The organism is Hydrogenophaga sp. PBL-H3 (assembly GCF_010104355.1).
In the GTDB taxonomy this organism is placed as follows: domain Bacteria; phylum Pseudomonadota; class Gammaproteobacteria; order Burkholderiales; family Burkholderiaceae_C; genus Hydrogenophaga.
In genome coordinates this window covers 1,510,684-1,564,868 of record NZ_CP044972.1, presented here as the reverse complement: position 1 = coordinate 1,564,868, position 54,185 = coordinate 1,510,684, and the positions used below count along the sequence as shown (strand labels likewise).

The 54,185-nt window shown below is 66.6% G+C and carries 58 protein-coding genes (2 of these 58 only partly in view); 37 read left to right on the top strand and 21 right to left on the bottom strand.

The features are described 5' to 3' along the window. The 3 genes from F9Z44_RS23135 to F9Z44_RS07475 form a co-directional block, all read right to left on the bottom strand. Positions 1 to 2,079: the 5' portion of a 5'-nucleotidase C-terminal domain-containing protein gene (locus F9Z44_RS23135; protein WP_159604875.1), read on the bottom strand. Its footprint begins 324 nt before the window's first position; only the first 2,079 of its 2,403 coding nucleotides appear in the window; the start codon lies at positions 2,077 to 2,079; its stop codon lies off the left edge, out of view. Positions 2,080 to 2,137: 58 nt separating this feature from the next. Next, positions 2,138 to 5,299: an ExeM/NucH family extracellular endonuclease gene (locus F9Z44_RS07480; RefSeq protein WP_238407293.1), complete on the bottom strand. Its 3,162-nt coding sequence runs from the start codon at positions 5,297 to 5,299 to the stop codon at positions 2,138 to 2,140. A gap of 292 nt (positions 5,300 to 5,591) precedes the next feature. Further along, complete coding sequence (locus F9Z44_RS07475; RefSeq protein ID WP_159604873.1) at positions 5,592 to 5,825, bottom strand: hypothetical protein; 234 nt, start codon at positions 5,823 to 5,825, stop codon at positions 5,592 to 5,594. 308 nt (positions 5,826 to 6,133) lie between these two features. Here F9Z44_RS07475 and mutS point away from each other — a divergent pair, with 308 nt between their 5' ends. The 4 genes from mutS (at position 6,134) to F9Z44_RS07455 (ending at position 12,483) form a co-directional block, all read left to right on the top strand. Beyond that, positions 6,134 to 8,782, top strand: a complete 2,649-nt coding sequence (gene mutS, locus F9Z44_RS07470) for a DNA mismatch repair protein MutS (protein WP_159604872.1) — start codon at positions 6,134 to 6,136, stop codon at positions 8,780 to 8,782. Continuing rightward, entirely contained in the window at positions 8,779 to 9,606 is an 828-nt protein-coding gene (locus tag F9Z44_RS07465) for a proteasome-type protease (RefSeq protein WP_159604871.1), read from the top strand. Before mutS ends, F9Z44_RS07465 begins: the two co-directional genes overlap by 4 nt. 2 nt (positions 9,607 to 9,608) lie before the next feature. Further along, positions 9,609 to 10,463: an alpha/beta fold hydrolase gene (locus F9Z44_RS07460; protein ID WP_159604869.1), complete on the top strand. Its 855-nt coding sequence runs from the start codon at positions 9,609 to 9,611 to the stop codon at positions 10,461 to 10,463. Between the two features lie 178 nt (positions 10,464 to 10,641). Further along, the gene (locus F9Z44_RS07455) at positions 10,642 to 12,483 is read left to right on the top strand and encodes a PAS domain-containing protein (RefSeq protein ID WP_159604867.1); all 1,842 of its coding nucleotides are present in this window, start codon (positions 10,642 to 10,644) and stop codon (positions 12,481 to 12,483) included. A 7-nt stretch (positions 12,484 to 12,490) separates the two neighbouring features. Here the strand turns inward: F9Z44_RS07455 and F9Z44_RS07450 are convergent, their stop codons facing one another. The 4 genes from F9Z44_RS07450 to F9Z44_RS07435 form a co-directional block, all read right to left on the bottom strand. Beyond that, complete coding sequence (locus F9Z44_RS07450; protein WP_159604865.1) at positions 12,491 to 13,321, bottom strand: undecaprenyl-diphosphate phosphatase; 831 nt, start codon at positions 13,319 to 13,321, stop codon at positions 12,491 to 12,493. Positions 13,322 to 13,413: 92 nt separating this feature from the next. Further along, positions 13,414 to 14,646: an ABC transporter permease gene (locus tag F9Z44_RS07445; protein ID WP_159604863.1), complete on the bottom strand. Its 1,233-nt coding sequence runs from the start codon at positions 14,644 to 14,646 to the stop codon at positions 13,414 to 13,416. Next, on the bottom strand, positions 14,643 to 15,365 hold the full coding sequence (locus F9Z44_RS07440) for an ABC transporter ATP-binding protein (protein ID WP_274382148.1): 723 nt from the start codon (positions 15,363 to 15,365) through the stop codon (positions 14,643 to 14,645). Before F9Z44_RS07440 ends, F9Z44_RS07445 begins: the two co-directional genes overlap by 4 nt. A gap of 22 nt (positions 15,366 to 15,387) precedes the next feature. Next, the gene (locus F9Z44_RS07435) at positions 15,388 to 16,791 is read right to left on the bottom strand and encodes an efflux RND transporter periplasmic adaptor subunit (protein WP_159604861.1); all 1,404 of its coding nucleotides are present in this window, start codon (positions 16,789 to 16,791) and stop codon (positions 15,388 to 15,390) included. Positions 16,792 to 16,995: 204 nt separating this feature from the next. Between F9Z44_RS07435 and F9Z44_RS07430 the strand changes: the two genes are divergently transcribed. From F9Z44_RS07430 to F9Z44_RS07420, 3 genes are read left to right on the top strand one after another with little or no spacing between them, the layout of a single operon-like run. Beyond that, positions 16,996 to 17,427 (top strand): DUF2306 domain-containing protein, encoded by a 432-nt coding sequence (locus tag F9Z44_RS07430; protein ID WP_159604859.1) that lies wholly within the window; start codon positions 16,996 to 16,998, stop codon positions 17,425 to 17,427. Positions 17,428 to 17,465: 38 nt separating this feature from the next. Beyond that, positions 17,466 to 18,500: a sensor histidine kinase gene (locus F9Z44_RS07425; protein WP_159604857.1), complete on the top strand. Its 1,035-nt coding sequence runs from the start codon at positions 17,466 to 17,468 to the stop codon at positions 18,498 to 18,500. Beyond that, complete coding sequence (locus F9Z44_RS07420; protein ID WP_159604855.1) at positions 18,497 to 19,297, top strand: LytR/AlgR family response regulator transcription factor; 801 nt, start codon at positions 18,497 to 18,499, stop codon at positions 19,295 to 19,297. Before F9Z44_RS07425 ends, F9Z44_RS07420 begins: the two co-directional genes overlap by 4 nt. A gap of 6 nt (positions 19,298 to 19,303) precedes the next feature. On the opposite strand, the gene F9Z44_RS07415 is transcribed toward F9Z44_RS07420, so the two are convergent. Then, entirely contained in the window at positions 19,304 to 19,780 is a 477-nt protein-coding gene (locus tag F9Z44_RS07415) for a hypothetical protein (RefSeq protein ID WP_159604853.1), read from the bottom strand. A 124-nt stretch (positions 19,781 to 19,904) separates the two neighbouring features. Between F9Z44_RS07415 and F9Z44_RS07410 the strand changes: the two genes are divergently transcribed. Further along, entirely contained in the window at positions 19,905 to 20,525 is a 621-nt protein-coding gene (locus F9Z44_RS07410) for a DUF924 family protein (protein ID WP_159604851.1), read from the top strand. Between the two features lie 3 nt (positions 20,526 to 20,528). Here F9Z44_RS07410 and F9Z44_RS07405 read toward each other — a convergent pair whose 3' ends face one another. Next, positions 20,529 to 21,761 carry a DUF2157 domain-containing protein gene (locus F9Z44_RS07405; RefSeq protein ID WP_236574290.1) on the bottom strand — a complete coding sequence of 411 codons (1,233 nt, stop codon included), beginning with the start codon at positions 21,759 to 21,761 and terminating at the stop codon, positions 20,529 to 20,531. A gap of 146 nt (positions 21,762 to 21,907) precedes the next feature. Here F9Z44_RS07405 and F9Z44_RS07400 point away from each other — a divergent pair, with 146 nt between their 5' ends. From F9Z44_RS07400 to F9Z44_RS07375, 6 genes are all read left to right on the top strand, one after another. After that, complete coding sequence (locus tag F9Z44_RS07400) at positions 21,908 to 23,749, top strand: glutamine--tRNA ligase/YqeY domain fusion protein (RefSeq protein ID WP_159604849.1); 1,842 nt, start codon at positions 21,908 to 21,910, stop codon at positions 23,747 to 23,749. Positions 23,750 to 23,778: 29 nt separating this feature from the next. After that, complete coding sequence (locus tag F9Z44_RS07395) at positions 23,779 to 24,915, top strand: hypothetical protein (RefSeq protein ID WP_159604847.1); 1,137 nt, start codon at positions 23,779 to 23,781, stop codon at positions 24,913 to 24,915. Between the two features lie 160 nt (positions 24,916 to 25,075). Continuing rightward, on the top strand, positions 25,076 to 25,483 hold the full coding sequence (locus tag F9Z44_RS07390; RefSeq protein ID WP_159604845.1) for a phage holin family protein: 408 nt from the start codon (positions 25,076 to 25,078) through the stop codon (positions 25,481 to 25,483). A gap of 28 nt (positions 25,484 to 25,511) precedes the next feature. Beyond that, entirely contained in the window at positions 25,512 to 25,802 is a 291-nt protein-coding gene (locus F9Z44_RS07385; protein ID WP_159604843.1) for a nucleotidyltransferase family protein, read from the top strand. A 274-nt stretch (positions 25,803 to 26,076) separates the two neighbouring features. Beyond that, positions 26,077 to 26,583 carry a helix-turn-helix domain-containing protein gene (locus F9Z44_RS07380; protein WP_159604841.1) on the top strand — a complete coding sequence of 169 codons (507 nt, stop codon included), beginning with the start codon at positions 26,077 to 26,079 and terminating at the stop codon, positions 26,581 to 26,583. Beyond that, positions 26,576 to 27,289: a nucleotidyl transferase AbiEii/AbiGii toxin family protein gene (locus F9Z44_RS07375; protein WP_159604839.1), complete on the top strand. Its 714-nt coding sequence runs from the start codon at positions 26,576 to 26,578 to the stop codon at positions 27,287 to 27,289. Before F9Z44_RS07380 ends, F9Z44_RS07375 begins: the two co-directional genes overlap by 8 nt. 23 nt (positions 27,290 to 27,312) lie before the next feature. Here the strand turns inward: F9Z44_RS07375 and F9Z44_RS07370 are convergent, their stop codons facing one another. Then, the gene (locus F9Z44_RS07370; protein ID WP_159604837.1) at positions 27,313 to 27,717 is read right to left on the bottom strand and encodes a RidA family protein; all 405 of its coding nucleotides are present in this window, start codon (positions 27,715 to 27,717) and stop codon (positions 27,313 to 27,315) included. Between the two features lie 125 nt (positions 27,718 to 27,842). On the opposite strand from F9Z44_RS07370, the gene F9Z44_RS07365 reads away from it, so the two are divergent. The 5 genes from F9Z44_RS07365 to F9Z44_RS07345 all read left to right on the top strand — a co-directional run bounded on the left by F9Z44_RS07365 (position 27,843) and on the right by F9Z44_RS07345 (position 30,668). After that, positions 27,843 to 28,778: a LysR family transcriptional regulator gene (locus tag F9Z44_RS07365; RefSeq protein WP_159604834.1), complete on the top strand. Its 936-nt coding sequence runs from the start codon at positions 27,843 to 27,845 to the stop codon at positions 28,776 to 28,778. An 8-nt stretch (positions 28,779 to 28,786) separates the two neighbouring features. Further along, complete coding sequence (locus F9Z44_RS07360; protein WP_159604832.1) at positions 28,787 to 29,308, top strand: HugZ family pyridoxamine 5'-phosphate oxidase; 522 nt, start codon at positions 28,787 to 28,789, stop codon at positions 29,306 to 29,308. A 66-nt stretch (positions 29,309 to 29,374) separates the two neighbouring features. Then, positions 29,375 to 29,950 (top strand): nucleotidyltransferase domain-containing protein, encoded by a 576-nt coding sequence (locus F9Z44_RS07355; RefSeq protein WP_236574289.1) that lies wholly within the window; start codon positions 29,375 to 29,377, stop codon positions 29,948 to 29,950. Beyond that, the gene (locus F9Z44_RS07350; protein WP_159604828.1) at positions 29,934 to 30,341 is read left to right on the top strand and encodes a hypothetical protein; all 408 of its coding nucleotides are present in this window, start codon (positions 29,934 to 29,936) and stop codon (positions 30,339 to 30,341) included. Before F9Z44_RS07355 ends, F9Z44_RS07350 begins: the two co-directional genes overlap by 17 nt. Beyond that, complete coding sequence (locus tag F9Z44_RS07345; RefSeq protein WP_159604826.1) at positions 30,342 to 30,668, top strand: hypothetical protein; 327 nt, start codon at positions 30,342 to 30,344, stop codon at positions 30,666 to 30,668. It begins immediately after the preceding gene. Here the strand turns inward: F9Z44_RS07345 and pcp are convergent, their stop codons facing one another. Beyond that, positions 30,669 to 31,310, bottom strand: a complete 642-nt coding sequence (gene pcp, locus F9Z44_RS07340; protein ID WP_159604824.1) for a pyroglutamyl-peptidase I — start codon at positions 31,308 to 31,310, stop codon at positions 30,669 to 30,671. Positions 31,311 to 31,327: 17 nt separating this feature from the next. Next, on the bottom strand, positions 31,328 to 31,876 hold the full coding sequence (locus tag F9Z44_RS07335) for a pseudouridine synthase (protein WP_159604822.1): 549 nt from the start codon (positions 31,874 to 31,876) through the stop codon (positions 31,328 to 31,330). Positions 31,877 to 32,002: 126 nt separating this feature from the next. Between F9Z44_RS07335 and F9Z44_RS07330 the strand changes: the two genes are divergently transcribed. Beyond that, positions 32,003 to 32,452 (top strand): SRPBCC family protein, encoded by a 450-nt coding sequence (locus F9Z44_RS07330; RefSeq protein ID WP_159604821.1) that lies wholly within the window; start codon positions 32,003 to 32,005, stop codon positions 32,450 to 32,452. Here F9Z44_RS07330 and F9Z44_RS07325 read toward each other — a convergent pair. Further along, positions 32,383 to 33,219 (bottom strand): tRNA-uridine aminocarboxypropyltransferase, encoded by an 837-nt coding sequence (locus tag F9Z44_RS07325; protein ID WP_159604820.1) that lies wholly within the window; start codon positions 33,217 to 33,219, stop codon positions 32,383 to 32,385. The two genes, F9Z44_RS07330 and F9Z44_RS07325, sit on opposite strands and share 70 nt — an antisense overlap. Before the next feature lie 127 nt (positions 33,220 to 33,346). Between F9Z44_RS07325 and F9Z44_RS07320 the strand changes: the two genes are divergently transcribed. After that, positions 33,347 to 34,579 carry a diguanylate cyclase domain-containing protein gene (locus tag F9Z44_RS07320; RefSeq protein ID WP_159604819.1) on the top strand — a complete coding sequence of 411 codons (1,233 nt, stop codon included), beginning with the start codon at positions 33,347 to 33,349 and terminating at the stop codon, positions 34,577 to 34,579. A 159-nt stretch (positions 34,580 to 34,738) separates the two neighbouring features. Beyond that, complete coding sequence (locus F9Z44_RS07315; protein WP_159604818.1) at positions 34,739 to 35,131, top strand: hypothetical protein; 393 nt, start codon at positions 34,739 to 34,741, stop codon at positions 35,129 to 35,131. Positions 35,132 to 35,146: 15 nt separating this feature from the next. Here the strand turns inward: F9Z44_RS07315 and F9Z44_RS07310 are convergent, their stop codons facing one another. Both F9Z44_RS07310 and F9Z44_RS07305 read right to left on the bottom strand, forming a co-directional pair. After that, complete coding sequence (locus F9Z44_RS07310) at positions 35,147 to 35,824, bottom strand: SOS response-associated peptidase (RefSeq protein WP_159604817.1); 678 nt, start codon at positions 35,822 to 35,824, stop codon at positions 35,147 to 35,149. 9 nt (positions 35,825 to 35,833) lie between these two features. Continuing rightward, the gene (locus tag F9Z44_RS07305; RefSeq protein WP_162147750.1) at positions 35,834 to 36,496 is read right to left on the bottom strand and encodes a hypothetical protein; all 663 of its coding nucleotides are present in this window, start codon (positions 36,494 to 36,496) and stop codon (positions 35,834 to 35,836) included. Between the two features lie 26 nt (positions 36,497 to 36,522). Between F9Z44_RS07305 and F9Z44_RS07300 the strand changes: the two genes are divergently transcribed. The 7 genes from F9Z44_RS07300 (at position 36,523) to F9Z44_RS07275 (ending at position 40,156) form a co-directional block, all read left to right on the top strand. Next, the gene (locus F9Z44_RS07300; protein WP_159604815.1) at positions 36,523 to 37,167 is read left to right on the top strand and encodes a DUF938 domain-containing protein; all 645 of its coding nucleotides are present in this window, start codon (positions 36,523 to 36,525) and stop codon (positions 37,165 to 37,167) included. A 39-nt stretch (positions 37,168 to 37,206) separates the two neighbouring features. Then, complete coding sequence (locus tag F9Z44_RS07295) at positions 37,207 to 37,686, top strand: tellurite resistance TerB family protein (RefSeq protein ID WP_159604814.1); 480 nt, start codon at positions 37,207 to 37,209, stop codon at positions 37,684 to 37,686. A 109-nt stretch (positions 37,687 to 37,795) separates the two neighbouring features. Further along, a complete protein-coding gene (locus F9Z44_RS07290) occupies positions 37,796 to 38,275 on the top strand; it encodes an RcnB family protein (RefSeq protein WP_159604812.1) in 480 nt (159 codons plus the stop codon). Between the two features lie 133 nt (positions 38,276 to 38,408). After that, positions 38,409 to 39,005, top strand: coding sequence for a thioredoxin fold domain-containing protein (locus F9Z44_RS07285; RefSeq protein ID WP_159604810.1), 597 nt, complete (start codon positions 38,409 to 38,411; stop codon positions 39,003 to 39,005). Between the two features lie 66 nt (positions 39,006 to 39,071). After that, the gene (locus tag F9Z44_RS22745) at positions 39,072 to 39,212 is read left to right on the top strand and encodes a hypothetical protein (RefSeq protein ID WP_201450024.1); all 141 of its coding nucleotides are present in this window, start codon (positions 39,072 to 39,074) and stop codon (positions 39,210 to 39,212) included. Between the two features lie 7 nt (positions 39,213 to 39,219). Next, a complete protein-coding gene (locus tag F9Z44_RS07280; RefSeq protein WP_159604808.1) occupies positions 39,220 to 39,501 on the top strand; it encodes a DUF427 domain-containing protein in 282 nt (93 codons plus the stop codon). Positions 39,502 to 39,613: 112 nt separating this feature from the next. Continuing rightward, entirely contained in the window at positions 39,614 to 40,156 is a 543-nt protein-coding gene (locus tag F9Z44_RS07275; RefSeq protein WP_236574288.1) for a DUF4399 domain-containing protein, read from the top strand. 21 nt (positions 40,157 to 40,177) lie between these two features. On the opposite strand, the gene F9Z44_RS07270 is transcribed toward F9Z44_RS07275, so the two are convergent. Further along, positions 40,178 to 40,771, bottom strand: a complete 594-nt coding sequence (locus F9Z44_RS07270) for an NAD(P)H-dependent oxidoreductase (protein WP_159604806.1) — start codon at positions 40,769 to 40,771, stop codon at positions 40,178 to 40,180. A gap of 83 nt (positions 40,772 to 40,854) precedes the next feature. Then, complete coding sequence (ylqF, locus tag F9Z44_RS07265) at positions 40,855 to 41,796, bottom strand: ribosome biogenesis GTPase YlqF (RefSeq protein WP_159604805.1); 942 nt, start codon at positions 41,794 to 41,796, stop codon at positions 40,855 to 40,857. A gap of 122 nt (positions 41,797 to 41,918) precedes the next feature. Between ylqF and F9Z44_RS07260 the strand changes: the two genes are divergently transcribed. After that, positions 41,919 to 42,389: an SRPBCC family protein gene (locus F9Z44_RS07260; RefSeq protein ID WP_159604804.1), complete on the top strand. Its 471-nt coding sequence runs from the start codon at positions 41,919 to 41,921 to the stop codon at positions 42,387 to 42,389. Here F9Z44_RS07260 and F9Z44_RS07255 read toward each other — a convergent pair. The 3 genes from F9Z44_RS07255 to F9Z44_RS07245 form a co-directional block, all read right to left on the bottom strand. Further along, positions 42,364 to 43,257: a dienelactone hydrolase family protein gene (locus F9Z44_RS07255; RefSeq protein ID WP_159604803.1), complete on the bottom strand. Its 894-nt coding sequence runs from the start codon at positions 43,255 to 43,257 to the stop codon at positions 42,364 to 42,366. The two genes, F9Z44_RS07260 and F9Z44_RS07255, sit on opposite strands and share 26 nt — an antisense overlap. Before the next feature lie 121 nt (positions 43,258 to 43,378). Then, positions 43,379 to 44,950, bottom strand: coding sequence for a glutamate--cysteine ligase (gshA, locus tag F9Z44_RS07250; RefSeq protein WP_159604802.1), 1,572 nt, complete (start codon positions 44,948 to 44,950; stop codon positions 43,379 to 43,381). Positions 44,951 to 44,983: 33 nt separating this feature from the next. Next, positions 44,984 to 45,985: a tRNA dihydrouridine synthase gene (locus F9Z44_RS07245; protein ID WP_159604801.1), complete on the bottom strand. Its 1,002-nt coding sequence runs from the start codon at positions 45,983 to 45,985 to the stop codon at positions 44,984 to 44,986. A 201-nt stretch (positions 45,986 to 46,186) separates the two neighbouring features. On the opposite strand from F9Z44_RS07245, the gene F9Z44_RS07240 reads away from it, so the two are divergent. From F9Z44_RS07240 to F9Z44_RS07210, 7 genes are all read left to right on the top strand, one after another. Then, positions 46,187 to 46,861 (top strand): RluA family pseudouridine synthase, encoded by a 675-nt coding sequence (locus F9Z44_RS07240; RefSeq protein ID WP_159604800.1) that lies wholly within the window; start codon positions 46,187 to 46,189, stop codon positions 46,859 to 46,861. A 7-nt stretch (positions 46,862 to 46,868) separates the two neighbouring features. After that, positions 46,869 to 47,642, top strand: a complete 774-nt coding sequence (locus tag F9Z44_RS07235) for an SDR family NAD(P)-dependent oxidoreductase (RefSeq protein WP_159604799.1) — start codon at positions 46,869 to 46,871, stop codon at positions 47,640 to 47,642. A gap of 24 nt (positions 47,643 to 47,666) precedes the next feature. Then, positions 47,667 to 48,242, top strand: coding sequence for a histidine phosphatase family protein (locus F9Z44_RS07230; protein ID WP_159604798.1), 576 nt, complete (start codon positions 47,667 to 47,669; stop codon positions 48,240 to 48,242). Between the two features lie 67 nt (positions 48,243 to 48,309). Beyond that, positions 48,310 to 49,494, top strand: coding sequence for a beta-ketothiolase BktB (bktB, locus tag F9Z44_RS07225; RefSeq protein WP_159604797.1), 1,185 nt, complete (start codon positions 48,310 to 48,312; stop codon positions 49,492 to 49,494). A gap of 24 nt (positions 49,495 to 49,518) precedes the next feature. Further along, positions 49,519 to 50,907 (top strand): AAA family ATPase, encoded by a 1,389-nt coding sequence (locus F9Z44_RS07220; RefSeq protein WP_159604795.1) that lies wholly within the window; start codon positions 49,519 to 49,521, stop codon positions 50,905 to 50,907. Beyond that, positions 50,904 to 52,358, top strand: a complete 1,455-nt coding sequence (locus F9Z44_RS07215; RefSeq protein ID WP_159604793.1) for a VWA domain-containing protein — start codon at positions 50,904 to 50,906, stop codon at positions 52,356 to 52,358. The genes F9Z44_RS07220 and F9Z44_RS07215 overlap by 4 nt, the downstream gene beginning before the upstream one ends. A gap of 155 nt (positions 52,359 to 52,513) precedes the next feature. Then, complete coding sequence (locus F9Z44_RS07210; RefSeq protein WP_159604791.1) at positions 52,514 to 53,779, top strand: mechanosensitive ion channel domain-containing protein; 1,266 nt, start codon at positions 52,514 to 52,516, stop codon at positions 53,777 to 53,779. A 14-nt stretch (positions 53,780 to 53,793) separates the two neighbouring features. On the opposite strand, the gene F9Z44_RS07205 is transcribed toward F9Z44_RS07210, so the two are convergent. Beyond that, positions 53,794 to 54,185, bottom strand: partial view of a 2OG-Fe dioxygenase family protein gene (locus F9Z44_RS07205; RefSeq protein WP_159604789.1) — the 3' portion only. The gene runs 349 nt beyond the window's last position; the window shows 392 of its 741 coding nt (coding positions 350-741); its start codon lies off the right edge, out of view — the gene reads right to left on this strand; the stop codon is at positions 53,794 to 53,796.

Here is a 54,185-nt window from a genome sequence, read left to right as displayed (position 1 = left end):
GGCGCCGCCGATGATGATGTCGTCCCCGGCGGTGCCCACCAGGGTGTCGCGGCCGGTGGTGCCGGTGCGCGTGACACCGGCCACAGCCTTGGCAACGGCCACGTCGATCAAGCGGCCGTGCAAGTCGAAGGCGTTTTCTTCGCCATACATGTTCGTGGTGATTTCGTCACCATCGGCCGGGCTCAGGCGCTGCAGGCCACCGGCGGCCTTGGGTGCCTTGATGAAACTGGCCAGCGCTTCCTGGTAGGTGATGGTGTTGACCGTGTTGTTGAACACCACGTTGTTGGCCGCGAAGGGGTAACCGTCGCCGCCGTTGGCGGTGAAGTCGATGGTGGCAAAGGAGAAGGCGCGCGGCGAGACCACGGCGCCGTTGTCCACCAGCACGGTGCCATCGTCCATGACGATGCGGCGGATGCGCTGGCCGGTGCCGACCTGCGCCGCAGCGGCACCAGTGCTCACGCGCGCCGGGCGGGTGGTGTCGTAGGTCACCTGAATTCCGGAGATCTGCGCGAAGCGGCCCTGGGCCGAGCCACCCGGCGTGGAGGCAGCCACCGAGTGCTCCATCAGGTCCTTGAGCTGCGCAGCGTTCATCACCGGCGCGGTTTTCACCAGGTTGGTGAAGGGCAACACGTTGAAAGTGTCACCGGTGGTCACATTGCCAGCTGCAGCGATGCTGGTGCGGATGCCGCCACCGTTCTGGATGGCCACCTCGGCGCCACCGGCAAAGCGCATGGCGTCGGCCACCAGGTTGCCCAGTCCGGTGTCTGCGTTGCGCACGCCCTCCGTGTATTCGCAGGGCAGCGGTGTGCAGGCCACGTGGGTGGGGCCGTTGAGCTTGGTGGCAGTGGTGCCGATGACCTGGGCGTTGAGCGCAGCAATGAAGCTGCCCACCGGGGTGATGACGGACGCCTGCAAGGCAGGGTCTCCGGCCACAGCGTCGGCATCCGCAGGCACGAAGGCTGGCACAGGGTTGCTGCCTGGCGGCTGAAAGCCGACGGTGTTGCCGCTGACGCGGATCATGCGGGTGGACAGCACGCCGGTGACGGCACCACTGGTGTCGTCCACATTGAGCCTGACCTCACCCACGTAGCGGTTGCCGAAGTGGCCGGTGACCATGGGCACGGCTTTGCCACCGAGGTCGTTGGCAAACACGGGGTGGGTGTTGTAGGTCGGTGCGACACCGCCGCTGATGACCAGATCATCCGAATCGCGCATCAGCTCATGACCGCCGCCGGAGATGACCATGTCCACGCCGGTGAGACCAGGGATCAGCACGTTGAGCTCGTTGGCCGAGTTCTGCAGGTGGCTCATGACGACGATGGCCGTCACGCCCAGGTTGTTGCGCAGGTCGTTGATCTCGGCCTGCACCAGCGGCAACAGGGCCTGCAGGTTCTGGAGCTCGCTGCTGCCCGCATTCCAGTTCTTCATGATCCCGGCAGGAGGCGACGAGATGCTGGGCAGCAACGGCGTGGTGACGCCGATGACACCGACCTTCTTGCCACCGGCGGTGGTGAGGATCTTGGAACCGCGCACTTTGCCCTGAGCAGCCAGGTTGGCGAACTCGGGGGTGACGCTGAAATCGAGATTGATCGAAATGTAGGTGGTGCCCGACACCTCGGCAAACCGGGCCGCCACCGGGCCGGTGTTGTCCAGATCGAACTCGTGGTTGCCGAAGGTGGTGGCGTCAATGCCGATGGCACGGTTGGCGATGGCGTCGTAGAAGTCTTGTCCACCATCGGGCGCGGCGGCGCCCAGGTTGTTGAAGCTGGCCGTGAGGCGCGGGCCGGGCAGGAACGAATCGCCTGCGTTGAGCACGATGGCGGTTCCGCCAGCGGCCTGGGCCGCAGCCTTGCGCGCCGCGATGATGCTGGCGAGGCGGTCCACGCCACCATAGAAGGAGATGGCCTGGCTCGGATCGTTGCGCAGGTTGCCCTGGGCAGACAGCAGCCAGGACTCCTGGTCACCGATGTGCAACACCGTGAGCTCTTCCGCCCAGGCGGCGCCGAAACCGGTGACGAGGGCCAATGACACCGCGAGGGTGCAGGCGTTGCGGCGCAGAGGACTGCGGTTGGCTTTCATGGGAGAGTGCTCCGTGGGAAGTTTGGGTCGGGATGGACTGAAGAACGAATGGGAAGCGTCAGAAACCGAAGTCGCGGGCCGCGTTGATCTGTGCGGCGGTCACGCCGGTGAGCGTGAGCAGTGGACGGGCCACGGCGGGTCCGGCGTTGCCGTCGGTGTCGATCTGCACGACCAGGCCGGCGCTGCTGTCGACCAGGCGCACGATGCCGTCGCCGATGGCGTTGCTGCCGGTGTAGCCAATGCCCTGCAGCAGCGCGCTGATGTCGATGCGATCGGTGCCCGGAGCGAAGTCGGTGATGCGGTCGGCGGCGTCGCGGGTGCTGGTGTAGACGAAGGTGTCGGCTCCGGCGTTGCCGGTGATCACGTCGGCGCCCGCGCCCCCGGTGATGCGGTCGTCACCGGCTGTGCCCACCAGCGTGTCGCGGCCGGTCGTGCCCTGCAAGGACTTCACCAGCGACAGACCCAGCAGCACAGCGTCGTGATCGGAGGAGCGGTACACCGTGGGGGTGTAGTAGTCGGGGCCGCAGGTGGCGCAGGCGGGCTGCTTGAATTCGAGGTTGTAGTCAATGATCGACGGCTCGTCTGCATTGATGTGCCAGTGCACCGCACCCGTGACCAGCGGGCTCAGGCTGGCGGTGGTCAGACCGTGGTCGAGGTAGCCCGCCTCACCGTCGAACACATAGGAGTAGCTGTCGGCGCCGCGAAGGGCGATCTCGTCCACCAGGCCCTGGGCCGCGAGTTCGAGGATCGGGTCTTCCTTGCCGTAGGCGTTGAGGTCGCCCACCACCACCACATCGGGATCGGTCACTTTCAAGGTGTCGATGAAGCTGCCCAGGGCACGGGCCTGGTCCACGCGGGTGGCGTTGAAGCAGCCCTGGCCATCGCCCGCATCCAGGTCGGCTGCGCTTGAACCGGTGGCGCAGTTCTTGGACTTGAAGTGGTTGACCACCACCGAGAAGCGTTCCCCGTTGGCAGCAGCGAAGGTCTGCGCCAGCGGCGGGCGGTTGTGCACCGGGTCGGTGTCGCTGCGGGCCTGGCCCACCACGCTGAGGCGGGCGGGTTTGTAGATCATGGCCACGCGGATGGCGTCGGTGCCGGCACCACCCACGGGCATGGCCACGGTGGCGTAGGCCCCGGCGCCGGCCACGGCGTTCAGGCCATTGACGAGATCCTGCGCGGCCGTGTTGCCGTTGTTCTCGATTTCCATCAGGCCCACCACGTCGGCGTTGAGTCCGAGGATGGCGGGGATGATCTTGTTGCGCTGGCGCTGGAACTCGGCTGCGCTGTCGGCGCCACGGCAGTCGGACCGGGTTCCGGTGGGGTAGCAGCTGGCGCCGGTCTGGTCGATGGTGGTGAAGTAGTTCAACACGTTGAAACTGCCCACACGCACATTGCCGCCCACCGATGGCGGTGCGGCCAGGCGCGGATTGGCGCGCGTGAACACGACGGGCTCGGTCGGGTGGATCTTGTAATCGCTCAGGCCGTCGGCGTTGTTGGTCGCCAGTCCGTAGTCGATGACACCGGTGATGCCGCCCGGCAGGGTGTCGCCCGCACGCAGCGTGTTGTCGGCACCCAGGTAGGGCGTGGGGTTGGGGTTCTGGAGACTGGTGCCGTCGTCCAGGATGATGCGGCGACGCGCGTTTTCGTCGGCCAGTGCGAGCGCTTCGACCGAACCGGCAGGGTGAACGTTCGTCGGCTTGATGAGGCGGCCCTCGGCGCCCAGGGTCACTTGCCCGTATCGGCCCTGGAAGAAGTTCTGCGCCGCCGTCAGGGGCGTCTGGATGTAGAGAAGCATGCCCTCGTAGCGCTCGAGTTCACCTTCGACCACCTCGGGCAAGGTGATGACGGTGGGGGAGATGCTGTTGCCGCTGGAGACCACGGCGATCACGGGCGAGGAGAGCTGCGTCACGGACTTGTACGCGGCGTTGGCTCCGGCGGGCGCAAACTCACCCACCTGGCCGCTCACGCGCACGTCCTGGCCCACGGTCACCGTGGGGGCGGAGTTGGTGAAGACGAAGATGCCATCGGAGGTGCCGGCATCGCCGTCGCCGTCCGGGTCCTGCATGTAGAAGCCGTTGTTGAGCACTTTGGTGACGATGCCTTGCGTCGAGACGCTCTGCCCCACACGCGGACTGATGTCGCCATTGCCCTGGATCTGGGGAATGCGCACGACCCCATTGACCGTGACGGTGAAGTCACAGGCCACCGATTGCAGCTCGTTGTTGGTGAAAGTGACCTGCACCGGGTAGCTGCCCGCGGAGGCGCTGCCGCTGACCAGCACGGAGGTTGTGGCCTGGGCACCGTCGGTGGTGGCCGGGTTCACAGTGCCCAGGGAGATGCCGGCCACCGCGGTGCTGGTCAGGCTGGCGCCATTGACCACGCTGTCGGGGTCGGTGGCGCTCAGGTTGAGCACGCCACCCACACCCGAGTTGAACACCGCAGGGGCCGGGCACGTGGCGGAGATCGGCAGGTTCACGCTGCCACCCAGCGGCGTGCCCGTGATGGCGATGTCGTCGATGCCGATCCATTCGTCAGAGCCCACAGCGTCGGTGGTGATGATGCGAACCTGCACTTCGGCCTGGTTGTCGGCGGTGGCCGGCAGCACCACCGACACCGGGAACACCGCACCCGTGAGGCTTGGCCCCTGGCTGGCATCGGCCACGAAACCGGCCGGCAGGTTGATGAAGTTGCCGCTGTTGCCCACGCGGTATTGCAGCGCCACGGGCTGGATGGCGTTGTCGGTGGCGCCGTCCACATCGCGCAGCACATAGCTCACCTGCACGGCCTGTTGCCCCGTCGTGTTGAGGTGGATGACGATGTGAGGGGCTCTGGCCGTGCCCGAGCCGGCCAGCGCCAGCGTCGGCTTGGCAATGGCGAACTCCGTCACGCCGCCGGTGGCGAAGGTGTTCGGGTTGCTCTGGTTGGCGTTGACGTCGACCACGGGCGCGCCGACCCCGAGGATGCTCTGGGGATCCACGCCCGTGGTGCTGGTCAGGCCGTCACCGCGGTACCCCACGATGCCGGCAACGCCGGCCCAGTCGTCGTTCGCCACGATGAGCCCGGCGTTGCTCCAGTCCTGGGCGAACGGCAGGGTTTGTGGAACCGAGTCGGCCCAGGCCGGCAAGGCCGACAACACGCCCAGGGCCACCAGGCAGGCACAGAGACGCTGGGGAGCCAGTGACAGGCGGGGTTCGGTTTTGCACGAGGTGGTCATGAGCATGGTTTCGTTGGGAGAGTTCGGAGGCGAGCGATGCAACGCCGATGTGCGTTGGATCATGCAGAGCGTCGATCACGGGATTGCGATCCCCTGCGCCGGGTTTACTGGTCCGAACGGATCACGGGTTCTCACCCGGTTGAACTTTCTGGCCGCCTTGACGACATGGCGCGCGCGTGCTTGCGTGCAGGCCTGCGATGGCTGCGCGCAAGCCCGAAGCAGCGCCTCGCGTCAAGGCGCTTCTTCGGGCCATCGGAAACGGTGGGGGGAGTTGATGCCCGTGGCGGGCCAATGCCGATTACGGCTGAGCGCGATCGGAGAACATGATCTCGCGCCGACCGCTCACGGTGACGCGCCCCAGCAGGCCGCCGTCCAGCGTGGGCGATTCCAGAAGCCAGATGCCTGGCTCAACCCCGAGCAGGGCGTCAATCGGTCGCTGTCCCGGGCAAACGCTGAGCGTGCCCATGAAGTGATCCCCGGCGGTGGGATGCAGCATCTCCAGATGCGCCAGCCGATGGTTGAAGATGTTCATGCAGGGTCCTGTGGCGAGATGCCGGAGGTTCAAGTCTGAACGGATTTGATTGCAGGGGCTTGACGGCGCTCGGCCCACGCGTGGGCCGAACGGCTGCGTGGCCCGCGAGGCAGCTGCCATCGAGGGCGGGTGGTGCTGCGAAAGGGGCATCCCATAAGATAGGGAACTGCACAAAAGCTGGGGCGCGCGACCCATCAGGCAGTTGCTCGAAGATCGGTGCCTGGATCAACGTTCACCCTGGACTTCGAATGCTGGAAAGTGATGGCACTTGATGGCAGACACCTCACAACAATTCATATAAGTCATTGATGCACAAGGAAACAGACCCTGGATCACAGGCGCCAGCAGGCCTGTCCGGGCACACGCCCATGATGCAGCAGTACTTCGGCCTGAAGGCCGGGTATCCGAACACGCTGCTGTTCTACCGCATGGGCGATTTTTACGAGCTGTTCTTCAGCGACGCCGAGAAGGCCGCGCGCCTGCTCGACATCACGCTCACCCAGCGCGGCCAGTCGGGTGGACAGCCGGTGGTGATGGCGGGTGTGCCGTTCCATTCGGTCGACACGTATCTGGCGCGCCTGATCAAGCTGGGCGAATCGGTGGCCATCTGCGAGCAGGTGGGCGACGTGGCCACGGCCAAGGGGCCGGTGGAGCGCAAGGTGGTGCGCGTGGTCACGCCCGGCACCTTGACCGACAGCGAGTTGCTGCCCGACAAGTCCGAAGCCTTGCTGATGGCCGTGCACCCCGGCGCGCGCACCGGCTGTGGCCTGGCCTGGATGTCGGTCACGCAGGGCATCGTGTTTCTCGCCCAGTGCGCCAGCGACGAACTCGCCGACTGGGTGGCGCGCGTCAACCCCGGCGAGCTGCTCTACAGCGCCGACACCTCCACCGCGTTTGAAAAGACCGTGCAGGCCCTGGCCAGCCAGACCAACGGACAGCGGCTGGTGGCGGTGCTGCGCCCGGCCTGGGCGTTTGACGCCGGCCTGGGCCAGCGCAAGCTGCTGGAGCAGTTGCAGACCGCGAGTCTCGCTGCCTGGGACGCACAAGACCTGATGGATGCCCACGCCGCCGCGTCCGCGCTGCTCAACTACGCCGAGCACACGCAGGGCCGCGCGCTCAGCCATGTGAAGAGCCTGCAGGTGGCGCGCAGCGACGAGCTGATCGACCTGCCGCAGAACACCCGCCGCAACCTCGAACTCACGCAGACCCTGCGCGGCGAGACCAGCCCCACGCTGTTGTCGCTGCTCGACGTGTGCTGCACCGGCATGGGCAGCCGCGCACTGCGCAGCTGGCTGCTCGAACCCCGGCGCGACCGCGCGCTGGCCTGTGCACGGCTGGCCGCCATCAGCACCCTGCGCGGCGGTCTGTGGCAGGGCCTGCGCGCTTCGCTCAAGGGCGCGAGCGACGTGGAGCGCATCACCGCGCGCACGGCCCTGCGCCAGGTCAAGCCGCGCGAGCTGGTGGGCCTGGGCCAGACGCTGGAGCGTGCGCAGCAACTCGCCCGCCAGCTGGGGCCGCAAGAGGCCGACGGCTTGCTGAACGGCATTGGCCAGCACCTCACGCCGCCAGAGGGTTGCGCCGATCTGCTGCGCAGCGCCCTGCTCGCCGAACCCGCCGCGCTGGTGCGCGACGGCGGCGTGATCGCCGACGGCTTCGACGCCGAACTCGACGAGCTGCGCGCCATCCAGAACAACTGCGACGGCTTCCTGATCGAGCTGGAACAGCGCGAGCGCGCGCGCACCGGCATCACCAACCTGCGCGTGCAGTTCAACAAGGTGCACGGCTTCTACATCGAGGTCACTCAGGGCCAGGCGTCCAAGGTGCCCGACGACTACCGCCGCCGCCAGACGCTGAAAAACGCCGAGCGTTTCATCACGCCCGAGCTCAAGGCGTTTGAGGACAAGGCACTCTCGGCGCAAGACCGGGCCCTGGCGCGCGAGAAGTGGCTGTACGAGCAGTTGCTCGACCAATTGCAGGCCTTCATTGCTCCGCTCACCCAGCTGGCACGCGCCATGGCCGCGCTGGACGCGCTGTGTGCCCTGGCCGAGCGCTCGCTCACGCTGAACTGGTCCGCGCCGCAGTTCGTGCCCGAGCCCTGCATCGACATCCGGGGCGGGCGCCACCCGGTGGTGGAAGCGCGGCTGAATGAGACCAGTGGCGGCAGCTTCATTGCCAACGACACGGTGCTCGGCCCCAAGCAGCGCATGCAGGTGATCACCGGCCCCAACATGGGCGGCAAGAGCACATACATGCGGCAGGTGGCGGTGATCGTGCTGCTGGCCAGCGTGGGCAGCTTTGTGCCGGCAGTCTCCTGCCGGCTCGGGCCGATCGACGCCATCCACACCCGCATCGGCGCGGCCGACGACCTGGCCAACGCGCAGTCCACCTTCATGGTGGAAATGACCGAGGCGGCTCAGATATTGCACGCCGCCACACCCGAGAGCCTCGTGCTCATGGACGAGATCGGCCGCGGCACCTCCACCTTTGACGGCCTGGCGCTGGCCGGCGGCATCGCCACGCACCTGCACGACAAGTCGCGCGCCTTCACGCTGTTCGCCACCCACTATTTCGAACTCACCGAGTTCCCGGCTGGTCACCACGCCGCGGTGAACGTGCACGTGAGCGCAGTGGAAGCCGGGGGCAAGGCCGGCGGCATCGTGTTCCTGCACCAGATCGAGCCTGGCCCGGCCAGCCGCAGCTACGGCATCCAGGTCGCGCGCCTGGCCGGCGTGCCAGCTGGCGTGGTGCAGCACGCGCGCCACGCGCTGGCCGCGCTGGAGGCCCAAAGCGAGGAAAGCCGCAGCCAGGTCGATCTGTTCGCCCCGCCACCTGCGACACTGGAGGCCGAGACCCACCCGCTGCAGACCGCGCTGGAGCAGATCGACCCCGACACCCTGAGCCCGCGCGAAGCGCTGGAGCAGCTCTATTCCCTGAAAAAACTCATCGCCTCAACATGACTTACTGCGTCGCTGTCAAGCTCAACGCCGGCATGGTCTTTCTCTCTGACTCGCGCACCAACGCGGGCCTGGACCAGATCAGCACCTTCCGCAAAATGATCGTCTACGAAAAGCCGGGCGACCGCTTCATGTGCCTGCTCTCGGCCGGCAACCTCAGCGTATCGCAGTCGGTGCGCGAGATCCTGCAGGTCGAGCAGCTCGAAGACGTGGATGGCGGAGAACCCATCACGATCTGGAATGCCAGGAGCATGTTTGACGCCGCGCGTGTGCTGGGCGCGGCCGTGCGCCATGTGTACGAACGCGACGGCGAATCGCTGCAGCGCGCAGGCGTCGAATTCAACGTCTCCATGATTTTTGGTGGCCAGATCCAGGGCGAGGGCATGCGCCTGTTCCAGGTCTATTCGGCCGGCAACTTCATTGAAGCCACGTCCGAGACGCCGTTCTTCCAGGTCGGTGAATCCAAGTACGGCAAACCCGTGCTCGACCGCGTGATCGCTCCCGAGACACCACTGGACGAGGCTGCCAAGTGCGTGCTGGTGTCGATGGACTCCACGCTGAAATCCAACCTCTCGGTGGGTCTGCCGCTGGACCTGGTGGTGTACGAAGCCAACCAGCTGAGGTCGGACAAGATCACCTGCATCGACAACGACAACCCCTACTTCCGCATGCTGCACAACACCTGGGGCCAGAAGCTGCGCGAAGTGTTCGACAGCATCGAGGACCCGACCTGGGACGGTGCGCACACCGAAGTCCCGCTGCTGTGCAGCAGTGCGCGCAGCCAGCCGCTCAAAAAGATCACCAACGCCAAAGAAAAGCTCATCTGAGCATGTCGTTGATCATCTTCTCGCACGCCAACAGCTTCCCCGCCAGCACCTACCGCGTCCTCTTCAAATCCCTGCGTGCCCGCGGGCACGCTGTGCGCGCGGTGGAGAAATTCGGGCACGACCCGAAGTACCCGGTCACCAGCAACTGGCCGCACCTGGTGCAGCAGCTCGCCGACTTCGCCGCGCCCGAGATCGAGGCGCACGGCAGCGGCGCCTGGCTGGTGGGGCATTCGCTGGGGGGTTTCCTCAGCCTGATGTGCGCTGCGCGCCACCCCCGGCTGGGCGGTCATGCGGTGCGCGGCGTGCTGCTGATCGACTCGCCCGTGCTCGGTGGCTGGCGCGCCCGCACACTGGAGTTGATCAAGCGCGCCCAGCTGGTGGGATCGGTGTCGCCCGGCAAGATCAGCCGCAAGCGGCGCCACACCTGGCCCGACGCCGACGCGGCACAAGCGCATTTCGCCAGCAAAAAGGCTTTTGCCGCCTGGGAGCCGCAGGTGCTGCAGGACTACATAGCGCACGGCACGCACGACGCCACCGATGCGCATGGCCAGAGGCAGCGCGCGCTGGACTTCGACCGGGACGTGGAGACCGCGATCTACAACACCCTGCCCCACAACCTCGACCGCCTGCTGCGCCGCCATCCGCTGGCCTGCCCGGTGGGCTTCATCGGCGGCACCCATTCGCTGGAGATGAAACAGGTCGGCATGGCCATGACCCACCGGCTGGTGGGCCGCGATCACCCCGAGCGCCTGACCATGATCGAGGGCAGCCACCTGTTCCCGATGGAGCAGCCACTGGAAACCGCCAACGCCATCGACAAGCTGCTGGCCGTCCTGTCGGCTCCGTCACACCGCTGACGCCACCCAAGGGCAGACCCCATGGGTCTTGGGCATCAGGCTCCGGTATAACGGCAGTGCGCATAACATTCGAACACAAAGCGTTGCAATCGTGCCCCTGACACCCCTCTCACCTGAAGGCTCCCTGCCACGGCGGCTCTGGTGGCGGTATGTCAATTGGCAACCCGAGCAACACAGCATGGCCATCCGCCTGGTGGTGGCCCTGCTGATCACCGCTTTTGCGACCTGGATCCGCGTGGCGCTGGCCCCGGCCGAATCGGGTGGGCGTTTCATCACCTTGTCCCTGGCCGCGGCCTTGTCGGCCTTGTACGGCGGCTTTCGGGTCGGCATGTTCAGCACCGTGGTGGGCATGCTGTTCATCAATTACCTGCTGGTCAAGCCCTACTTCAGCTTTGCGATCGAGAATCCGGTCGAGGCGTTCTGGCTCAACACCTGGCACCTGATCACGCAGCTGGTCGTGGTCGGCTCCATCTCGTTCATGCAGCAGCAAAACCAGCGCCTGCGGCAGGCCACGACGGACATCCAGCTGGGAGCCAAACAGCTGGAGGACACCTTCGAGCACAGCTCCACCGGCATGGCGCACAGCCACATCGACGGGCGCTGGATCCGGGTCAACCAGACCTATTGCGACCTGATCGGCTACACCAAGGCGGAGATCCAGGCACTCAGCTTCCGCGACTTCACCCACCCCGACGATCTGCGGCTCGATGAGGACCAGCTGGCGCGAACGCTCAAGGGCGACATCGCCAGCTACAACATCGAGAAGCGCTACATCCACAAACAGGGCCAGGCGGTCTGGGTGCACCTCACGCTCTCGCTGGTGCGCGAGCCCGGCGGGCAGCCCGACTATCTGATCGCCGTGGTGCAGGACATCACCGCATCCAAGGCCACCGAACAGGCCCTGCGCACCAGCGAACAACTGCTGCGCCAGGCCAACCAGCTCGCGGGGCTGGCCAGCTGGCACGCCGACGTGGCCACCCGCCGGTTCGTGACCTTGTCAGGATCGCACGAAGTGCTTGATCTGCCGTCTGCCGAGTTCTCCGATGACGAGCTGCTGGCACTCACGCACCCCGATGACCGGGCCATGGTCCTGAAACACTGGGCGATGGCGGTCAAGGGTCTGGCCGACTACGACATCGAATACCGCCTGATCATTCGCGGGGACCACCGGTGGTTCTCGGTGCGCGCCGAGTTCGATCGCGATGCGCAAGGGCGTGCCGTGCGTGCCCTGGGCGTCACCCAGGACATCACCGAACGCAAGCGCCACGAGATGCAGATCCAGCAGCTCAATGCCTCGCTGGAGCAGCGCATCGAAGAACGCACGCGCGCCCTGAAAGCCGCCTACGACGAGCTGGAGAGCTACTCCTACGCCGTGGCCCACGACCTGCGCTCGCCGCTGCGCATCATCAACGGCTTCGCCCAGGCGCTGCAGGAAGACAACCCGGAGTGGGCCGGTGAGAGCAGGTCCCACTTGGAACGCATCATGGGTGCGAGCAAGAAGATGGGTGAGCTCATCGACGGCCTGCTCACGCTCTCGCAGTTCTCGCGCGGCGACCTGCAGCGCAAGCCGGTCAACCTGAGCACCATCGCCACCCGTCTGCTGGAGGAGTTTTCGAGCACCGACCCCCAGCGCCAGGTGCGCTGGGAGGTGGAGCCCGGGCTCAACGCCATGGCCGATCCACCCCTGGTGGAAGCGCTCTTGCAGAACCTGCTGCACAACGCCTGGAAGTACTCCGCGCAGACGCCCCAGGCCGTGATCCGGGTGTACGCGCAGGTGGAAAAAGGACAGACGCGGTTTTGTGTGAGCGACAACGGCGCGGGTTTCGACATGGCCCGGGCCAACAAGCTGTTCCAGCCGTTTCAGCGCCTGCACATGCCCCACGAGTTCGCGGGCCTGGGCATCGGGCTGGCCACTTCACTGCGCATCGTGCAGCGCCACGGCGGAGGCATGGCCGCCACCGCCGAACCCGGCAAGGGCGCCACGTTCTGCTTCAGTCTCTACGCGCCACTGGCCGCGTAGCCACGCATCAGGCCACCCAGTCGACCCAGCCCATCGCCGCGGTCAGCAGGATCAGCGCACCAAAGGCAATGCGGTACCAGGCAAACGGCGCAAAGGTGTTGCTGGCCACGAAACGCAGCAACCAGCGCACGCAGATCCAGGCCGAGAGCCACGAGAAGAACAGCCCGACCGCGAAGAGCGGGATGTCGGCCGTGCTCAGCAGGGCCCGGCTTTTGTAGAGGTCGTAGGCCGCCGCGCCGAAGAGCACCGGAATCGCCAGGAAAAAACTGAACTCGGTGGCGGCCTTGCGGCTGAAACCCAGCAGCAGGCCACCAATGATGGTGGCACCCGAACGGCTCACGCCAGGCACCAGCGCGGCGCACTGCACCAGCCCCACCTTGAGCGCATCGGTCCAGCGCACGTCGTCCACCGACTCGATGCGCGGCGCCACGCCCCGCTCCTGGCGCCGCTCGGCCCACAGGATCACCACCCCGCCCACGATGAAGCCCAGGGCCACCACCAGCGGGTTGAACAGCACGCTCTTGATGACGCCGATGAACAGGAAGCCCAGCAAGGCGGCGGGGAAAAAACCCACCAGCACATTGAGCGTGAAGCGCTGCGCCAGCTGCTCGCGCGGCAAGCCCACCAGGGTCTCCCACAGCTTGCCCGCGTAGAGCGAGACGATGGCCATCATCGCGCCGGTCTGGATCACCACTTCGAAGAGCTTGATCTTCTCGCCCGGCATGTTCAGCAGCGAGGCCGCCAGGATGAGGTGCCCGGTGGAGGACACCGGAATGAACTCGGTGAGGCCTTCCACCACGCCCATGATGGCGGCCTTGATCAACAACACAAAATCCATGGCGAAGGGTTCTCAGGTGGTGCGCAGGCCCACCGAGGGCCCAACGAGCAGGCCGGTATCGTACCTGCTGGCCGGGTCCGCAACGGGCATGCTCACTCGTGGCGCAGCGCCTGGATCGGCAGCAGTTCCGAGGCCCGTTTTGCCGGGTAGAAACCAAAGAACACGCCCACCAGTGCCGAGAAACCCGCCGCCAGCACGATGGAGTCGATCGTCATGCTGACCTGCCAGCCCGCGAACTGGCCGACCGCCCAGGTGGCGATGGCGCCCAGCAGCACGCCGATGGCGCCACCGATCAGGCTCAGCGTGACGGCCTCGATCAGGAACTGCGTGAGGATGTCGCGCCCACGCGCGCCCACTGCCATGCGCAGGCCGATCTCGCGGGTGCGCTCGGTCACGCTCACCAGCATGATGTTCATGATGCCGATGCCGCCCACGAGCAGGCTCACGCCGGCCACAGCCGACAGCAGCAACGTCATGGTGCGGCTGGAGGCCTCCTGTGCCTGCAGCATTTCGGTGAGGTTGCGCACCCTGAAAGGCTCGTCTGCTCCCGGCTGCACCCGCATGCGCTGCAACAGCAGTTCGCGGATGTTGTCCTCGGCCACTTTCATGTCGTTGCCATCGCGCACCTTGACCGAAATGCTCGCCACACGCTTCACGCGCCCAGCGGCGTCGCCCTGAATGCGGTTTCGAAAGGTGTTCAGCGGCACGATGGCGATGTCGTCCTGGTCCGAGCCCCAGGAGTTCTGACCCTTGAGTGCAAGCACCCCGATCACGGTCACGGGCACATTGCGCAGCCGGATCACCTGATCCACCGGGTCCTGGTCGCCGAACAGTTCGCGCGCCACCGTCTGCCCCAGGATCACGACCTTGGCCGCACCCTGCGCCTCGGCCACTTCAAACAGGCGGCCGCTGGCCAAGGGCCAATCGCGCGCTTCCAGGTAGTCGTTGGTGGCACCAAAAACCGGTGTGCTCCAGTTGGTGCCGCCGTAGACCGCCTGAACGGTGGCACGTGAGCTCGGCGCGGCCACCTGCACCTCAGGCACTTCCAGCGCAATGGCCTGGGCGTCGACCTCGGTCAATGCCTGACTGCTCTGGGCGCCCTGGCGCACACCGCCGCTGTTGGAGCTGCCGGGCAACACCAGCATCACGTTGGCCCCGAGCACTTTCATGTGCTCCTGCACACGCTCGGTGGCGCCTTGGCCGATCGCGATCATGGTGATGACGGCGGCCACACCGATGATGATGCCGAGCATGGTCAACAAACTGCGCAGCGGATTGGCCCGCAACGCACGCCACGCACTGCGCATGGCAGCCAGTGTGTTCATGCGTGAGCTCCTTGCGCACGGCGTCCGGGCTGCACAGCGTCCTCAACCACCTGTCCATCGCGAAACACCAGCCTGCGCCGCGCCCAGGCCGCCACGTCGTGCTCGTGCGTGACCAGCACCACGGTGATGCCCTGCGCATTGAGCTCGGTCAGCAGCCCCATGATGTCCTCGCTCGTGCGCGTGTCCAGTGCGCCGGTGGGTTCATCGGCCAAGATCAGCTGGGGCAGGTTGACGAGAGCGCGGGCGATGGCCACGCGTTGCTGCTGACCACCCGACAGTTCGGCGGGCGTGTGATCGCCGCGCTCGCCCAGGCCCACGCGCTGGAGCGCTTCGCGAGCGCGCCGGTGGCGCTCTTCGTTGGAAACGCCCGCGTAAACCATGGGCAACTCCACATTCTCCTGGGCGCTGGTGCGTGGCAACAGGTTGAACTGCTGAAACACAAACCCGATGCGGCGGTTGCGCACAGCCGCCAGCGCATCCGCACTCATGGTCTGCACCGCCTCGCCCGCCAGCCGGTATTCGCCACCATCGGGGAGGTCCAGGCAACCCAGGATGTTCATCAGCGTGGACTTGCCCGATCCGGATGCACCCATGATCGCAACGAACTCCCCCGCTTCGATGGTCAGGGACACACCGGCCAGGGCGTGCACCGTCTGATCACCCATGGTGTAGGCCTTCGTCAAGCCCTTGGTTTCGATCAGCGCCATGGGGTGGTTCATGTCGGTGTCTGCTGGCACGGGTTCAGAAAGACATGCGCGGACCACTGCCGCGCGCGGGCGTGGTGGCAGCATTCACACCGGTGACCACTGTCGCGCCCTCCACCACCGCTGGTGCGGCCGGTCCGTCGGGTCTCACCATGATCTCGGTCGAGGTGCCGTCGGTCACCCCCAGCCGAACGTTGTAGGCCGATGGCTCGCCCTTGGCGTTCAGCACATAGATACGGCCTCGCGAAGACACACCACCACGACCACCACCGGGTGCACCCACACCAGGCGGTCGGGCAGTGGCCGGGGCACCTGCGGTGCTCGCTGCGCCAGTTCGGGGTGGAGTGCCAGCCGTTGCAGGCGCATCGGCGGGGCTCTCGGGGGCTGGCGCGGGCTCGACACCCGCGATGCGCACCCGCAAGGCAGCGTTGGGAACCTTCAGCACCGACTCGCGCGACTCGGTGACCACGCGCACATTGGCCGTCATGCCCGGCAGCAGGCGACCATCGGCGTTGGAGAAGCCCACCACGGCCACGTAGGTCACGACACTGGAGACGTTGGTGGCGGCCTTGCGCACCTGGCGCACCTCACCTGCGAATTTCTGCCCGGGGAACGCATCCACGGTGAAACTGGCCTTCAGCCCGGGCTGGATGCGGCCCACGTCGGCCTCGTCAATGTTGGCGTCCACCTGCATGTCGGAGAGGTTCTGCGCGATCACGAACAGCTCGGGCGCCTGCAGGCTGGCGGCCACGGTCTGGCCCTTCTCCACGGTGCGCTTGATCACGATGCCGTCCACCGGCGAGGTGATGCGGGTGCGCGAGAGATCGATGCGCGCCTGCGCCAGCGCCGCTTCGCGCTGCGCCACGTTGGCCTGCGCGCTCTTGATCTGCGCCTCGCTCACACCCACCAGCGCCTGCATCGCCTTGAGCGATTCCTGGGCCGACGTCAGCACGGCGCGCGTGCGGTCGGCTTCGCTCTGCGCAATGAAGCCTTGTGCCACCAGGCTCACGTTGCGCTCGTGGGTGCGCTGCGCCTCGGCCAGATCGGACTGCGCGCGCGACACATTGGCCCGGCTCGACGCCGAGTTGGCCACGGCGATCTGCACCGCGGCGCGCACCGCATCCACATCGGCCTGCGCGGAGCTCACACGGTATTCAAAGGTCTGGGAGTCGATCTCGGCGATCAGCTGACCGGCCTTGACCTCGGTGTTGAAGTCCACATACACCGCGCGCACCTGGCCCGAGACCTGGGTGCCGACCGAAACCTGCGTGACCGGGTTGACCGTGCCGCTGGCCGACACGCTGGCCTGCAGCGGTCCGCGCTCGATGGCCGCCGTGCGGTACTGCACCGCCGATTGCGCGCTGCGCTGGCTCCACCACCAGCCGCCACCAGCCACCAGGGCCAGCACCACCACACCCGAAATCCACGTCGTCTTTTTCATCGGTCCATTGTAGGAAAGGGGGTCGCGCTTTGATCGCTGCGGGGTATCTGCCGGGTTTCACTTGCGTAAAGCGCGGCCCCGGGCGCTGCATGTCGCGCCGTCGGGCAGGCGTTTCACGCCACCGCAGCCCGGGTTCGTCGCAAGGCGCTGGGCCTTAGGCCCACCTGCCCGCACAGTGCGCTCACCCAACCACCGGAGACCGCCATGTCACTCACACCCCTGATCGCCGTTCACATGACCGCCGCCATCGCCGCCCTGGTCATCGGCCCCGTCGCCCTGTGGGCGCGCCGTGGCCACGCCCGCCGCCAGCCCCGCAGCCAGCGCCCCCGGCTGCACCGCGCCGCAGGCTACGCCTGGGTCACGCTGATGCTGATCACAGCCCTGTCTGCCATCTTCATCAGCAACCCCGCCGTGCCCAACATCGCCGGCTTCTCGGCCATCCACCTGCTCATTCCCGTGGTGCTGGGCAGCCTGTTCATCGCGTTCCGGCAGCTGCTGCGCGGCAACGTGGCCGGCCACCGCAAATCCATGCTGTCGCTCTACATCAGTGCCTGCCTCATCGCCGGCCTGTTCACCCTCGCCCCCGGACGCTTCCTGGGCCACCTGGTCTGGGGGCAGTGGCTGGGCCTGGTGTGACCAGTCCCAGGGCTGCGGCCTTGCGGGATACTGCGACCATGCCGCCGTTCAAGCCCGCCACCATCGTTCGCCGAGCGCTGGCGACCATGGTGTTCAACACCGTCATCGCCTCGGCCATCACCGTGGTCAGCGGCGACACCTTCGCGGTGAACCTGCTGTATTCGCAATGCATCGGCCTGCTGATCTGGGGCCTGATCGACGGCGGGCGCTTCGTGCTGCTGGCCAGCGGCTGGCCCGGTGCCCCCGCCATGACCGCGCTGGTGGTGTGCGCGGTGCTGGTGGCCTACCCCCTGGGCAGTGCCGGCGCCAACCTGCTGCTGGGCCGCGAACTGCTGGTGGGGCTGAACAACTTCCCTCGCGCCACGCTGGGCTTCGTGCTCATGTCGCTGTCGGCGGGCGGATTTGGCACGTATTTCTTCACCAGCCGCGAGCTGCTGACCCGCGCCCGGCTGGCCAGCGAAGAAGCCCAGCGCCAAGCCACCGAAGCGCGCCTGAAGTTGCTCGAATCGCAGCTGGAGCCGCACATGCTGTTCAACACGCTGGCCAACCTGCGCGCGCTCATCGGCACCGACCCCGAACGCGCGGTGGCCATGCTCGACCGGCTCAACGACTTTCTGCGCGCCACGCTCACGGCCTCGCGCGTGGACGCCACCACCGGGCGCCACAGCCTGGCCGACGAATTCGCGCGGCTGCGCGACTACCTCGAACTCATGGCCGTGCGCATGGGCCCGCGCCTGCGCTACACGCTCGATCTGCCCGAGGCCCTGCGCGACCAGAGCGTGCCGCCCCTGCTGCTGCAGCCGCTGGTGGAAAACTGCATCCGCCACGGGCTGGAGCCCAGCAGGAATGGCGGCGAGATCCGCGTGAGCGCGCGCCAGGGCGCCAGCGGCCTGGCGCTGGAGGTGAGCGACACCGGCGTGGGCTGCGTGGCCGAACCCACGCCCGGCTTTGGCCTGAGCCAGGTGCGCGAGCGCCTGGCCACCGCCTTTGCAGGCCAGGCCCGCATGGACTGGCACAGCCAGCCCGGCGGCGGCACCCGTGCCCTGCTCACCCTGCCCCTGCCGACCCCATGAACGCCACCGCCCTGATTGCCGAAGACGAGCCCCTGCTGGCCCAGGCCCTGCAGGCCGAGCTGTCACGCGCCTGGCCCGAGCTGGCGGTGGTGAAGGTGGTGGGCGACGGCCAGACCGCCGTGGAACAGGCCTTGGCCCTGCGGCCCGATGTGCTGTTTCTCGACATTCGTATGCCCGGGCAGAGCGGGCTGGAAGCCGCCGCCGAACTGGCCGAGGAATGGCCCGACGACCACCCGTTTCCCGCGCTGGTGTTTGTCACCGCCTTTGACGCCTACGCCGTGCAGGCCTTCGAAACGCAGGCGGTGGACTACCTGCTCAAGCCGGTGCAGCCCGAGCGCCTGCGCCTGACCGTGCAGCGCGTGCAGGCCTTGCTGGCCCAGCGCCGGCCAGCCACCGGCCCGCTGGAGGCCACGCTGGAGCAACTGCGCAGCCTCATGGCCCACCCGGACACGCAGCCCCCGGTGGCCCGCCTGCAGGTGATCCCGGCCAGCGTGGGCCAGAGCATCCGCGTGGTGCCCGTGACCGAGGTGCTGGCGTTTGAGGCGGCCGACAAATACGTGCGCGTGCTGCTGGCTCAGGGCGAGGTGCTCATCCGCACGCCGCTGAAAGAGCTGATGCCCCAGCTGGACCCGGCCGTGTTCTGGCAGATCCACCGGGGCACCGTGGTGCGGGCCGACGCCATCGACACCGTCACCCGGAACGAGGCTGGGCGCATGAGCCTGAGCCTGAGGCTGCGCACGCGAACCGAAGCGTTCGCGGTGAGCCGGCTCTACGCGGACCGGTTCCGGGCGATGTGAGGATGCTCAGCGGTAGCCGCGACGGCCGTCGTCGTCATCGTCCCAGCCGCGCCCATCGCGGTGGCCATGGTGGCGGTGGCGAGGGCCGTGGCCGTAGCGGCGGTCATCCCAGCGCGGGCCGTAGCCCCAGCCGGCGCGGTAGTACGGGCGCGGTTGCACATAGACGGGCTGTGGGTACACCACCACCGGGCGCGGTTGCACCACGATCGGGCGCTGGTAATACGGGCGGCGCTCTTCATAGACGGGGTACCGCTCTTCGTACACCGGGTAGGGGCTGCCGTACACAGGCGGGTAGTTGGACACCCCCACGGCCACGCCCGGCGAGCTCACGCCGATGGACCAGGAAAGGTTGTTGTCCCGCGCATGGGCTTGCGTGGCGACGGTGGACACAGCCCAGGCGCCGGTAGCCAAGGCGGCCAGCGAGAGGCCACGGGCCCAGGCGGAGGTGCGTGCCCAGTGGGCGTTGAGTGAAGACGTTTTCATGTTGGGCTCCTGGAGTCAGGTGGGGCAGGCAGCAGGGTTTTGGTTACCCTGTGACTGCATTACAAGGAATTCCACGCCCAGCCATACCGCATGCCACGTCAAAGTGGTTGCCAGACGTAACCCCATGAACACCCCATCTCCACCCCCAGCCGCCCTGGATGTGCTCGATTTCTGGTTTGGCGACGGCCTGCAGCTTGACTGGCCCTCGCAAGACCGCAACGAACGCTGGTTTGGCGGCGGCGCGGCGCAAGACGACGCCATCCGCCAGCGCTTCGGTGAACTGGTCGGCATGGCGCTGGACGGCGGCCTCACCGACTGGGAGGCCGAGCCACGCGCGCGGCTGGCGCTCATCGTGCTGCTCGACCAGCTCTCGCGCAACGTGCACCGAGGCCAGCGCCGCGCCTTTGATGGCGATGCCCGCGCCCAGCGCCTGAGCCGCCGCTCGCTCGCCGAGGGCATGGACACCACGCTCACGCCGGCCGGCTGTGTGTTCCTCTACATGCCGCTCATGCACGCCGAAAACCTGGAACTGCAAGAGGAATGCGTGGCGCGCTTCCAGCGGCTGGTGGACACCAGCCCCGACACGCTGCGCGACACGCTCGCCAGCAACCTGCGCTTTGCCGTGGTGCACCGCGACATCGTGGCGCAATACGGCCGCTTCCCGCACCGCAACGCCGTGCTCGGGCGCACCTGCACGCCGGAAGAAGACGCGTTCCTGAAAGACGGGCCGCGCTTCGGGCAGTAAGGGTCAGCCGGCTGCCAGTGGCTTCAACGCAGCGGGCAGCCAGCTGGCCAGCCGCGCATGAATGGCGGCCTCGCGCCGCTGCCACCAGAGGCCCAGCGCCACCACGCCCAAGCCCAGCAGCGTGAGCGCAAACGGGAACAGCAGGCTGTCTGCAAACACGCGGTGCGACAAATAGCCCAGGTAAACCGCCACGCCGATGGCGCCGAGCACGGTGAACACACGCCGGCCGATGGCCGCGCCGAGAAACACGAGGCCCACGTTGATGAGCGCGTAGATGAACTTGTTGAGCTCCGAGTCGCTGTCTCGCAGGCTCATACCGCCCCAGAACATGATGGCGCCGAAGAGGTAAAGCCAGAAGGCGAAATCTTGCCGGTTCAGCGGGTGCGTGGCGGCGCGCGTGCGCAGGTCAACCCACACAGCGATGGCGCAGGTGGCCAGGCCAAACAACAGCGACACGTCGCGCGTGAACTGCCAGTCGAAGCCTTCTTTCTGCATGAGCATGTGGGCCACGTCCATGTTGAGGTACCAGAGCGTCACGGCCACCGGCATCACCATGAACGGCAAACGAAAGCGCCAGAGCATGACGACCGCCGCCGCCAGCGTGGCCAGCTCCAGCGTGAGCCAGCGCCAGTCGATGTAGCGGTGGTAATCCCGGTAACTGTCGTGCGCGCCGTCGGGCCACAGGCCCAGCCCAACCTGCAACGCCCAGGTGGCCAGCGGCACCAGGCACACAGCCAGCGTGGCCAACACACCGGCCGGCGTGCGCAGGCGCTGTTTCATGAGGTTGCGCGCCACCAGCAGCGCGCCCACCAGGTAGCCCATCGACAAGGCAAACACGCCCCAGGCTCCGAACAGTTCCCAGCCCAGTGTCATGAACAGCGTCATGGCGCCGATGGCCAGCATGCCGCCGAAGTAATACAGCGTGTTGGTGAACGAGAAGCTCGGTCCGGGCGCCACGCCGGGCATGGGCGCCATGGGCACCCCCGACGGCAAGGGCTGCGCGGCCGGCGGCGCCAGCTCGGCCGCGCTCACGCGCTGGTCGCTCCCTGGCGAGGCCCACGAAGCCCACAGCGCATGCGCCTCGCTCGGCACGATGGCGCCGCGCTCCACGGCGGCCTCAATGTCGGCCCAGCCCAGGCGCACGCGCACCGAGGGCAAAAACACGTCTTCGGCCTGCGTGATCTCCCACGGCAGGGACTCTTCACTGGGGATGGTTTCTGGGTGTTCGTTGTGCATGTGGTGTGTGCCCCGGGGGGTTGCCTCGACTCCGCGACAACGATACCGGAGTCCACCCCCGCCAAGCTTGTGCGCCATGACCATTCAGCCCGCGCCACAGACCGTTGGCACCGAGGTGAAACGCACCACGCCCCTAGAATGCCTTGATGAGCTCCAACACCCCCCCCAGCAAGCCATCCAGCCCCACCGCCAACGCCCCCGCAGAGGGCGAACACAAGGTCAGCAACTTCCTGCGCCAGATCATTGAAAACGATCTCGACAAAGGCACCTATGCCAGCCGCCGCTGGGCCGGCACCCCGGGCGACGCCGCGCACCACGCCGCCGGCCAGCCCGACCCCGCCAAGATCCGCACCCGCTTCCCGCCCGAGCCCAACGGCTATCTGCACGTGGGCCACGCCAAGAGCATCTGCCTCAACTTTGGCCTGGCACGCGACTACGGCGGCGTGTGCCACATGCGCTTTGACGACACCAACCCCGAGAAGGAAGACACCGAGTACGTCAACAGCATCCTGGACGCGGTGAAATGGCTCGGCTTCAACTGGGAAGCCAACGGCCAGAGCCACCTGTTTCAGGCGAGCGACTACTTCGGCTTCATGTACCGCGCGGCCGAGTACCTCATTGAAGCCGGCCACGCGTATGTGGACGAGCAGACCGGCGAGCAGATGCGCGCCGCGCGCGGCGACTTCGGCAAGCCCGGCACCGACAGCCCGTTCAGAAGCCGCACCCCCGCGCAGAACCTGGCGCGGTTTCGCGAAATGCGCGACGGCCAGCACGAAGACGGCAGCATGGTGCTGCGCGCCAAGATCGACATGGCCTCGCCCAACATCAACCTGCGCGACCCCGCCATCTACCGCATCCGCCGCGCCACGCACCACAACACGGGCGACACCTGGTGCATCTACCCCATGTACACCTTTGCGCACCCCATTGAGGACGCGCTGGAGCAGATCACCCACAGCATCTGCACGCTGGAGTTTGAAGACCAGCGCCCGTTTTACGACTGGCTGATGGACCGCCTGTGCGAAGGCGGGCTGCTGGCGCACCCCGCGCCGCACCAGTACGAATTTGCCCGGCTCAACCTGACCTATGTGATCACCAGCAAACGCAAGCTCGCGCAACTGGTGTACGACCACAAGGTGAGCGGCTGGGACGACCCGCGCATGCCAACCATCGTCGGCCTGCGCCGGCGCGGCTACACGCCCGAGAGCATCCAGATGTTTGCCGAACGCATCGGCGTGACCAAGAGCGACAGCTGGATCGACTACAGCACGCTCGAAGGCTGCCTGCGCGAAGACCTGGAAAACAAGGCCCACCGCGGCATGGCCGTGCTCGACCCCGTCAAGCTGGTGCTCACCAACTGGGCCGAGGCCTTCGGCTCAGACGGCTACACGGAAGACTGCACCCAGCCCGCCCTGCCCCACCACGCCGTGCCCGAAGGCCAGACCCCGCCGCCCGAGCGCGTGTTCAAGATCGGCAACCAGGTGTGGATCGAACGCGAGGACTTTGAAGAAGTGCCCCCCAAGGGCTACAAGCGCTTGTTCCCTGGGAACGTGGTGCGCCTCAAAGGCGGCTACGTGATCGAGTGCACCGGCTGCGAAAAAGACGCCAGCGGCACCGTGACCGCCGTGCACGCCAAGGTGATCCCCGGCACCAAGAGCGGCACCCCCGGCGCCGACAGCGTGAAAGCCAAAGCCGCCATCACCTGGGTGAGCGTGGCCGACGGCGTGCCTGCCGAAGTGCGCCTGTACGACCGCCTGTTCAGCGACCCCCAGCCCGACGCCGGCGGCAAAGACTTCATTGAAGCGCTCAACCCGAACAGCCTGAAAGTGGTGACCGCCTACGTGGAGCCGTCATTGGCTGCGGCGAAACCGGATGAGAAGTTCCAGTTTGAGCGGTTTGGGTACTTTGTGGCGGATCGGGTGGATCATGTGGCGGGGAAGCCGGTTTTTAATCGGGTGACGGGGTTGAAGGATTCTTGGGGCAAATAGACTTTTATCAAACCTAGAGGGGGCCATCAATGGAACTGTCGCGTTTTCACAGAATAATTAATCAAATAGCCGTAGACTACAAAAAAGGAAACGTCGACAGTCATTTAGTTACGCTAACTAGTCTGCTTGCCTCACTAGCCGCAAATCCAGGCAACCCACAAGTTGGTCAATCATTCAAGGATCACCTAGAAATTGTACGCCAAACATTGACTCAAAGTGACCTTAATGAAGCGGAAGGCGAATTAGCCGAAACACTACTATCACATGACTTGGCAGGATATGTGGGGAGCGAGCTATTTCAAAAGATTATGAACCTGCTGGGACAAAATCAGTTAACTCCAAATCTTGCGGCTCCAGAAATTGAAAAGTTGCGCCTTGAAATAGCGAAGAAATTTAACGCCGTTTCAGCAATCGACAATGCATTTACAGAACTTCAAGTTGAATACTGGGAGTTGGATGATGGCCAAACCGAGATGGTTATTCGACTACCGATAAAGGAAGAAACAAAAACGTTAGGGGACCTAGCCAAAGAGTCCAAAGATTGGAATCAGATCTGCCGCGATGTAACGGAGACTTTTGATGAGGGACAGAATCGAGTGACCATTCGTTCAGTCGCTTCAGGATCAATTTTGCTCTACCTCGCAGCTACTGCAGCGTTTATTTTTGGCATGGCAAAATGTCTTAAGGGTGTCAATCAAATTTTGGCTGAAGTTATAACCATGAAGGCGCTTTACGCCAAACTGGTAGATTCAAAAGTCCCCGATTCGATTTTGAATGACTTTGAAGCTCACAATAGCGGAAAGGCGAAAACCGATCTTGAGAAACTGGCTTCATCCTTGGTGGATGAGTACTACCAAGGAACTGATGAAGGCCGGAGGCATGAATTAAAGAATAGTCTTTCCATATCCTTGACCAGACTTTCCCAAAAACTTGCAACCGGCGCGTCTGTAAATCTTAGGCTATCAAAACCTAAAAAACCAATTATTGTAGATGGTGAAGAACCGACACCAGAGCAATCAACAACACTAAAGCAAATAGAGTACTTTGAACAAGTGCAAATTGAAGTTGATTCAAGCAAAACAGCACTTGACTACAGGGAGCATGCGAATGAGTTGGTTGCGGCACTTCCACCACCACTAACTGAAGAATCAGAAAAGCCCGCATAGCAGCGAGGCGTTCCTGCTACTCAAAATCTCCATATTCATTGCTGGTTAGATGTAAGCCACATTCTCCGAAAAGAAATAGAGCACAGCCGTATCGAAACCATCGCGACCGAACCAACCACAACAACGGCTCGCGAGAATCTTCACTCATGAAATTGTCCACATGCTCGCCAACCTCACCCCCTTCCTCCTCCACTGGGCCATCACCGCCCTCGCCCTGTGGGTGGCGAGCCATTTGTTCAAGGGCATCCGGTTCGGCAGCACCTCGGCGCTGGTGGTCTCGGCCCTGCTGCTGGGGCTGGCCAATGCGGTGGTGAGGCCGCTGCTGGTGGTGCTCACGCTGCCCTTGACGCTGCTGAGCTTTGGCCTGTTCCTGCTGGTGATCAACGCGCTGATGCTGTTGCTGGTGGCCAAGCTGGTGGACGGCTTCAAGGTCGACGGGTTCTGGACGGCGTTCTGGGCCAGCCTGTTCATCTCGCTGCTCAGCCTGGTGCTCGGCGCCTTCGTGCTGGGCGGCTCGCCCGACTTCACCATCGAGACCAGCCCGGCGCCGGGGTCGGTGTGGCTGTGAGGCGCGGCCCGTCGATACACTCGCCCACATGCGCCCCTCTCAAGCACTTTCCCAACACCGCGACGCCGTTTGCAAGGCGGCGCTGCGCTACCACGTGAGCAACCCGCGCGTGTTCGGCTCGGTGCTGCAAGGTGCAGACACGGAGGGCAGCGACCTGGATCTGCTGGTGGACCCCCTGCCGGGAACCACGCTGTTTGACCTGGGCGGCCTGCAAGACGAGCTGGAGCAATTGATGGGCCGGCACGTGGATGTGCTCACGCCCAAAGACCTGCCGCCCAAGTTTCGCGCACAGGTGCTGGCCGAAGCCCGCCCGGTATGAGCGAGAACTGGCTTCCTGGCTGACGGGATCGATTGAAACGGCGGTCGAAGTCAACAGTTTCTGGACGACGTTTTGGGCCATCCCGCGCCGTCAATATCCACGGTGCCATGCATCCCGCCATATCCCAACACCGCTCAGGGATCGCTGCCATCTGCCAGCGCCACGGCATTCACCGGCCGGAAGTGTTCGGCTCGGCCGCCCGAGCCACTCCGCAGAAGCCAAAATTGTTTCTCAAACTTGACAAAATAATCATTTTGATCAGAATGAGAAACAAATGCCAGCTCACGCACCGCCTCCTTCAGACCAAAGCACCGCTCAGTTGCAAGCCCTGGGCGAGCAGATTCGCGCGCGCCGCAAAGCCCTTCGGGTGAGCAGCACCGCGGCGGCAGAGGCGGCGGGCATGTCGCGGGTGACGTTGCACCGCATCGAGAAGGGCGAGCCGTCGGTGGCCGGCGGCGCCTGGGCCAACGCCATGGTGGCGCTGGGCATGACGCTGCTGGCCAAAAACACGGAGGACGCCGACGTTTCCAGCGCGAGCCCGGTCGACCTCACCGACTGGATACCGGTGCGTGTGCGCCTGGCGGACTACCCGCAGTTGAAGGCCTTGGCATGGCAGGTGCACGGCACCGACACGCTCACGCCCATGGAGGCCCTGGGCATCTACGAACGCAATGTGCGCCATCTGGACACTGCCGCCATGTCTCCCGAAGAGCAGGCACTGCTGCAGGCGTTGCGCACGGGTCTCGGGGGTGGCGCGTCGGTGGGCATGTCCAATGTTTGAGCGCCCGCATCATCAGCGCGTTGCGCATGTGCTGGCCGCGCTGGACGGCGATGCGCTGCGCCAGTTCGGGAGTCTCTTTGGCGGTGGCACCTGCATTGCCCTGCGCTACGGCGAGTACCGCGAATCGGTGGACATCGACTTTCTGGTGTCTGACGCTTCGGGCTACCGGGAACTGCGTCAGTTGCTCACCGGCCCGGAAGGGCTCAACGCCTTAGTGCGGCCAGGCGCCCAGCCGCTGGAGGTGCTGCGCGAAGTGCGCGCCGACCAGTACGGCCTGCGCACGGCGGTGCATATGGACGGCCAGGCCATCAAGTTCGAAATCGTGCGCGAGGCACGCATAACACTGGAAGCACCGAGCAAGGACGACGTGGTGTGTGGCATCCAGACGCTCACGCCGCTGGACATGGCAGCGTCCAAACTGCTGGCCAATTCAGACCGGTGGGCAGACGACAGCGTGTTCAGCCGGGACGTGATCGACCTGGCCATGATGGGCCTGCCTTTACCCCTGCTTCGCCTGGCACTGGCCAAGGCCGAAAAGGCGTATGGCCCAGCGGTGGCGCGGGACCTGACCAAGGCCATTGACCGCCTGCAAGAGCGCCAAGGCTGGCTGGAGCGCTGCATGCTGGCCATGGCCATGACGCTGCCCAAGGCAGTGCTCTGGCAGAAGATTCGCTCGCTGCGCAAGCTGCTCCTCAAACCAGTCTGAACCCGGCCCGCTGGCCACGCAGATCAGGCCGCCATGGCCTCCGGCAGCTTCGCAATCACCTTGATCTCGAAATCAAAGCCGTAGAGCCAGGTCACGCCCACGCCGGTGAGCGTGGGGTACGGTGCGTCGCCCCAGTGACCGGTGAGCTCTGTCCAGATGGTTTCAAACTTGGGCTCGGGGTCGACGATGAAGACAGTCACATCCACCACGTCCTTGAAGGTGCAGCCGGCGGCCGAGAGGATGGCGTTCAGGTTGTCGAACGCGCGCTTCACTTGCGCTTTCAGCTCGGGCTCGGGCGAGCCATCGGGGCGGCTGCCCACCTGCCCCGAGACGAACAAAAAGCCGTTGGACCGGATCGCGGGCGAGTAGCGGTTTTTTTCATACAGCGCCTGGCGCCCGGCCGGAAAAACAACATCACGTGCAGACATGGAAGACCTCTTGAGAGTGGTTGCAATGGGTGGACTCTAGGCACCGGCGGCCCAGGGATAAACAGGCCAGTCGCACAATGACTGTTTGAGATTCCCAAACAATCAACCCGGCGCGAGGAACCGACATGGACCGTTTCGATGCGATGCAGGCCTTTGCCCGTGTGGTGGAAGCCGGCAGCTTCACCAAGGCGGCACAGACGCTGCACATGAGCAAGACCACGGTGACGCAGCTGGTGCAACAGCTCGAAGCGCGGCTGCGCGTGAAGCTGCTCAACCGCACCACGCGGCAGGTGAAGATCACCGCCGATGGCGCCGCTTATTACGAGCGCGTGGTGCGCCTGCTGGCCGACATGGAAGACGCGGACACCAGCCTCTCCAGCGCCTTGGCCGCGCCGCGCGGGCGCCTGCGTGTGGACGTGCCCAGCCCGCTGGCCCGCCTGATCCTGATGCCGGCGCTGCCAGCCTTTCACGCGCGCTACCCCGAGATCCAATTGCACATGGGCGTGAGCGACCGCATGGTGGACCTGATCGGCGACAACGTGGACTGCGTGTTGCGCGGCGGCGAGATCACCGACCCGTCGCTGGTGGCCCGCCACGTGGGCGACCTGCCGCTGGGCGTGTATGCCGCACCGGCCTACCTGCAGCGCGCCGGAACGCCGCGGCACCCCAGTGAGCTGGAAGACACCCACCACCGCACGGTGGGCTACCTGCGCGCGCGCAGCGGCACGGTGGCGCCCATGGGCTTGCACCGCGATGGCGAGCGCATCCATGTGCAGGGGCGCCATGTGGTGGCGGTGGACGACGGCAACGCCTACCTCGCGGCCGGCGTGGCGGGCATGGGCGTGTTGTGGCTGCCGCAGTACATGGCCCAAGCCCACGCAGCACGCGGCGAACTGGTGCCGCTGTTCGACGGCTGGCAATTCGATGCGATGCCGATGTATGTGGCCTTCCCGCCCAACCGCCATGTGAGTGCGAAACTGCGGGCCTTCATCGACTGGGTGGTGGAGCTGATGGCGGTGCATGCGCCGCTGGCTTCGCGGCCGGGCAAACCCAATTCCTGACAAGCACCATGGACGCCTCCGACTCCGCTGCTTTGATGTCTCTGCTGCGCACGCAGCCCGTGGCCTCGCTGGCCACGCTGCACAAGGGCGCGCCCGCCGTGTCCATGGTGCCGTTTGCGCTGCTGCCCGACGGCGCGGGCTTCGTCATTCATGTGAGCCAGCTGGCCACCCACACGCAGGACATGCTGCAGAACCCGGCGGTGGCGCTGCTGGTGACGGCGCCGCTGGCCGCTGCAGACTCACCGCTGGCCCTGCCCCGCGCCAGCGTGCAAGGCCGGGCGCGGCAGTGCCCGCCAGACTCGCCCGGGTACGAGCAGGCGCGCCAGGCTTACCTGGCCAAACTGCCCGACGCCGAGCCCTTGTTTTCGTTTGGGGACTTTTCGCTCTTCATCATCGAGCCCGAATCACTGCGCTGGGTGGCCGGCTTTGGACGGGCCATGTCGCTTGTGGGTGAGCGCCTGCGGGCTGTCGTGAGTGGCGACTGTGCTCGTATGGCTGGATGTTGTGCTTCACCGATAAACCCCAAATAAGGTACTATCGGACCCAATTTGGGTATGAATATAAACACTCCTCTCCCTTCCGGTACAGCCGACGCCTTGTTTCCAAAGGTCCGGCAACGGGTACTGGCCGTCCTGTTTGGCACACCGGACCGCAGCTTCTACGCCAATGAATTGATCGCGATTGCTCAGTCGGGCAAGGGTGCTGTGCAGCGCGAGCTAGCGGGCCTGTGCGAGGCAGGCCTCATCACAGCGCGCAAACAGGGCAACCAGAAGCACTACCAGGCCAACGTGGCTTCTCCGGTGTTTGCCGAGCTGCGAGGGCTGGTGCTCAAGACCATGGGGCTGGGTGATGTGTTGCGTGCCGCGCTGGCGCCTCTGGCGCCAACGATCCAATTGGCTTTTGTGTTTGGCTCCATGGCCAGCCAACAGGACACTGCGCAAAGCGACGTGGACCTTTTGATCGTGAGTCCCAGTCTGCGCTATGGGGAGGTGTTTGGCGCACTGGAGACCGCCAGCCAAACGCTGGGGCGCACGGTGAACCCCACGATCTATACCCCCGAGGAGTTTGAGCGACGTGCAGCCCAAGACAATGCGTTCGTCACACGTGTGATGCAACAGCCCAGGATATGGCTGATCGGCGAGGAGGAGCCGACCCATGACACAACCACTTGAAAACTTGAGCGGTCCCGGCAGGGCCCTGAAAGCCGAGGCACCGGATGACAACGAAACATCGGGCTTGATACGCACCGGTACAGCAAGGTTGGCAGATGCGCGCAACGCCGCGCTGGCGCTTGAAAGTCGTTTCGACCTGGCCTACAACGCGGCTCACGCCCTGTGCCTGGCGGCCTTGCGCCGCAAAGGGTTTCGAGCGAGTAACCGCTACATCGTCTTTCAGGTCCTTCCCCACACGCTGGGCCTGGGGCCAGAGGTTTGGCGCGTGCTGGACCTGTGCCACAACAAACGCAACCTCGGCGAATACGAGGGATTGATGGAAGTGGACGAGCGTCTGGTGACCGATCTGATCGCGGCGGCAGAGCGGGTTGCAAAGGCCTTGAACGCGTAGATGGCCCGCCACCCCCACCACCACGTCTACGTGATCGAGCTCTCCAGAGACGTGCTGCTCGAGCCTCGCTTCCGCAAGAACAACCCGGGTTATGTGGAAGGCAAGCCCTGCGTGTACGTGGGCATGACGGGGCTGGACCCGGACGTGCGGTTTGACAAGCACAAGGCGGGCATCCAGTCGAACGCGTATGTGATGAAGTACGGCCTGCGCTTGTTGCCCGATCTGTACGAGGGCTTCAATCCGATGAAGTACGCCGACGCGGTGGACAAGGAGATCGAGGTCGGGATCGACCTGCGCTCGGCGGGCTTCGGGGTCTGGCAGGCCTGATCAGTTCGTGGTGCCCGCACCGAGCGCCGTGTCTTGCCCCACCAGCATCGCGCAGCGCACCGCCAGCCGCAGCCCTCGCACGATGTCGTCCAGCAGCATGCTGGGTGTGCCCTGCTCCGGCAGCCAGGGCACGTGCACAAACCCGCCGCGCGTGTGCTTCAAGCCTCGCTGCGTGGCCAGCGCGTGCATCAACCCGTAAAACACGTGGTTGCAGACGAAGGTGCCGGCGGTCTGCGACACCTCGGCCGCCACGCCCTCGGCTTGCAGCGCGGCCAGCATGGCCTTGATGGGCAGGCTTGTGAAATAGGCCGCCGGAGCGCCGGGCTTCACTGCCGTGTCCACAGGCTGCGCCCCGGCGTTGTCGGCGATGGGCGCGTCGTTCACGTTGATGGCCACGCGCTCCAGCGACAGCGCGCTGCGCCCGCCGGCCTGGCCCACGCAGACCACCAGCGCGGGCCGGTGCACTTTCAACAACGCGTTCAGTTCATGCAGCGATGCGTCAAACACGGTGGGCAGCTGTGCGGCCACCACCGTGTGCCCGCGGATCTGCCGGCCGTGCAGCGCTTTCACGGCCAGCCAGCTGGGGTTCAGGGCAGCGCCGCCGAAGGCGTCAAAACCGGTGAGCAGGATCTTCTTCGTCATGGGTTGAACCGGCGCATTCAGCCGCGCAGGGCGCCGGGCGCCAGGTCTTGCAGCGCGTGCGGCCCGATGGCCGCGCGGATGAGGCGCAGCGTGGGGTGGCGCACGGCGGCGGTCATGCGGCGCACCTGGCGGTTGCGGCCTTCCGTGATCACCAGCTCCAGCCAGCTGGTGGGGATGGACTGGCGAACGCGCACGGGTGGATTGCGGTCCCACAGCGCAGCCGGCTCGGACATGGCGCGCGCGCGGGCCGGGCGGGTGGGGCCGTCGTTGAGCTGCACGCCCTGGCGCAAGGCCGCCAGGGCGGCCTCGTCTGGCACGCCCTCCACCTGCACCCAGTAGGTTTTTTCCATCTTGTGGCGCGGATCGCTGATACGGGCCTGCAGTTGGCCGTCGTTGGTCAGCAGCAGCAGGCCCTCGCTGTCGGCGTCGAGCCGGCCGGCCACGTAAACGCCCGGGATGTCGATGAAGTCTTTGAGGCCGCGCCAGCGCCCCTCAGGGGTGAACTGGCTCAAGACGCCATAGGGCTTGTTGAAACAGATCAAGCGAGAAGCGGGGGCCGTAACCATGGCGGGCAGCTTAGCACCGGGTCTGCGGCGCGCTTGTCGAAAACCGGCCAACGACTTCGTCGTGAAGGGGTGGACACGAGCGATCTCTGCGCCTCAACATCAACCACCCCTTGAAAGGACCTCACGATGACCACCGGCACCGTCACCCTGCACCGCGTATTCGCAGCACCGCCCGAGCGTGTGTACCGCGCCTTTCTCGACCCCGACGCCATGGCCAAGTGGTTGCCGCCGCACGGCTTCACGGGCCGGGTCCTGGAGATGAACGCTACCGTCGGTGGCAGCTACCGCATGCAGTTCACCAACCTGAGCAATGGTCAGGTACACGTTTTCGGCGGCAGGTACCTGGAGCTGGTCCCCTTTGAGCGCATCGTCAACACCGATGTGTTCGATGACCCCGGCCTGGCGGGCGAGATGCGCACCACGGTCACGCTCAAGGCGGTGTCGGTGGGCACCGAGATGCATGTGGTGCAGGCGGGCATTCCCGCCGCCATTCCGGTGGAGGGTTGTTACCTGGGCTGGCAGGACTCGCTGCAACTGCTCGGGTTGCTGGTGACGCCCGAGATTCCGGCCGGATAAAGGGCTGGGTCCGAAACAGCCAGCGCGCGCAGTCGCTGGTGTGGCTCGCTCTCGCGGTCGAGCACCACGCTGCGTTTGGCGCTGAGGTAGTGCGTGGTGAACACGTCGAGCCAGGCCGCCAGGCTCTGTGCAGCGTGGGTCTCGCCGGCCAGCGCCAGGCACAGCGCCGCCACCTCCGAGGTGCAGAAATGGCTCTCGCGCGCGGAGCGCCGCAGCCGGTAGTTGGACACCTGATCGGGGTGCAGGCTGAGCACGGGCAGCGCATCCAGATAGGGGCTCTTGCGAAACATCTTGCGGGCTTCGGACCAGGTGCCGTCAAGCAACACGAACAGCGGCTTCCTGCCCCCTTGCCCGGCGGGCGGCAGGTCGGTCACCACCCGCTCGGGCGACACAAATTCACCCGGAAAGACCAGCACGGGCTGCCACTGCGGGTCGGCCAGCAGGGCCAGCAGACCCGGCTCTACCCCGGTGCGGGTCCAGCCAAAGGCCCAGGTGTCGGCCACCACATCGGCCACCAGCCAGCCGGTGTTGCTGGGTTTGAGGGCCTCGATGTCACCCATGACCAGGCACACCCCGGCGCGCGTGGCCACCCTCGGACGCAAGGCGCACAGGCAGTGGCTGGCGATGAGACGGCAGCCGGCGCAACGCCCACCGCCCGAGCCCCGGGCCACGAAGGGTTTGGCGCTGGCGGCCAGGCGCCGGGCTCGCAGGTGGGAGACGGCGTGGCCGGGGCAGGTTTCTGGCGCTGGGGCCAACACAAAGGTCATGGCCCGACTGTAGGCGCATCGCCCAGGGTGGTTTTGGTGAAAAAGCCGGGGGCGAAATGCGTCTGCGCTGTTTCCAGTGTGACAAATGTCTCAGGGCATTTGCCCCCAGCCCACCACAATGCGCCGGATGCCTGTAACTGAAACTGCTGTGTGGTCGGCCATGCTGGGGGGCTTGTTGACCTTGTCCGCCGTGGCGCTGGGCGACGCGCTGGCCAGCCGCTCCAGGGGATCGTTGCGCAACCTGCTCTTCGTGTTGATCGCTGGCGCCAGTTGTGTGGTCATGACGGGTCTGCCCGAGGTGTTTTTTCCGGAGATGCCCGAGCGCTTGATGATGGTTCTCAAGGCCAGCCTGGGGCCGCTGGCGGGCGCCATGGCGCTGTACTTTCTGGGCACCTGGCTGGGCGGTGTGCGCGAAGACGCGCTGGTGCACAACCTCACCGCGCTGGGCGGCACGGCCATCTTTCTGGTGGCGCTGGCCCTGACAGCCATGTCCCTGCAGGTGGACCCGACGGATTTCCATGCGCTGCTCATGCTGGCGGCCACGGTCAACCTGATACCGGTGCTGCTGGGCCTGGTGGCGGTCATTCGCGCGGCCAAGCTGGGCGACCCGCTGGCGCGCTGGATGGGTGCGGGCATGGTGTGCCTGGCGGTCGCCACGGTGGGGCTTTATGCGCGAGGCTTGAGCGTGCAGGGGCTGGGCCTGGGCACCTGGCTGGCCACCGCCGTGTTCACCCTGGCCTATTTCCTCATCGCGTCGGTGCTGGGCCTGGTGCGCAACCGGTACAACCGCGAACTGGCACGCCTCGCGCGCCTGGAGAAAGGTGTGGAGCCCGCCACGGGCCTGCCCACCGGGGCGGCGCTGCTCTCCGAGGTCGAACACGTTTTCTGGCGCGCGGCGCGACGCGGCGGCGTCTGCACCGTGGTCTGTCTGCATGTGAGCAACCTGTATGAGCTGGCCGATGCACCCGGACGAGGTACGGAACACCAGATCCTCACGACGCTGGCGGCCCGGGTGCGCCGCGCGGCGGGCTTTCGGTGCGTGGTGGGGCTCTACCACCCGCGTTGCTTTGTGGTGGTGCTCTCCAGCGACAAGGTCAACAAGGCGGCATTCGAGACGTTGACCCGCCTGCGCTCCACTGTGGCCATGCCACTGTCCGTGATGGATGCGAAGCAGACCTACCAGCCGTTCACACCCCAACTGGGCATGGGGGTGATCACGCTCGAACCCGACGGCTCCTCGCCGATGGAGGTGATCAACCAGGCCGAACGCCGTGCCCTGGCCGAGGTGGGCGAAGCCCGGGAGTCGTCCCACCCCCGTTCGCAGCACGACATCGACACGGCGCCGGGGACGCTGCTGTGATGGCAGCCACGCGGCATCAGCCGTAAGTCTTCAATGCGCGGGGAGCCTTAAGTCAAAGCGTTTCCTCGTTCCAGCGACGGCGTGCGGTCAGCCGATGGCGGGCCTGCTTCGTCGGGCCGTGGTGCCGCACAGCGCCGTACCAAGGCACCATACGCAGGCATGTCACACAAGCTCGATCTCCCGCCAGAGGCACCCGCTGCGCCGCGCAAAACCGTACGGCGCAAACACGACCCGCTGCTGGTCAACGGTGTGAGCGCTCTGGTGGCGGGCGGCGGTCTGTGGATGATTTCGCTGGCCATGAGCGACGAGGCGACGTTCAAGGTCGCTGCAAGGGCTTTGCTGGCACCGGCCTGGATGGCGCTGGCGGTGGGTGTGGCGCTCCTGCTGCTGCATGTGGTGATCAAGCGGCGAACCCGCATTGAAGCCGCGATGCTGTTGCGCCAGCACTCCCGGTTTCTAGAACCCATGCCCCCGGTGCTCAACCTGCCCAGGCGCAGGTCTGTCGCGCCGTCGGCACACCACAAACGTCCACAACCCGCGAGCGTCGAATGAACGCCCGCCACAGCCTCACTTCTGCACCGGATTCGCGGTGAGCAAGGCGGCGGAATAGGCCCGCATGAACTCGCGCGCCTTCTCGGGGTGGGACGCGGTCAGCCAGGCGGTGTAGGCGCCCTCGTTCAAGATGGCCGGCATGCGTTTTTCGCTGCCGGGTTGGCCGTAGCGGTGCATCAGGGCGTGGCTGTTGGCGTTCACCGTGAGCAGGCAGAAGCTCACGATGACCTCGTCTCCCGCCCCTTTCCAGCATTCCCACAAGCCCGCCACGCCCATGGGCTTGCCGTCCACCCGGGTGATGCGCGTGGGCACGGCCTTGCCGCTGCGAAAGTCGTCTTCCCGAAACGACATCATGGGCACGACGCAGCGCCGCGCGCCAAGCCACGCTTCGCGGAAATTGTTGGAGGTGGTCACGATCTCCGAGCGCGCATTGACCAGCTTGGTCGAACGCAGCTTGGCATCTGACGCCGACTTGACCCAGGTGGGCACCAGGCCGAACTGGCCCGCGACGAGCTCGAAGGTGGGCTTCTCGGGCTCAGCGCCCTCGGCGGCCGGCGCGGTGGCCGCCGACCGGATGAACAGGCCCGGCTTGCGTGGCCACACATCGCGCCCGGCGGGCGTGTCGGGTGCGGGTACGTTGAAGGCGTCGGGGTACAGGCTGGCGAGCTGGAGGCTCTCGAAGTGGGTGCTCATCGACCCATGCTAGCCGATGGCGCCACAGAGTTCGCGCTCCAGCCCCGCCGCATCGGCCTTCCAGCGCGCGGCCAGTGCGTCGCCCATCGGCATGTCGGCCTGGTGGCGCAGCAGGCGCGTGACTTGCGCTGGCTGCGCCGGCGCTTCATTGGCCACCTCGAAGCGGTAGCGCACCCCGCGCGCGGTGTATTGCGTGCCGGTGCTGAGCGTCACCGCCTCCTCGAACCGTGTGCCCTGCAACCGCAGATGGCCCAGGTACACCGTGGTCCCCGGTGCGCGCGGCACGCACATCACCAGGCGAGGCCACAAGACGCGCCTGTCGTCGGCGGTCGTTCCAATGCCGATACTGGAGATCACATACGCCCCCGGCGTCACCAGCCAGCGAAAGGCGCCGTCCTCGTTGGCCACCTGGGGAAACACATGCGGATCGCCCGTGGTGAGGCTGAGCGCCATCATGGGCGGCGCAGGCCAGGCTGGTGCAAACGCACCATAGGGGGCCATCAAGCGGCCATCGATGACGTAGTTGATGCGTCCGGTGACCACGGTGAGCGCATCGCTGGACGTCTGGTCGTCGGGGGCGCGGGAGCTGAAGTTGAGGGCGCAGCCCGACAGCGAGGCGAACAGCACCAGCAGGGTGAGCAAGGACTTCATGATGGTCACGGATTTTGCCAAGGCACCAGCTGGACCACAATCGACTGATGACCACCCTGCCCTCCAGCCCCGCCGCCGACCGCAACAAGCAGCCCATTCTGGAAACCCTGCAGCGGGTGCTGCCCGAGCGCGGCATGGCGCTGGAGATCGCATCCGGCACGGGACAACACGCCACCTGGTTTGCCGCCGGTCTGCCCGGCTGGCAGTGGCAGCCCACCGACCTGCAATCAACCGCGATGGTCACCATCGCCGCCTGGATCGAACAGGCGGGCGCACGCAATGTGCTGCCGCCCATGCGGCTGGACGTGATGTGCGAACAGTGGCCCGACGAGGGCGATCTGTTTGGTGAAGCGTTCGGCGAGACCTTTGACGCCGTCTACTGCGCCAACATGCTGCACATCGCTCCCTGGGCCGCGTGTGCCGGGCTCATGCGCGGCGCGGCGCGCGTGCTGGCGCCCGGCGGTGTGCTCATCACCTACGGCCCCTACCTTGAAGACGGTGTGCCCACTTCGCCGGGCAATCTCGCGTTTGACGAGAGCCTACGCAACACCCACCCGGACTGGGGCATCCGCCACCTCGCCCAGGTGGCGCAGCAGGCGCAGGAGGTCGGGCTGCACCTGCGCGAGCGCCACGCCATGCCGGCCAACAACCTGCTGCTGGTGTGGAGCCGGGAACCAACGGACCCCGCCTGAGCTCCATCCCGCCTCTCTTGCTCGCCCGATCACCAGCCCATGCTCAACAACCTCAAAGACCTGTTCGACAACCTCGTCGCAAGCCTCACCGCGCCGGCCGGCGCCCAGCTGCCCGCCGAGCAGGAGCACACGCTGCAACTGTCCACCGCCGTGCTGCTGGTGGAGGTGATGCGGGCCGATCCCGATGTGAAGGCCAGCGAGCGCGATGCGGTCATCAACGCGCTGCGGCGCAAGTTCGCGCTGGCCGACGACGAGCTGGATCGCCTGATGGAACTGGCCCACGAGACCGCCCGCACCGCCTACGACTACCAGCGATTCACCGGCCTGATGAACGAGCGCTTCACCCAGGCGCAGAAGATCAGCGTGGTCGAAGCCATGTGGGAAGTGGCGTTCGCCGACCAGCACCTCGATGCCAACGAGCACCATGTGATCAGCAAGGTGGCGGGTCTGCTGCATGTGACGCACGGTGAATACATTGCGGCCAAACTGCACGCCCAGGCCGCTTCTGGCGGCCACTGAGGCTCGCACAACCAGCTACCGAACTTTGCCTGCGCAGCGGGGCGCATTTACGCGGCAGATACATGGAGAGCACAACATGAAGGCTCACCAACCCCCAGGAGTCACCTCCATGAAACCCCGAAATCTTGTTGTGTACGCCATCGCTGCCGCCACGCTGAGCGTCAGCTCCCTGTCCTTCGCGCAGGGTTATGGCCAGGGCGAGCGCTTTGACGCACCCAGGATGCAGCGCGTGGACGACCGTCGTGATGATCGACGTGACTTCCGCGAGGACCGCCGGGACGATCGGCGCGACTTCCGGCAGGAGCGCCGCGAAGACCGCCGCGACTACAGGCACGACCGCCGCGCCGACCACCGCGACTACCGCCATGGCGCACAACCCCGCTACTACTACCAGGCCCGGGGCCCGGAGTTCCAGCGCGGTCGCTACATCCCCTACGAATACCGCAGCCGCCAGTACGTGGTGGTGAACCCCCGGCAGCACCACCTGTACGCACCGCCGCGCGGTCAGCAGTGGGTGCAGGTGGGGGGCGACTATGTGCTGGTGGCCATCGCCACCGGCCTGATCGTCAACCTGATCCTCAACAACTGACCAAGCGCCAGACCCACGCTGCCCCAGGCGCAGCGCAACCGTGCAAGCGGGGGCGCTGCGCCTCTTTCGTGGAGCGCGTCACTGGCCTGGTCTGCGATGATCCGGTCCACCGTTCAACAACGCCGAGTCCGCCATGAAATTCCGACACCTCGCCCTGCCCCTGATCGCCTCGCTGGCCCTGCTTTCGGCCTGCTCGAAGCAAGACGCCACCGGCACCCCGACCAGCGCGGCCGACACGGCGCCGATCCCTGCCGCTCAGGCACTCGAGGTGCTGGCGGCACAAGGCAAGGGCTTCACCGCCGGCACGCTCATGAGCGCCAATGCGGTGTACGTGCTGTTCGACGCGCAATGCCCGCACTGCGGCCATTTGTGGGAGTCGTCCTTGCCGCTGCAGTCCAAGGTCAAGTTCGTCTGGCTGCCGGTGTCCTTGCTCAACGCCAAGAGCGCGCCGCAAGGTGCCGCGATCATGACGGCGGCCAACCCGGTCGAGGCCATGACGGCGCACGAAAAATCGCTGCTCGCCGGCCAGGGCGGCACGGCGGCCTCGGCCAGCATCGCACCCGAGGTGGAAGCCGCCATCAAGGCCAACACCGCACTGCTCGATCGCCTGGGCGCCACCTCGGTGCCCTTCGTGGTGGCGAAGAACCTGCGCACCGGCGCGGTGGTCACCAACGCGGGTTCGCTCGACACCGAGCCACTGGCCAAACTCCTCGGCCTCGGGCAGCCTTGAAGCCCGGTTTTGTGGCTTACCATCGCACGGTCGAGCCGCCTTCGCGGCTGTTGAATGGAGACCGCCATGGGCAAGGAACAGCGCAACGAAAAACTGTCGAAAAAGCCGAAAAAGGACACCTCCGCGCCCAAGGGCCCGGTCACGTCCGACCGGCCCATGCCGCCTGTGACGGCAGTGGCGCCGCGCGGCAAGGACAAGAACAAGTGAGCCTGGCATGAAGGCCACCTGGAACGGCGCCGTGATCGCCGAGAGCGACGACACGGTGGTGCTTGAGGGCAACCACTACTTTCCCGAGAGTTCGCTCAACCGCGACCATGTGACCTTCAGCAACCACCGCACCAGCTGCCCCTGGAAGGGCCAGGCGAGCTACTACTCGCTGCTGGTCAACGGTGAGCTCAACAGCGACGCGGCCTGGTACTACGCGGACCCCAAGCCCGAAGCCGACGAGATCCGCGGGCGTGTCGCCTTCTGGAAAGGCGTGAAGGTCGCGCCCTGACGCACCGGCATGCCGGGGTCGCAATGACCCCGGCCGGCGCTGGGCGACTGCCTTGCGCGCCCAACCCGGGGCGTATCCTGAGTGGCACAACAACCACGCCAGGAGACTCCCCATGATCCCATCCCCGCGCACCGCGCACCTCGGCCTGATGGCAGCCACCCTGCTCGTGCTGGCCGGCTGCGCCAGCCGCGACCACGCGGCCATGCACGCCATGCACCACGGCAGCTCGATGAGCACCGCGGCACCCACGGCACCAGCCCAGATCTCGGCCAGCACACCCGCGCTGTCTTCGGGCTACAAGAAGGTGGCCTCGGCACCCGAAGCCAAGGTGTATTTCATCAACCTCTACAACGGTGCGACCGTGAGCAACCCGGTGAAGCTGGTGTTTGGTCTCAGCGGCATGGGCGTGGCCCCCGCCGGCGTGGAGAAAGCCGGCACCGGCCACCACCACCTGCTGGTGGATGTGGCCGCTGTCGATGCCAATGCGCCACTGCCCGCCAACGACCAATACCGCCATTTCGGCCTGGGCCAGACCGAGGCCAGCGTGGAACTCAAACCCGGCACCCACACCTTGCAGCTGATCGTGGCCGACCAGAACCACATCCCGCACCACCCAGTGGTGATCAGCGAGCGCATCACCATCACGGTGAAGTGACGCGCGGGCGCGGCGGGTCGCTCAGGCGGCCTGCTCGCCCAGCTTCTTCAGTTTGTACAACCAGCGCCCCACGCCCTTGGCGCCCAGGTTCTCCACCGAGCCGATCAGGGTCTCGTGAATGGGCGCGAACCCCACGAAACCCAGGATGTTGCGCTCCAGCGACTTGAGGCTGTGCGCGCGAAAGTACCAGCGGTAGGCCAAGGCCGGCATGCCCATGGTGACCACCACGCGCGCCGAGCGACCGCTCAGTGCCTTGCGGCCAAACGGCTTGGCGCCCTCGGGGCTGACCGCAAATCCCGGACGCGCCACCTGCTCCAGAAATGCCTTGAGAAGTGCCGGCATGTCGCCCAGCCAGAGCGGGAAAAAGATCACCACGTGTTCGGCCCAGGCCATGCCTTCCTGCGCTGACTGCAAGTTCGGCGGCAGCGCGCCGTGGTGCCAGGCCTCCGCTGTCCTGAGCACAGGAAAGTCGAGCGTACCCAAGGCGATGCGCCGCACCTCGTGGCCAGCGGCTGTGGCGCCGTCAGCATAGGCATTGACCAGCGCGTGGTTGAGTCGGTCTGCGCTCGGGTCGGGGTGGCCGTCAATGAGAAGGATGCGGCGGGCGGGTGTCATGGCAGGCTCCATCGGTTCGGGGAGTTCCATGTTGCGGCCCGGGCACCCGGTCAGGCTTGACTCGGATCAAGCCTCACGACAGTTCAACGCCGGTCGGGCTTGCGCGGCTTGTTGGCGCGCTCTTTTTTCTTGCTCTGGCGTTCGGCGTCGGCCTGCTGGCCAGCGGCAAGCCATTGCATGAATTGCTCGGGCGTCTCCAGCGTGATGCGCCCGAGCACGCCGCTGCGGAAGTCGGCGATCAGCAGCTCGGCAGCCTTCTGCCAGTTGATGCTCCCGCCCGAGCCGATGGCGCCGCGCTTGCGCGCAATCGCCGCCATCAGCTCCTCGTCGGGCAGGCCGGCCACGGTGTCCAGGGGCAGGCCGAGCTTGTAACGCGCTTCGAGCTGCGCACCGTAAGTGGCCTTGAGCTTGGAGAGCAGCTCCAGCGCCACTTCCTGGTCGTCGTAGGCGTTGCGGCCCACCGCGCCGCTGGCGGCGAGGTTGTAGCCGCTCTCGGGCACCACGATGCGTGGCCACAGCATGCCGGGCGTGTCGAAAAGGTAGAAGTCGTCGGCCAGCGCAATGCGTTGCTCGGTGCGCGTGATGCCGGCCTCGTCGCCGGTCTTGGCCGAGCGCTTGCCCATGAAGGTGTTGATCAACGTGCTCTTGCCCACGTTGGGGATGCCGCAGATGAGCACCCGCATGGGCTTGACCATGCCGCCGCGCAGGGGCGCGAGCTCGAAGCACGACGCGATGATGGCGCGCGCTGGCGCGGTGACGCTGGCGTCGAGCGAGATGGCGCGGGTGTTGGGCTGGGCGTTGTAGTGCGCGAGCCAGAGCGCCGTGCGCTCGGGGTCGGCCATGTCCTGCTTGTTGACCACCTTGAGCGCGGGCCGCCCGGCGGTGAGCTCGGCCAGCAGCGGGTTGGCGCTGGACCCCGGCAGGCGGGCGTCGAGCATCTCGATCACCACGTCGATGTCCTTCACCCGCTCGGTGATGGCCTTGCGCGTGAGGTGCATGTGCCCGGGGAACCACTGAATGCTCATGAGGAAACGGTCTGAATGTGAGATGGGGAGCGGGGATTGTGCCTTGGTGTATTTCCCGGGGTGCGCCATCGGGGCCGCTGCCTACAATGAATTTCCCCCCAACCAACCTGCCGAGGAGCCACATGGCCATCACCGTGAAAATCGATCTGGGCTACGAATTCGACGTCAAGGCCAAGGCGGCCGAGGTGTTCGAGGTGCTCTCCGACGTGCCCGAATCGGTCAGCCATTTCCCCAAGGTCGAGAAACTCACCGACCTGGGTGGTGGTGTCTACCAGTGGGACATGGAGAAGGTCGGCACCGCGCAGGTGAACATCCAGACCATCTATGCCAGCAAATACGTGAGCGACCAGGCCAAGGGCACGGTGAAGTGGACGCCGGTCAAGGGCATCGGCAACGCGCAGGTCGGTGGCAGCTGGAAAATCGTGGACAACAAGAAGTCCACCAACGTGACCCTGGCGATTCAGGGCGAGATCGAGGTGCCGCTGCCGGGCCTCATGAAGATGGTGGTGGCGCCCGTGGTCGAGGGCGAGTTTGAAAAGCTCGTCGAAAAATACATCGACAACCTGATCAAGCGCTTTGGAGGCGAAGCTTGAAGAAGGCCATGGTGCGGTCCCACGCGAGCCTGGCGGCGGCCGCATCGAACCTGGGCGTGGTGTCGTTGTTGAAACCGTGCTGCGTGCCCGGGTACTGGTGCGCTGAGTAACGGACCCCCGCTCCCTTCAGCGCGGCCTCGTAGGTGGGCCAGGCGGCGTTGATGCGCTCGTCCACCGCGGCAAAGTGGATCAGCAAAGGCGCCTTCACTCTGGCAGCGTCTTCCACCGGTGGATGGTTGCCATAGAAGGACACAGCGGCGGCCAGACCGGGGATCTGCGTGGCCAGCATGTGGGCGACGCCGCCGCCATAGCAGAAGCCCACCACGCCCACTTGACCGTTGCTGTCGGCGCGCGCCTTGAGGGCGGCGGCGGCGGCCAGCATGTCCTCTCGGGTCTTGGCCTGGTCGAGCGTGGCAAACAACGTGCGCGCCTTGTCTTCGTCGCCGGGGTAGCCGCCCAGTGGCGAGAGCGCGTCGGGTGCAAAAGCCAGGTAGCCGTCGAGTGCGATGCGGCGCGTGATGTCCTCGATGTGCGGGTTCAGGCCCCGGTTTTCGTGGATCACCATCACACTGGGCAGCCTGCCGGTGGCGTGGGCCGGCTTGGCCACATAGGCCTTGACGGTGCCGTGGCCAGCGGGCGAGAGCACGTCCACCCGTTTGGTCTTCAGGCGCGCATCGTCCTTGGGCACCATCTGCGCCGCCGCGAAGTCAGGGCTGAGCGCGGCCAGCAGGCCCGCTGCCGTCATGCCACCCACCGCAAACTTGCTGGCGCGGTCCAGGAAACCGCGCCGGTCCAGGTCGCCGTGCACGTAGGCGTCAAACAGGATCAACAACTCTTGGTCGAAGTCGGCGGCGGTCGGTCGGGTCATCAAGGCTCCTGCGGCAAAAGGCGCAGGATAGACGTCCACCGACGCGCACAGTCGATTCACCCCCGGCGCACACGGGTTTGGATTTGTAAAGCAACGGGCTTCGCCGTTGCGTACTAGCGCATCAGACCGTCACGGCGGTGGGCTGCACCTGCGGCCGACCAAGCCGGTTGGGCGAGGTGTATTCCTGCCGGTAGATCTCGAACGGCATGGTGTCCGCCGCCTCGATGGCGCGTTGGTCTTCGATCGACTTGGCCGCCATGGCCTCGAACCGGGCCTGCTGCTTGGCGCTCCAGTCGAGCGAGAGCAGGTGCTGGTGCGTGACCAGCGACTGGGCGCGCGCAAAGCCCACGAAGGAATCGGCGTGGTGCGCGTGCATGGCCTGCAGCACGCGGGCGGAGGGCAGCATGTCGGGCGACTGCAGATGGGCCAGGGCCAGCGCCACGGCACCGGCGTGCTCATTGCCGCCAAGCGCCTCGTCCAGCGACTCGGCGATCGGCACCAGTTGCTCCATGATCTCGGCGGCCCACTGCATGAGTGGCACGGCCTGGCCTTCGCGCATGAGGTTCAGCCCCGGCTCGCGTCCGCGTGCGGCGGTGAGGTGCTGGTTGTGCGCGAGCTCGCGAATTTCGGCGGGTGTGTCGGGCGGGCTGTCGGACAACAGACAGTGCAGCAGGAACACGTCGAGGAAGCGCAGCGTGGAGGCACCAATTCCGATGGGCTCGAACGGGTTGAGGTCCATCAGGCGCACTTCGATGTATTCGACACCGCGCTCGCGCAGCGCATGCAGCGGGCGCTCACCGGGGTAGATCACGCGCTTGGGGCGGATGGTGCCGTAGAACTCGTTTTCGATCTGCAGCAGCGTGGTGGCGAGCTGGTTGTAGTCACCGCCCGGGTTGCGGATGCCCACCGCCTCGTACGCCGGCCAGGGCCGCGTGAGCGCGTCGTGCAGCGAGGCGGCATAGCCCTCCAGGCCGTTGTAGCTCACGGCCAGCGTGGCCTGGGCCTCGCTCTGGTATCCCAGGCGGCCCATGCGCAGCGAGGTGCCGTGCGGCATGTACAGCGTGCCGCCGTTGCCCAGTTTCTGCAGTTCGTGCTCGCGGCCTTCGACAAACGAGGAGCACAGCGCCGGCGAGGCGCCGAACAGGGTGAGCAACAGAAAGGCGTGGCGGCGGAAATTGCGGATGGTGGCGAAGTACTCGTCGCTGGTCACGCCGGGCAGTGACCAGTTGTAGTGGATGCCCGAGATGGTCTGCATGCGCCGGCCGTAGCGGTGGCCCAGACCCATGCGGTAAACACTTTTGGCGCGGCCCACGTTGGACGACCCGTAGCGACCCAGCGGAATGGTCTCGTCGGTGGGCAGGCCGCAGGGCATGCTGGAGGCCCACATCATTTCGTCGCCCACCTGTCCTCGCAGGCTGTGCAGGCTGCGCACGGTGTACTGGTGCACTTCGGTGAGCTCGGCCAGGCACGACTCCACCGATTCGTGCACGCCGGTGATGAGTTCGAGCTGCGACTCGCTGTAGTCGGTGGTGATGTGCGGATGCGTCAGCGCGCTGCCCAATGCGGCCGGATGCGGCGTGAGCGCCAGCTTGCCGTCGGGCTGGGCGCGCAGGCTCTCTTTTTCAAGGCCGCGGCGCATGCCGCGCAGGCGCTCACCCGTGAGGGCGTCCAGCCGGTGATTCAGAGAGGTCATACAGGGGTCGTGTTACAAGTCCGGGGGCGGAAGTTAACACGGCTGCGCCATTTCTGCTGGCGCCGCCAGGATCGGCTCTGTGGTAGGCAAGGACGGGCTTTGTGCCTGCCGCAACCAGGCCTCGATGTGTGCCGGTTCGTGCAGCAGGCGCAGATCGTCATAGGCCTGCTGCGCCTGCGGGTAACGCTTGCGAAGGTAGTTGAGCCACTGCTTGAGACGCCCGGCGCGGTGGCGGCGCTCCACGCGTGCGCTCACTTGCTGCCAGAACAGCTGCAAGAGCGGGGGCAGTACCTCCCAGGCCACACCGCCCTGCCCCTTGATGGCCAGCGCCAGGCCGGGGTCGGTGACCATGCCACGCCCGATCATGAGGTGTTCGCAGCCGGTCACCTCGCGGCAACGCAGCGCGTCGGCCACGTTCCATATCTCGCCGTTGGCGATCACCGGCAGCCGCAGGTGGGGCGGAAGCGACTGGCGCACTTCGGCCAGCCGGTCCCAGTAAGCGGGAGGCCGGTAGCCGTGGGCCTTGGTGCGGGCGTGGATCACGAGTTCGTCGGCACCGGCTTCGGCGATGGCGTGCGCACACTCCTCGGCGCGGACATCGTCGTTGAAACCCAGGCGCATCTTGGCAGACACAGGCACATGTGCCGGCACGGCGCGGCGCACGGCCGCCACGATGCGGCCGATGAGTTCGGGCTCGTCGAGCAGCACGGCGCCGCCCCGGCTCTGGTTCACGGTTTTGGCGGGGCAGCCGAAGTTCAGGTCGATGCCGTGCGGCCCCAGCCCGGCGAGGCGCTCGGCGTTGTCGGCCAGGCAGCCCGGGTCGGAGCCGAGGAGCTGTGCGCGCACCGGCACGCCCGCGCGGGTGCGTCCACCGTTGAGCAGTTCGGGCACCACGCGCACGAACACGCGCTCGGGCAGGAGCATGTCGGTGACGCGGATGAATTCGCTCACGCAGCGGTCGATGCCACCGGTGCGCGTGAGCACATCGCGCAGGGTGGCGTCGAGCAAACCTTCCATGGGGGCCAACAACAGCATGGGGGTATTGTCCTTTGCCGGGACAATGTGTTGCATGACGTGCTTTTTTCTCCGGCGGGTCCGGTCATCGGCGACCTCGTTGGTGTACGGGTGGTTGCCTGCCTGCATCGCTTCAGGCTCGCGGGCGCATGGCGCTCTGCGCAGCGGCATCAAGAAGGAGGCGGCACCCGCCGCCGGGGGACAGCTGCGGAGCAGAGCGCCATGCGTCCGCGAGCCCGCGAGGTGGATGTGAACCATCTCCAAACTGTCCACGAAGACGACCACCTCCTCGTCCTCGACAAACCAGCAGGCTTGCTGGCCGTCCCCGGCAGAGGCCCCGACAAACAAGACTGCCTGAGCGCAAGGGCTCGAACACGATGGCCCGACGCCCTCGTGGTCCACCGGCTCGACATGGCCACCTCCGGCCTCGTGGTCATGGCACGCGGCATCGAAGCCCAGCGCACCCTCAGCCTCGCGTTTGAAGAACGCCGCGTGCACAAACGCTACACCGCCGTGGTGGCCGGTGAACTCAGCAACCCACAAGCCGACAACGGCTGGAACACCATCAGCCTGCCCCTCATGGCCGACTGGCTCAACCGGCCCCTGCAAAAAGTGGATCACGACCAGGGCAAGCCCAGCACCACCCGCTGGCGCATCGCTCCAGGCAACACAGCCCCCGGCACCACCCGACTCGAACTCGAACCCGTGACCGGCCGCACCCACCAGCTGCGCGTGCACCTGCAAGCCCTTGGACACCCCATGGTGGGCGATGCGCTGTACGCTGCCACCTACCAACAAGGCATGGCCGACCGCCTGCTGCTGCACGCCCACTGGCTGTCGCTGCCACACCCACTGCATGGCCAGCCCCTGGAATTCCACAGCCCCTGCCCTTTCTGAACACACCATGACGCCACAACACCTCACCATCCTCACCGGCGCCTCGCGCGGCATGGGCCTGGCCATGGCCCGCCAGCTGCTCGGCCCCACGCGCCACCTGCTGTGCATCTCGCGCCAGGTCAACGACGGGCTGACCGCAGAGGCCAAGAGCCTGGGCGCCCCGCTCACGCAATGGTCGCAAGACCTCGCAGACACCACTGCCGCGGCCAACCGGCTGCAGGCCTTTCTGGAAAGCCAGCCCGCCAGCACCTGGGCCAGCGCCACGCTGATCAACAACGCCGGCGTGATCCCTCGCATCGGGCCGCTGGACCAGTGCCCGCCCGACGATCTGGCCAACGCGCTGCGTGTGGGCCTGGAAGCCCCCATGCAGCTGACTGCGGCCTTCCTGCGCGCCACCACCGCCTGGGTGGGGGCTGGCTGGCGCGGGCCGCGCAAGGTGCTCAACATCTCCTCGGGCCTGGGGCGCAGCGCCATGGCCGCGCAAGCGCCCTACTGCGCCGCCAAGGCCGGCATGGACCACTTCACCCGCTGCAGCGCGCTCGATGAAGCGCAGCGCGAGCACGGCGCCCGCCTGGTGTCGCTGGCACCCGGTGTGATCGACACCGACATGCAGGTGCAGCTGCGCGCGGGCGACCCGGCGGCTTTTCCCGACCGCAGCCGCTTCGTGGAACTCCAGCGCCAGGGCCAGCTCACACCACCGCTTGAAGCCGCTGCCCGCGTGCTCGCGTTTCTGGAGCGCGCCGATTTCGGCGAGCAGCCGGTGGCCGATGTGCGTGGCTGAGTCCTTGTTCAACCGGAACACCCCATGAACCGACGCGAATTTGCCCTCACCGCCACCCTCGGCCTGGGCGGCATCGCACTGCCCGCCCGTGCCCAGACCCCGGGCTTCTGGGACCTGCTGCGCGAAGGCGGCTGCGTGGTGCTCATGCGCCACGCGCAAACCGACCCCGGCGTGGGCGACCCGCCCAACTTCAAACCCGGTGAATGCAGCACCCAACGCAACCTGAGCGAAGCCGGGCGCGAACAAGCGCGGCGCGTGGGCGCGGCCTTCGCGCGCGAACGTGTGAAGCTCGACCAGGTGCGCTCCAGCGCCTGGTGCCGCTGCGTAGACACCGCCATGCTCGCTTTCAAGCAGAACACCGTGTGGCCACCGATCAACTCGTTTTTTGGTGCGGGTGGGCAGGACGAACAGACCCGCGCCGTGCTGGCCGCCGTGCAGGGCTGGCAGCCACCGCGCAACCTGATGCTGGTGACGCACCAGGTCAACGTCTCCGCCCTCACCGGCGAGTTTCTGGCCATGGGCGAGGTCGTCGTGACACGACCCGGTGCGCAGGGCAACGACGCCACCCGCCTGCGCGTGCTCGCCCGCCAGACGTTCTGACACAGGTCAATTCCGGGACAGATTCGGGGACTACGATAGCGGTCACCCCCAAACCAGGAGACATCCCATGAGCAGAGAAGTTGTTGTCGTCAGCGCCGTGCGCACCGCCATTGGCACCTTTGGCGGCAGCCTGAAAGACCAGGCCCCCACCGAACTCGGCGCGCTCGTGGTGCGCGAGTCGCTCGCGCGCGCTGGCGTGGACGGCAAGGACGTGGGCCATGTGGTGTTCGGCCACGTGGTCAACACCGAACCCAAGGACATGTACCTCTCGCGCGTGGCCGCGATCAACGGCGGCTGCGCCGAGGGCACGCCCGCGTTCAACGTCAACCGCCTGTGCGGCTCGGGCCTGCAGGCCATCGTCTCGGCGTCGCAAAGCATCCTGCTGGGCGACACCGACGTGGCCATCGGTGGCGGTGCGGAAAACATGAGCCGCGCGCCGTTCGCCAGCCTCAACATGCGCTGGGGCGCACGCATGGGCGACACCAAGATGGTCGACATGATGGTCGGCGCGCTGCACGACCCCTTTCACACCATCCACATGGGTGTGACGGCCGAGAACATCGCCGCCAAATGGGGCATCAGCCGCGAAGACCAGGACAAGCTCGCGGTGGAGAGCCACAACCGCGCGCAACGCGCCACTGCAGAAGGCCGCTTCAGGGACCAGATCGTGCCGGTGGTGCTCAAGAGCAAGAAGGGCGACGTGGCTTGGGCGACCGACGAACACTTCCGCCCCGACTGCACGCTGGACGACATGGCCAAGCTCAAGCCGGTGTTCCTGAAAGAGAACGGCACCGTGACCGCCGGCAACGCCTCGGGCCTGAACGACGCGGCCGCGGCCGTGGTGCTGATGGAAGCCGGTGTGGCCAAGGCGCGTGGCGCCAAGCCCCTGGCGCGCCTGGTGGCCTACGCGCACGCCGGCGTGGATCCCAAGTACATGGGCATCGGCCCCGTGCCGGCCACGAAGATCGCGCTGGAGAAGGCCGGCCTCACGGTGAAAGACCTGGACGTGATCGAGGCCAACGAAGCCTTTGCCGCGCAGGCCTGCGCTGTCACGCGCGACCTCGGCCTGGACCCGGCCAAGGTCAACCCCAACGGCTCGGGCATCTCGCTGGGCCACCCCATCGGCGCCACTGGCGCGCTGATCACGGTCAAGGCCATCCACGAACTGCACCGCGTGCAGGGCCGCTACGCGCTGGTGACCATGTGCATCGGTGGCGGCCAGGGAATTGCGGCCATTTTTGAGCGCATCTGAAGGCCGGGCGGCAGAATGACCGCCATGCCCTATCACGCCCCCGCCCCGCTCAAACCCTGGGCGCCCGCCCTGGCCGAACTCGAACGCGGCCTGCTGCAGCGCGATGTGGCCGCGCGCGCGCTGCTGCTGGCCGCACTCGCCGGTGAACACGTGCTGCTGCTCGGCCCACCGGGCACGGCCAAGAGTGAACTCGCGCGCCGGTTGCAGCGCCTGCTGCCCGGGGCGCACTATTTCGAGCGCCTGCTCACCCGCTTCACCGTGCCCGAAGAACTCTTCGGCCCACTCTCGCTGCGCGCGCTGGAAGACGACCGCTACGAGCGCCTGACCGAGGGCTACCTGCCCAGTGCGGAGGTGGCCTTTCTCGACGAGGTGTTCAAGGCCAACTCGGCCATCCTCAACACCCTGCTGGGCCTGCTGCACGAACGCCAGTTCGACAACGGCAGCCAGCGCCTGCCGACTCCGCTGGTGTGCCTGGTGGGCGCCAGCAACGAGCAGCCGCAGGACGACAGCCTGCTCGCCTTCTACGACCGGTTCCTGCTGCGCGTGCCGGTGCAGCCGGTGGACGACGCGCACTTTGCCGCGCTGCTGCAGACCAGTGTTGCCAGCCCAGCCGCACCACCTTCCGAAGCACTCATCGACCACCGCAGGCTCGATGCCCTGCGCGACCAGGCACCCCACACCGCGCTGGGCGAGACCGTGCTCGCGCTGCTGCTGCAGGCCCGCCATCACGCCATCCACACGGGTCAGGCGGTGTCCGACCGCCGCTGGCGCCAGCTGGTGGAGCTGCTGAAACTGCAAGCCTGCAGCCGAGGTGTGGACGAGGTCGGCGTGTGGGACCTGTGGCTGCTGCCCTGCGTGCTGGCCGCCGACCCTTCGCACATGCCGGGCTGGACCGACTTCTTCATGCACCGCGTGGCGCAATCGGAGCCGCTGCCGCTGGACGGTCTGGAGCGCGCTGTCACCGCGTTCGAGCAGCAGCTCGACATCGAGCGCCGCGCGCCCGCCGATGCACAGGACGACAGTGCCGGCAAGGTGGCCCTTGCCAAGTCGATCGCCGGGCCCACCGCTGGTGAAAGCGAGATGGTGCGCCTGACCAGCGAGCGCGCACAACGGCGCTACAGCCCCGTGCACATCGAGGCGCGCTTGAGCCAGACCGACGAATTGCTCACCCGCCTGAGCGGCCTGCACGCCGAGCTGCTGGACATCGCCCAGGCGGTGCTGGGTGCCGCGCGCTCACACGACTGGCTGCCGCCGTCCTGGCTGGCGCAGATCGAAACGGTGCACCTGGAACGTTGCGCAGCGGTGGCGGCGCTGCTGGCGCAACTGCAGACCACACGCGCCGGTTTCGCGGATCTGCCGGTGGACGAGGCGCTGGAGGGTCGACCCGCGCCGGTGAGCTGGGAATCCCCGTGAGGGCTTCGACAGGCTCCGCACCCTACCACCACCTCGACGCCCTCCCCCGCGAACTCTGGCGCTGGGCCGTGGTGTGCAGCAGCGGCCAGCCTGCCGCGCGCCTGCCCCACATGGCGCGGTGGATGGAGGCTCTCCTGGCGGGCGCGCTGCCAGACACCACGGAGGATTTCGGCGACGCCGCCGCCACGCAGGCCCTGCGTCCCCTGTTGGTCGAACTGGAGCTGCTCACCCTCACGCAAGGCAGCGCACCGCTCACGCGCCAGGTGATGCAAAGCCTGTTGTGGCACCTGGACAGCCTGATCGACCGACCGGCCGACGAGCCGCGCGCACAAACGATCGCGCGCATGCGCAACGAATTCCGCGACAGCTGGGACGTGCAGCGCCAGGGTTGGGACGAAGTGCTCTCGCTGTTGCAGTCGCTGGGCGATCTGGCGCACCTGCGCTGGGACGATTTGCAAGGCCACCTGAACCGGCGCGAATGGGGCGAGGCCAGGCGCATCGGCGAGTTGCTGCAGCGCCTGCCCCAGCTCGCACGCTTCATCGACGGCGTGGGCCGGCGCGAACACGCGCAGCACCCGCCCGCCCTCACCACGCAACCCGATGCGCGTGATCAGATGCCCGCGGCACGCCACCCGGCCGACGAAGAAGAGCGCCGCCCGGAACCCACCGCGGTGGACGGCGTGCGCCGCTCTCGCACGCTCGCACGCATGACCGGTGGCGAAAGCCTCAACCTCACCCACCCGGTGCTGCGCCGGTTGTGGCGCGCGCGCTTCGCCGAGGCCCAGTTGCTCACCTACGACGACCGGGCGCGCGAACAGTCGCAACGCCCGTTGCCGCAGCCCGAGCTGCAATCCCGCCGCCACCACCCCACCCATGCAGGGCGCGGCCCCCTCATCGTGTGCCTGGACACCTCGGGTTCGATGCGCGGCGCACCGGAGAACGTGGCCAAGGCCTGTGTGTTGCAAGCCCTGCGCAGCGCGCACGCGGGCCGCCGCGCCTGCCGCCTGCTCGCATTTGGCGGACCCGGCGAGCTGCTGGAGCGCGACATGGCGATGGACGCCGAGGGCTTGTCGCACCTGCTCGACCTCATGGGCCAGAGCTTCGATGGCGGCACCGATGTGCAGACACCGATGGAACGTGCTGTTGCGCTGGTGCAGACCACCGAGTGGCATGAAGCGGACCTGCTCATCGTGAGCGACGGCGAGTTCGGCGTGACCCACCAGACCCTGGCGCAGCTGCGCGACGCCAAGCAGCGGCTGGCCCTGCGCGTGCACGGCATCCTGATCGGCGATCGTGAGACCGTGGGCCTGGCCGAGGTCTGCGACCAACTGCACTGGGTGCGTGAATGGCGCCGCTACGGCAGTGGCGCCACGGTGGTGGGCGACGGCTTCTCGCCGGTGCACAGCCGCAGCCTCACGGCCCTGTATTTCCCCAACGCAATCCGGCGCTGACACCCGCAGGCGCCCAGTGCTCCGAGCGGCCTGGTGTCAAACGCCTACGGCCTGCACCGGCTGGCCCTCCAGCGCAGGACTGTGGAACCCTTGCAAGCCACGTCCTGCAGGGAGTCCTCGTGCGCAGCCTTCGGTTCTTCTCACACACACGCGTCGTGCTGACGGCATGGCTCGTGCTGGCCAGCGGCCTCGCCCTCGCCCACCCACTGCACAACGTCGTGCCGCGGTTGGCCGACGACCCGCGCAGCGCACGACCACCGAACGCCCTGTACCTCAACAACCGCCACATCGTCACCTTTGAAGCCACCCTGCTCGGCGACTCGCCCACCGATCGGGTGCAACTCGCGCAGGCTGCGCTGGCATCTGCCCTGCAGAGCGCCGCTGCGCCCACAGTGACCCACAGCGCCGTACTCGACTCGGTGCGCTATGAGGTCAATGGCCGCACGGTGTTCTTCATGGTGGCAGCCGACGCGGGCACGCCCCGGCCCGAGGCCGCCCTGGCACCCGCCTCAAGCGAGGTGTTGCAACGGCTGGAAAAAGCGGTGACGGAAGCGACCGAGTTGCGCGACCACCTGCGCATCGCTTCCGACGCCGCGGTCTGCCTCGCTGCCAGCCTGGCGGCATGGCTGCTGGTGCGCTGGGCCTTCCTGATCCGCCAGCACATCGGCGAGCGGGTTCACGCGGCCCTGGGCAGCCCTGGCTCGGCCGGCACCGCCACCCGTCTGGCCGCCACCTTCTCCGACCACGCGCATGCCGCCTGCCGGCTGGTCATCAACGCCGCTGTCTGGACGATCGTGCTGCTGATCGCGGACACCTGGATCAGCTTCGTGCTGCTGCGCTTCGCCTGGACCCGGCCATGGGGTGAGTTGTCCTCCCACTGGTTGACTGAGGTGCTGTGCCATTTCGCCAGCGCCACGGCCGCCGCTGTGCCCGGCATGGTGGTGGCGGGCCTCATCTTCGCCATTGCACGCATGGTGTCAAAGGCCAACGCGGCCTTCATGCGGCGGGTGGAAAGCGGCGACATCACACTGACCTGGCTCGACGCACACACCGCCTTGCCGACCCGGCGCCTGCGCGATGTGGTGCTCTGGCTGTTCGCCATGGCGATGGCCTACCCCTATCTGCCGGGCGCCGAGACCGAAGCGTTCAAGGCGCTTTCGGTCATGGCGGGCCTCATGCTGTCGCTGGGCGCTTCCAGCGCCGTGGGGCAGGCGCTCTCGGGCCTGAGCCTGATGTATTCGCGCTCGCTGCGCGTGGGCCAGCACGTGAATATTGGCGACACCGACGGCACGGTGGTCGCGCTGGGCATGTTCACCACAAGATTGCGCACCGCTGCCGGCGAAGAGGTGTGTCTGCCCAACAAGATGATTTTCGGCATGCCGATCCGTCACCTGCCGGCTCCGCCCGGTGCGTCCCCGTAGGCGCGGGAGCCGGGTCAGTTGCCCTGAAAGCCGCCGGCGCGGCAGGTCACCACCAGGGTGTCGCGCCAGCCCAGCGCGTCGCCCTCCAGGGGCTGGATGGGCGTGCTCTCGTGGATCACGCGCGCGTCGTCCAGCAGCAGCAGCGACCACGGCTCGCGCAGCGTGAAACGCTGGCCGCCCGGGCCGTTGGCCTCGAACACCCGGCTCTCGCCGCCCTTGATGCCGTGGCGGCCCACCATGAACACGGCCACCAGGTCCACGCCGTCGCGGTGCGCCCCCTCGGGCGTGGGCCGGCCGATGCCGTCGGTGGTGTCGATGCGAAACGGGTGCGCCTCCACAAACCAGGGCTGTGCACCGCGCAGTGCGCTGGCCGCCTCGCCCAGGCGGACCAGCAGGCGGCTCCAGA

Excerpts from the sequence above, each read along its gene's own strand:
- F9Z44_RS07330 (WP_159604821.1), top strand. The coding sequence starts at position 32,003 with ATGACCACCGGCACCGTCACCCTGCACCGCGTATTCGCAGCACCGCCC.
- F9Z44_RS07465 (WP_159604871.1), top strand. The coding sequence starts at position 8,779 with ATGACTTACTGCGTCGCTGTCAAGCTCAACGCCGGCATGGTCTTTCTC.
- F9Z44_RS22745 (WP_201450024.1), top strand. The coding sequence starts at position 39,072 with ATGGGCAAGGAACAGCGCAACGAAAAACTGTCGAAAAAGCCGAAAAAG.
- F9Z44_RS07435 (WP_159604861.1), bottom strand. The coding sequence starts at position 16,791 with ATGAAAAAGACGACGTGGATTTCGGGTGTGGTGGTGCTGGCCCTGGTG.
- F9Z44_RS07310 (WP_159604817.1), bottom strand. The coding sequence starts at position 35,824 with ATGAGCACCCACTTCGAGAGCCTCCAGCTCGCCAGCCTGTACCCCGAC.
- F9Z44_RS07280 (WP_159604808.1), top strand. The coding sequence starts at position 39,220 with ATGAAGGCCACCTGGAACGGCGCCGTGATCGCCGAGAGCGACGACACG.
- F9Z44_RS07285 (WP_159604810.1), top strand. The coding sequence starts at position 38,409 with ATGAAATTCCGACACCTCGCCCTGCCCCTGATCGCCTCGCTGGCCCTG.
- F9Z44_RS07365 (WP_159604834.1), top strand. The coding sequence starts at position 27,843 with ATGGACCGTTTCGATGCGATGCAGGCCTTTGCCCGTGTGGTGGAAGCC.
- F9Z44_RS07430 (WP_159604859.1), top strand. The coding sequence starts at position 16,996 with ATGTCACTCACACCCCTGATCGCCGTTCACATGACCGCCGCCATCGCC.
- F9Z44_RS07300 (WP_159604815.1), top strand. The coding sequence starts at position 36,523 with ATGACCACCCTGCCCTCCAGCCCCGCCGCCGACCGCAACAAGCAGCCC.
- F9Z44_RS07230 (WP_159604798.1), top strand. The coding sequence starts at position 47,667 with ATGAACCGACGCGAATTTGCCCTCACCGCCACCCTCGGCCTGGGCGGC.
- F9Z44_RS07415 (WP_159604853.1), bottom strand. The coding sequence starts at position 19,780 with ATGAAAACGTCTTCACTCAACGCCCACTGGGCACGCACCTCCGCCTGG.
- F9Z44_RS07255 (WP_159604803.1), bottom strand. The coding sequence starts at position 43,257 with ATGACCCGACCGACCGCCGCCGACTTCGACCAAGAGTTGTTGATCCTG.
- F9Z44_RS07410 (WP_159604851.1), top strand. The coding sequence starts at position 19,905 with ATGAACACCCCATCTCCACCCCCAGCCGCCCTGGATGTGCTCGATTTC.
- F9Z44_RS07395 (WP_159604847.1), top strand. The coding sequence starts at position 23,779 with ATGGAACTGTCGCGTTTTCACAGAATAATTAATCAAATAGCCGTAGAC.
- F9Z44_RS07345 (WP_159604826.1), top strand. The coding sequence starts at position 30,342 with ATGGCCCGCCACCCCCACCACCACGTCTACGTGATCGAGCTCTCCAGA.
- F9Z44_RS07240 (WP_159604800.1), top strand. The coding sequence starts at position 46,187 with ATGCGTCCGCGAGCCCGCGAGGTGGATGTGAACCATCTCCAAACTGTC.
- F9Z44_RS07445 (WP_159604863.1), bottom strand. The coding sequence starts at position 14,646 with ATGAACACACTGGCTGCCATGCGCAGTGCGTGGCGTGCGTTGCGGGCC.
- F9Z44_RS07475 (WP_159604873.1), bottom strand. The coding sequence starts at position 5,825 with ATGAACATCTTCAACCATCGGCTGGCGCATCTGGAGATGCTGCATCCC.
- F9Z44_RS07450 (WP_159604865.1), bottom strand. The coding sequence starts at position 13,321 with ATGGATTTTGTGTTGTTGATCAAGGCCGCCATCATGGGCGTGGTGGAA.
- F9Z44_RS07400 (WP_159604849.1), top strand. The coding sequence starts at position 21,908 with ATGAGCTCCAACACCCCCCCCAGCAAGCCATCCAGCCCCACCGCCAAC.
- F9Z44_RS07440 (WP_274382148.1), bottom strand. The coding sequence starts at position 15,365 with ATGAACCACCCCATGGCGCTGATCGAAACCAAGGGCTTGACGAAGGCC.
- F9Z44_RS07220 (WP_159604795.1), top strand. The coding sequence starts at position 49,519 with ATGCCCTATCACGCCCCCGCCCCGCTCAAACCCTGGGCGCCCGCCCTG.
- F9Z44_RS07360 (WP_159604832.1), top strand. The coding sequence starts at position 28,787 with ATGGACGCCTCCGACTCCGCTGCTTTGATGTCTCTGCTGCGCACGCAG.
- F9Z44_RS07270 (WP_159604806.1), bottom strand. The coding sequence starts at position 40,771 with ATGACACCCGCCCGCCGCATCCTTCTCATTGACGGCCACCCCGACCCG.
- F9Z44_RS07275 (WP_236574288.1), top strand. The coding sequence starts at position 39,614 with ATGATCCCATCCCCGCGCACCGCGCACCTCGGCCTGATGGCAGCCACC.
- F9Z44_RS07350 (WP_159604828.1), top strand. The coding sequence starts at position 29,934 with ATGACACAACCACTTGAAAACTTGAGCGGTCCCGGCAGGGCCCTGAAA.
- F9Z44_RS07335 (WP_159604822.1), bottom strand. The coding sequence starts at position 31,876 with ATGGTTACGGCCCCCGCTTCTCGCTTGATCTGTTTCAACAAGCCCTAT.
- F9Z44_RS07370 (WP_159604837.1), bottom strand. The coding sequence starts at position 27,717 with ATGTCTGCACGTGATGTTGTTTTTCCGGCCGGGCGCCAGGCGCTGTAT.
- F9Z44_RS07235 (WP_159604799.1), top strand. The coding sequence starts at position 46,869 with ATGACGCCACAACACCTCACCATCCTCACCGGCGCCTCGCGCGGCATG.
- F9Z44_RS07460 (WP_159604869.1), top strand. The coding sequence starts at position 9,609 with ATGTCGTTGATCATCTTCTCGCACGCCAACAGCTTCCCCGCCAGCACC.
- F9Z44_RS07245 (WP_159604801.1), bottom strand. The coding sequence starts at position 45,985 with ATGCTGTTGTTGGCCCCCATGGAAGGTTTGCTCGACGCCACCCTGCGC.
- F9Z44_RS07425 (WP_159604857.1), top strand. The coding sequence starts at position 17,466 with ATGCCGCCGTTCAAGCCCGCCACCATCGTTCGCCGAGCGCTGGCGACC.
- ylqF (WP_159604805.1), bottom strand. The coding sequence starts at position 41,796 with ATGAGCATTCAGTGGTTCCCCGGGCACATGCACCTCACGCGCAAGGCC.
- F9Z44_RS07380 (WP_159604841.1), top strand. The coding sequence starts at position 26,077 with ATGCCAGCTCACGCACCGCCTCCTTCAGACCAAAGCACCGCTCAGTTG.
- F9Z44_RS07390 (WP_159604845.1), top strand. The coding sequence starts at position 25,076 with ATGCTCGCCAACCTCACCCCCTTCCTCCTCCACTGGGCCATCACCGCC.
- F9Z44_RS07455 (WP_159604867.1), top strand. The coding sequence starts at position 10,642 with ATGGCCATCCGCCTGGTGGTGGCCCTGCTGATCACCGCTTTTGCGACC.
- F9Z44_RS07315 (WP_159604818.1), top strand. The coding sequence starts at position 34,739 with ATGTCACACAAGCTCGATCTCCCGCCAGAGGCACCCGCTGCGCCGCGC.
- F9Z44_RS07480 (WP_238407293.1), bottom strand. The coding sequence starts at position 5,299 with ATGCTCATGACCACCTCGTGCAAAACCGAACCCCGCCTGTCACTGGCT.
- mutS (WP_159604872.1), top strand. The coding sequence starts at position 6,134 with ATGCACAAGGAAACAGACCCTGGATCACAGGCGCCAGCAGGCCTGTCC.
- F9Z44_RS07290 (WP_159604812.1), top strand. The coding sequence starts at position 37,796 with ATGAAACCCCGAAATCTTGTTGTGTACGCCATCGCTGCCGCCACGCTG.
- F9Z44_RS07295 (WP_159604814.1), top strand. The coding sequence starts at position 37,207 with ATGCTCAACAACCTCAAAGACCTGTTCGACAACCTCGTCGCAAGCCTC.
- gshA (WP_159604802.1), bottom strand. The coding sequence starts at position 44,950 with ATGACCTCTCTGAATCACCGGCTGGACGCCCTCACGGGTGAGCGCCTG.
- F9Z44_RS07375 (WP_159604839.1), top strand. The coding sequence starts at position 26,576 with ATGTTTGAGCGCCCGCATCATCAGCGCGTTGCGCATGTGCTGGCCGCG.
- F9Z44_RS07320 (WP_159604819.1), top strand. The coding sequence starts at position 33,347 with ATGCCTGTAACTGAAACTGCTGTGTGGTCGGCCATGCTGGGGGGCTTG.
- F9Z44_RS07325 (WP_159604820.1), bottom strand. The coding sequence starts at position 33,219 with ATGACCTTTGTGTTGGCCCCAGCGCCAGAAACCTGCCCCGGCCACGCC.
- pcp (WP_159604824.1), bottom strand. The coding sequence starts at position 31,310 with ATGACGAAGAAGATCCTGCTCACCGGTTTTGACGCCTTCGGCGGCGCT.
- F9Z44_RS07385 (WP_159604843.1), top strand. The coding sequence starts at position 25,512 with ATGCGCCCCTCTCAAGCACTTTCCCAACACCGCGACGCCGTTTGCAAG.
- F9Z44_RS07260 (WP_159604804.1), top strand. The coding sequence starts at position 41,919 with ATGGCCATCACCGTGAAAATCGATCTGGGCTACGAATTCGACGTCAAG.
- bktB (WP_159604797.1), top strand. The coding sequence starts at position 48,310 with ATGAGCAGAGAAGTTGTTGTCGTCAGCGCCGTGCGCACCGCCATTGGC.
- F9Z44_RS07420 (WP_159604855.1), top strand. The coding sequence starts at position 18,497 with ATGAACGCCACCGCCCTGATTGCCGAAGACGAGCCCCTGCTGGCCCAG.
- F9Z44_RS07405 (WP_236574290.1), bottom strand. The coding sequence starts at position 21,761 with ATGCACAACGAACACCCAGAAACCATCCCCAGTGAAGAGTCCCTGCCG.